Here is a 57,671-nt window from a genome sequence, read left to right as displayed (position 1 = left end):
TTCCAGGTCTTGCTGTCCCAGATTTCAAGACGCGTTGATACGCCGATAACCGTACATTCTTTCTCAAGACCGGCGTAATTTCTTAATGGGAGGTTTATTGACACTCTTCCCTGTTTATCAAGTCCACATTCGCTTGCACCTGAAAAAAAGAATCGGGTAAACGCCCGGGCATCTTTCTTTGTAAACGGTAATGCCTTCAATTTATCTTCAATACGATGCCACTCTGATTGAGGATAGACAAAAAGGCACTGATCGAGCCCGCGGGTAATCACGAATGTTTCACCAAGTTCATCTCTGAATTTCGAGGGAATGATGAGGCGGCCTTTATCGTCAATATTGTGTGTGAACTCACCCATAAACATTACAGGCCGCCTCCTTGTTTTATACTTTACCACATCCCCCCACTTTTCACCACTCAATTTTTATAATTACCCCTGGATCTGTATCATAAACCACAAAAAATAAAGCCATGGTTTCAGCAACCGATGGCTTATGATATGGGCATTCTAAATTTATGATATCTTATACGGTTAACCCGTCTTTCCGGTCTGTTTCACCCGGCATTTGCTTTCTTGCCTGATCCACTATCTCAAGAACGCGAACTACAGAATTGTAGTTTTTCAACAGGCTCCCGTATTCTTTCTCCAGTTTTCTGTATGCCTGATCAAGCATTCTATTTTCCGCTTCCAGCCTTCTGACTTCATTCTGCAGTTCCGGATTTAACGAAGAGGAGAGACTTAGTTTCAGCTGATTCAGTAATTCAATGGTTTCATCAATGGACGTGCCGGTATTCTCCTTAAACTCAGCGGAAAATGAATCTGATGCTTCTTTCGCAGAATGCGTTTTCTTTCTTTGCTTCTTCCTTGCCTTACGTTCACTCTTTGCCTGACTCAGTTCCTGCACATATTGTTTCCTGACTGTAGAATTCCAGCGAAATCCACAGGCGGCGGCTGTACGCGACAGCATAGATCCTGCCTCGGCAAAAGCAGCAAGCTGGGTACTTCCTGACTTGATATGTCTGAGAACCGCTTCAGCAAGTTTGACATCTTCAGCGTGGGACCAGGCATCTTGTCGAATGGACGGCATAACTTTTCCCTCTCTTTTCTCATAGAATGGATGCGATCAACGCCCCTGTTCCAACCCTATGCACTTAATAGGTTCGATAGAATAAAAGAGAGGCAAACTTTTTGCTGTTCAGAAAGAAGAGAGGGAAGACTTGTTTTCGAAAGGTGAGCATCTAAAGCAGAATGCAACACATTTATTTAACAAAGCAAGGCAAAAAAAGAGAAGCATGCGCTTCTCGGTTTTTTCATCAGTCTTTTTCAATTACAGTTTCACCTTTGTATGAGCCACAATTCGGACATACACGGTGTGCCAGTTTATATTCTCCGCAGTTATCGCATTTCACCATGCCCGGAACGGTCAGTTTGAAATGTGTACGCCGCTTATTCTTACGTGTAGTTGACGTTCTCCTTTTAGGTACTGCCACAGTACGCACCTCCTCAGAAAATCTATTTAATCGTCAAAAAACTTCTTCAGTTTTTCCAGCCTTGGATCAATCTGCTGTTTCTTCGTCTGATCAGTAACCAGCGACCAGCCTTCACCGGAAAGCCGGGCAGACTTAGCCTTCTCACTGACCACACGCATAGGTTTCTCTACCAGTATGGCTTCCACCACGTAGGGCACAAGATCAATTTGTTCATCTGTTATCCGATGAACAAACGTGTCTTCCGGGGCCTCAGAATTATCGAAACCCGGCAGCAGAAACGTTTCTGAAGTATGTGTCTGAAAGGGATAGTCAACGTCTTCCAGAGTTACGGCACAAGGCAGAACCATCGAGCCGCTGATCGTCAGATAAAAGGTAAACGACCGTTTGGAGAACTGGACGTCCCCCTCAGCGTCAACCACAGATACTTTTCTTACTTCAGGATCCGCTTGAAAAAGTTCCAGAGGCAAATGAACCTTTTCGTGAAATGCCAATCCTTCCTGCTTATGTTTCAGCAATTCGGGAACTGTCCATGATAAAGACATAGGGTACCACCTCTAGACAACAAATGTTATTATAATATCTGCCCAAAAGAATGTCAATCAGTGTCACACTGCTTTTCATATTCATACAGGTTAACCGGCCGGCCATTTTCTTATACAGGTATAATTATGATAAAATGACTCAGGTGAGCTCTTCTATTACTCGAAAAGGATGCAGAATCGATGAAAATAGCCGGAATCATAACAGAATATAATCCGTTGCACAACGGGCATCTTTATCAATTGAACTGGATCCGCCACGAACTTCATCCCGATCTGATGATCGTTGTCATGAGCGGCGATTTTGTCCAGCGCGGTGAACCGGCCGTTCTGTCAAAATGGGATCGAACGCAATGGGCACTAAGAGCAGGGGCTGATCTGGTGTTTGAACTGCCTTATATTTTTTCTGTCGGAAAGGCAGATATTTTTGCGCTCGGAGCCGTTTCCATTCTGGATCAGGCAGGGGCTACACATCTGATATTCGGCAGCGAAGACGGCCGGATCGATGCATTTATCCGAACCGTCGATCTGATTGAAGCACACCATGCCGCATATGATCGTGCGTTAATGAATGCTCTGCATACGGGATTGAGTTATCCTAATGCACATGCAGCGGCCTACCGTCTGATAGCTGAAAGGGAAGCGGAAAATACGATTGATCTGACCCAGCCGAATAACAGCCTCGGCTTCCACTACATCCGGGCGATAAGAAAATTGAACAGTTCCATGACTCCGATCACCTTGAAACGAATCCAGTCTGACCACAGTGACCCTGGTTTCCATCAGGATGCCCGCATCGCCAGTTCAACAAGTATCCGCAGTCATTTACTGAATCAACAGGCTGATGAAAGTCTGGAAAACAAGGTCCCTGATTATGTTTATTCTTTACTGATGAACCGGAAAACATCCGGCTGTCTGATGGATTGGAATGCTTGTTTTCCCTATCTGAAGTATCGGCTTCTGTCTTCTACACCCTTGCAGCTGAAAGAAATCTATGAGTGTGAGGAGGGCATAGAACACCGCCTTCTGTCCTGCATCAGATCAGCTGAAAGTTTCAGACAGTTTATTGGTATGGTAAAAACGAAACGTTATACCTGGTCGCGACTGCAGAGGCTCTCAACGCATATTCTGACGCACACGCTAAAAGAGGAAGTCAGGGAACCTGCACAGAAGGGTGAGCTATCATATCTCCGGCCGCTCGGTATGAATTCGAAAGGGCAGAACTGGCTTTCCCACATGCGTAAACAGTTTCAGGTCCCGTTGATTTCAAAAATTCATAAACATCACCCTCCGCTTCTGGACGCTGATTTGCGGGCTGCCGGGATTTATGATTTCATTTCCGGCAGAGCTTCGTCATTCCTACCGGACACAGGCCAGATCCCCCTCCGTTTCAACGAAATCAAAGGTCTTTTTCAAGGTAATGGAAGCTCCCGCCAGTAAGAGACATGATCAGTTCCTCGTCTTTTCCAGATAACGGACGGCGTCTTCAAACGTTTTGACTGGGACAATTTTCATCTCAGAACCGATCTCTTTAGCCGTTTTTTTCGCTGCTTCATACTCATGCTCAGCTACAGGGGCAAAAAAGATATCTGTCCCTGATTGATCTGCTCCGACAATTTTTTCAGAAATGCCGCCGATCGGTCCTACTGAACCATCTAACTCGATCGTTCCTGTCCCGGCGATATCTCTCCCCGCCGCCAGATCCTGTTTCGTCAGCTGATCATAAATTTCCAGTGTCATCATAAGACCGGCTGAAGGACCGCCAATATTCTGAATATCAAATTTCACCGGCGGATTGACATCCACTTTGGCCTGTTCACTCTGATAGATACCGATCCCTTCTTTTTTTCCGGCTTCGGCAAGACGCTTCGGAAATTTTCCAATTTCAACAGAAACGGTTTTTACCTGCTTGTTCCGGACAATCGTCAAAGCCAGGCGATCCCCTGCCTTTTTCCCTCCGATGAGCGCATTCATATCCTTAATCGAAGTAATCCTGTGGTTTCCCATGCCGATAATGACATCTCCGCTCTTCAGCACCTTGCTTGCAGGCATGGAGGGGATCACATCAAGAACGAGCACCCCCTGCTGTACAAGTTTCGGATGTTTTCCAGCCGTTTTATAGGCAATATACGCAGCACTTTGCTGGGCACCGGTCATGTAATTTTTCTGTCGCAGGTTATACGCTGTATCATCCTCATCGGGCAGCCGGATATTCTTTTCCCGAATCAGAGTCGTGTACTTGTTTCCGTCAAATTTGGCCCAAAGATATTGATAAATATTGGCCTGACCCAGATATATGTATACCAGTCTGTAATTACCATTGACGGGATAAGCATCACTGACTTTTACCATACCGGCCATGGACTGGGCTTTTCCGGGGCTCTGTACAAAATAAGGAAGCCTGATGAAAAATAATGTGAGCAGCGTCAGGGCCAGGACCATAATCAGGCCCTGAATAATTCTTCTCCTTTTTCGCAAACAACCAGCCTCCTCTCATCACACTGCAGGGCATGACCTTAGTCTGCAGAAACGGGATGATATATGTACTTATTTTATTATGAGATATTTCCTGTTTTTGGTCTACTTAAAAGGTCAGTTAAGTATATGTGATATAGGACAAGAAGTCCGCACCGCTGCGATACATAGAAAAGGGGAATCTCATGGGACGTACACGACACGCAACCTATTTTCTCGGAATATGTTCCGCAGGCATTGCCCTTTTAATGATTATTTATCCGGAGACGGCCGTACGTGCCTCTTTTCAGGGTCTGCAAATGTGGTGGGAGAACGTATTCCCTGCCCTGTTTCCTTTTTTTGTTCTGACCGAGCTGATGATCGGTTTTGGTGTTGTTACGTTTGCCGGCGTTCTGCTTGAACCGGTCATGCGGCCGGTATTCAGGGTTCCGGGTATTGGCGGATTTGTGTTCATGATGGGTCTTGTTTCCGGCTATCCGGCCGGTGCACGGATGACTGCCCAATTGTATAAAGAACAGAAACTGACAAAATCTGAGGCAGAGCGGTTATCCAGCTTTACAAATTTCAGTAACCCCCTCTTTCTGTTCAGTGTGACGGCCGTACAGTTCTTCCACCAGGCTTCGCTCGGCATCGTGTTTGCACTGGCTCATTATTTCGGAAATATCGGGGTAGGACTCATCATGCGGGCATATAAGCCCTTACCTTTTCAGAAAAAAAGAACCCATAGTCACTTCTCATTATTTGCAAGAGCACTGAGAAGCATGCACAGTGAACGAATGATCAGATACGAGCCCCTCGGTAAAATGCTGGGAGATGCCGTGATCTCATCCGTCCGTACATTACTTGTAATAGGTGGATTTATCATGCTGTTTTCCATGCTTTACCAATTGTTCAGAGAAACCGGAACGGTAACCTGGATCGGTTCGATTACTGGACCACTTTTTGAATTAGCAGGACTGACACCGGAACTCGGTCAGGCCTTGTTGCCGGGAATCTTTGAAATGACTATCGGGGTACATGAAGTTGCGGTAACAGGCGCCCCTGTGCTGGAACGGGTAATTGTCGGCAGTGCTTTACTGGGTTTCTGCGGTTTTTCCATCCAGGCTCAGACGGTCAGTATTCTTTCTCAGGCCGGTCTCAGTGCGAAACCGTTCCTCATCGGCCGGCTGATTCACGCCATACTTTCCGGTATCGCAGCCTTCCTGTTCTATCACATGCTGCACATCGGAGAAAAGATGACGGGACCATCTGCTGTTCCAGCGACTGCCGGCTCGCCCGTTTATTCCGAAATTCAGCTCGGACCCATCATGACTGCTTCAGTCCTGATCCTTTTCATTCTTATTCTGCTGAAAAGAATGCAGTCCGGGAGGCATCAGTGAGCGCTGTTACTGATTCGCATATTTATTCCGGATCGCCGTTTCGACGACATCCGGCACCAGACCATGCACAGAACCTCCATATTTAGCCACTTCTTTGACCATGCTGGAACTTAGAAAAGAAAATCGGTTACTGGTCATCATAAAACATGTTTCAATCTCCGGGTTAAGATTTTTATTGATTGAAGCAATCTGAAGCTCATACTCGAAATCAGATATTGCTCTTAATCCACGTAAAACGATGGATACCTTTTTTTTATGTACATAATCCATCAGGAGACCATCAAATGAATCGACTGTGACATGTCTGAGATCTTTCGTTGCTTCAGTAAGCATCTCCACTCGCTCTTCGACTGAAAACAGCGGATCCTTTCTTGAATTATTCAATACAGCGACAATGATGTGATCAAATACGGAAAGACCGCGTTTTATAATATCCAGGTGTCCGTAAGTCACCGGATCAAAACTGCCTGGATATACGGCTGTCTTTTCTGTCACAATGAATCACTTCCCTGATTATCCTTTTTAAACTGATATATCGTTATGGCCGTTCTTCCCTGATAGGTCCGATGTTTCCATACATTGAGCGCCTCTCCGAACGATTCAGGAAGGCTGACCTGAACATCGTGTTCGGCAATGATCGAAGCCTGATGGTTCAGCAGGTTTCTACTGAGAAGCCTCTCTATATCCTGAACAAGATGTTCTTTTGCATAGGGCGGATCCAGAAAAATATAATCAAAGGTGTAACCGTTTTCAGCCAGTTTTTCCAGTGCCATCAGCGCATCAAGACGATAGATCCTGCTGCGATCGGAATAGCCGCAGTGAACCACATTTTCGCTGATAATCCGGCAGGCTGCTGCTGCCCTGTCAACGAATACCGCAGAATCCGCGCCTCGGCTCAGGGCTTCAATACCCAGTCCGCCGCTTCCGCCATACAGGTCAAGTACAGAGCCCTCATTAAAATAAGGGCCGATCATATTAAACAGCGATTCCTTTACTTTATCCGTGGTCGGGCGCGTCATCCGTCCGGAAACGGTTTTAAGCGCCCTTCCTCTGTTTTCTCCGGCAATCACTCTCAAATGTCAGACAATCCTTTCGAAAATAGATCCTTCATGTATAGAAACACGCAAACAAGTGAATAATAGCTGCTGGCAACATCTCTAGTGATGTTGGCCCAACCGCGGATACTTACGTTTCCCCATAAGTTTTCCGCCGGTTTCTCCTCTCCCATTGTCTTGCATCTGTTGATGCATGAAGACACCCGCAGCTTGTCTGCGGGGTTTTTTCATACTTTAAAAGAAGAGGAAAAACTATTGTTGAAAAAATGGTTCAGAAAAACGAAACCTCCGGCGGCGCCTGCAACCTGCGCACCATATTAATTAAAGACACTGTCTCTTTCTTCGTTCTCTGTTTTCCCATTCTCATATGTCGTCTTTATCTCCTGCAAATGAGAATAGTCAACCTTCCGGACAAATTTAAGTTTAGACAATTTTTCAACGACGGAATTCGTCGCTTCATGGTTACAATATAATACCGCATATTTCATTCTTTTTGAAACGTAATGTAGATACCCGTAACGCTTCAGAATACGCAGGTGCTTCGTATGATAAAGCCAGATGATTAAACCATCTCTCTCTTGGATCTGCATATGATATGAACACCTCTGTACAGCTTTTTCTATCCGGATATTCCGCTTATGCCGAACGGGTTGTGCGGCATTTGCACTTACCACCGGCACCGCACCCTGCATTGCATGCACGGTCAAAGAAAGGATCACCGGTTGGTACTTTGACAGACTTGGAAACAGATCGTGCAAGTTCAAGGCTGACCTGTCCAAGCAGATCGTCCAGTTCCTTCTCTGCATGCTTATAATCGGCTATCACGGGATGCAAGTCAACTTCCCGCTTGACATCCATCATTTGCCTGATTACCTTTTTAAAATCAGGATGATATCTTCCAAAACGTTGCACTTCATTATATTTTTCACGGATGATTTTAAATTTACGAATAACCTGCTGTGCTGAGGAGCTGGCTGCAACATGATTTCTGCAAATCATATATTTCTCATAGAGTTCTGAGTGTGTCAGCATATCAGCGAGTTGTTCCGCCTCGTCAAGTAACGACACACTTTCCATTGTAACCATCATATTCCCCACCTCCGACTTAACTAAAATATACAACAAATGAATGGAAAGTTCCATTCATCCGTCAGACTTCACCCTTCATTCTCCTGTATTTTTCGACGTCATTGACTGGGCCATACTCATCAGCATGGAGATCATAGCTGCATTTTCGCTGAAACGATCAAGTCTCTGGCTCATGGTTCGCCCATAGAAAAGATCTGCCGCTTTTTTAAGCCGGCCTGTTTCCCATGGCGATCGGGACAATATCCTGTACCATTCGGGATGCAGCCGTACAAATATCAGTTCCTCGGGTCTGTCATGCAGATATTGCTGAATTTCCGGTCTCATCCGGAATCAATCCCTTCTGAAATAGAATGGCGGTCTGCGTCCGTCTTCAAGAGATCTGTCCTGCCCGCTCTGCCCCTGTCCCTGACTGTCTGTTTTTGTCTCCTGCCTGAACTGGCCAATGAGGGTCTGAATTCCGGTAATTGCACCGTTCAGCGTATTCAGCCTCTCCTGCCATTGCCGGGTATCAATGTGGTCTACTTTTTCCAGAATTTTATGCCATGACAGTTGCGCGCCTGTTTCTTTTTTTTGATCCGACTGATCCGACTGATTCGAACGTCCCCCGTACTTTTCCCAGATCTCATGGGATTCACCAAAGATGACCCAATCATCAAAGACTTCGCTCCACTTTTTATCATGCTCCCGAACATAGGTAATGATCTTGGGATTTCGGCGTAAAAAAGCTTTAAAACGTTTCTTTGCATCGTTCGTTCTGTCTTCAGTCATCTCTATTGCCCTCCTTCCCGCCGGGTCCTTTACAGCTCAAGGACCAATCAGCGCATTCTTTTCCAGAATCATTATATTCATGCAGGAGGGCTTCTGTGCCGTCAGCAGGTTTGTTATTCAATCCATTTAAAAATCCTGAGGCGTGACAAAATCCTGTGTATAAAAATTTTTATAAGAGCCAACGCCCAGTTCAGTATACATGTCACTTAAAAGATTCTTCCTGTGATCGATACTGTTCAGCCAGCCAAGAGTGACCGCGACGGCGTCCGGATATTTTGCAGCAATATTCTCACCGGCAGCTCTGAACCGGATGTTTTCCCTTTTCAGTCTGGCGCTTAAATCACCTGACCACTTTGAATCATGTGAAAAATATTTTTTGGTATACATTTCTCTGCTGTGTTTATAGGCTGCCCGATGTGCTGCTTCACTCCATCTCAGGGGTTCGAGATGGAACCTCTTTCTGAACACATTACTCATATCGAGAATTTGCTTATCTTCTGCCTGATTAACCGTTTCCCATTCCTTATCATTAAGTGTTTCCTGAGGCGAAGGTAACTGCCCGCTGTAGGTCATGGAATAGGGATGCTGTTCAGCGAGTACCTTTGTCGTCATATATCTTACCCCGGCCAGCCGGTCGGTCACATGGTCAAAGTTAAGCTGAACCCACCCTTTCCCAAATTTAATCAGAGGACGGACCATCATATCTTCCTCGTTTAATTCAAAATGAATCGATGTCCCTCTGTAATTAAGAGAAGGCGTATCACTGACCCGGACCTGTGAGTAAACTTTCTGTGATGCCTCACCCATTTTAAAAGGGGGAATGGACAGCTCTTTACCCAGGGCATAGATCGTCGTCACCCGTTGGGTCTGATTGTCAATACCAATCTGCAGATAACGTTCAGAGTTTCTTCCGTATATATACCACTCATAACCGAATGGGGTTGGATCGATCCGCTCCGGCTCACCTAAATCCCGGGTAATTTCGGATACCTGTTTACCGATAAAGGTGTGAATACCACTTTTCGGAACCTTAAAATCGGATTCCATATGCGAAGAACCTGCAGTCGTTCTCGGATCCTGATTGGAGTCTGACTCGTCTGATTCAGGAAAACTGACCAGACTGAGGAGAAAAGTTGCTGCAAAAACCATTACAGCAATCAAAAAAATAGCGATATTGGTTTTGCGCATACGATTCCCCTTCTTTCCTCATGATTGTCTCAGAGTCATTATACTGGTACTATTTACGTATGAATACAGGAAATGTTCCTTTTTCCCATTTTTTTTCGGAAATAGCGCGTCACTCGCCATACAGAATAACCAGAATTTTATCGTGCTTCAGTGAAGCCTGGCCGACACCTGTCAGGCTGTATTCCCGGTCCATACTGATCTGTTCCTGATTTCTCCACTGCCTGAGTATCTGATCCGGGTTTTTAACTTCTTCAGCAGTGAGATGAAGGACCTGCACATCGATTTTGACGGATCCTCTTCCCAGGCTGTGCATCAGGCGTTCAATGTTTTCCGGTTTCACCCTGCGCGATTTACCGGAGGCAAGTTTTTCTGCTTCACGGCGCGCAAACCGGAACAAATCCCAGTCGGGTTCGAGGGGAGTGAGGCCAATCCGTTTCCGCTGCTGATTCATTTCTTCAGCCACCCGTTTCTCCAATGCACCAACAGGTGTAAAATGCTTTTCTGAAGGCTTCACCTCGGCGATGCTGCGTGTATTGGCAGCCTGTCCCAGGGAAGAAGAAAAAAAAGGCCCCGATATCCCGCTCTCTGCCAGGAACAGAAAAAGAAAAACGAGCAGTCCGCTGCAGATTCTTTTCACACTGAATCCTCCCTGCCGAAAAATGATGATCCGTACCCATTTTCGCCAGTATCTGCGGCTGATAAACGTTTTTCTCCACTGAATTTCTCGTCTGATCCCAGCCATTTAGCCATATAAAACGTGTCAATCCATGTTTCCCCGACCTTCAGCGCCCCTCTTCGGATCCCTTCAACCCTGTAGCCTGAAGTCCCAAACAGAAGCATAGCCGGCCGATTGACAGAGGCCACCGTCAGTTCCAGGCGCACAATGCCTTTTTCTTTTGCCTGAACTTCCGCTGCATGAACAAGTCTTCTTCCACATCCCTGCCTTCTCCGATCACCTCGAACAGCCAGCATGATCTCTGCCCGATGCATCGCCTGTGGCAAACGATTCCCCTGCAGAAGAAGATAACCGTTCATCACCTCTCCATCTTCTTCAGCAAGAACCGTCATATGATTCTGTTTCAGAAGGGCACGGAGCATGTTTTCCGGATCAGCTTTCGACATGATGGCCTCTCGGAATAACTCCGGAATAAAATCACTTTCCCGCGACAGTTGAGTGATAAGAGGTAATAAACGGCCGGCATCTTCCGGCATGATTTTTATTATTTTGCTCACACGCACACGCCCTCCAGAAATATTAATCTCCTGTTTAGTCTATTTCGGATCGCGTGCAAACATGCTCCAGAAAAAGCCGCAGCGGACTACTCACCGCCAAACTGCTGAATTTGATTATAGATGCCGGTAATTTGTTCAATGGTACGCATCATTCCTGAATCGTGCAGGAACTGAGGAGTCAGCCTGCCGTCTATAAGCTGTGCCTGCATCCCGTTAATGCCTTCCCGGAGTTTTTCATTTTGTGTAATCATCTGATCATGCAAGTCACTGACTATTTTCGGAGCTTTTTGTTCGTTAAAACTCAAAATATCTTCCTCCATGGTCTGTAACTCTTCCTTAAGCTGGCGCTGCGCCTGCCTGTCTGTTATCGCATTTCCTGAAAGCGAAGGCAGATCCTGTGCAAAGCTGCTTACCTTACTGACATACTGAGTGGATTGATTGACGTAAGTCAGGACATCGTTGGTATCTTCGAGAAGGGAACAGCCCGTCAGGATCAGGGCCATGCAACCGGTCAGTAAAAGGCGTTCCATCTTTTTCATAGATATCTGTCCCTCCGATAAATATAAGACTTTTATTTTCCAGATATTGCAGCTGAAGTGAAAATACAAGAGGATAAAAGAAGCCTGGCGCCGGCAATACCCCGGCTGCACGTACACGAAAAAAATGTTTTTATCGTGAAAAAACCGGAGGGGGCGTATCCTCTCCGGCAGGTGAACAGTAATCAGTCTCAGTCAAAAAACGTGGCAACAATCATGGTCAGAAAAAGAAGAGTCATATAATTCAAAGACAGGATAAACATGACTTTTGACCATTTGGCCCTGTTTTTCGTAAACAGACCATAAACCGCATAGCCAAGCCATCCCGCCCCCATAATCAGCGCAGCTGTTAAATAAAAAACACCAAGGGGATAAAGTAATAACGAAGCGGGAATCAGTACCGCAACATAAATAACCATCTGACGCTGAGTGATCGCAAAACCTGCCACTACGGGCAGCATCGGTATTCCGGCGCGTCGATAATCTTCCACTTTTTTTATTGCCAGTGCAAGAAAATGAGGCGGCTGCCATAAAAACATGATAAGAAACAGAGTCCACGGAATCGGTGAAGCCATAGAGGGATCAATCGCCGCCCATCCGATAAGCGGGGGCACGGCACCGGCGAAACTGCCCACAACGGTGTTGATCGAGTAGGTTCGTTTCAGCCACATGGTATAGATCAGGACATAAGTGCAAAGTCCGATCAAACCAAACAATGCTGCGGCCGGTGAAGCAGTAAGAAGCAGGACCAGCCCGGCCAGTGACAGGAAGGCCCCCATTCTGAGCACTGTCGATCCATTGAACCTCCCTGTCGCAGAGGGTCTGTCACGTGTCCGTACCATCAGGGGATCAATATCCCGGTCAATATAGTTGTTCAAAGAACAGCCGCCGGCAATGACCAGTGCTGTGCCAGCCATGACAAAGATCACCGGCCAGAGGAAATCAGAAAGAGTCTGTCCGGTAAAGTAAAGAGCCAGCCAGACACCTGTAAAAGCGGTCATCAGATTTGAATTGACGATACCTATTTTTATGGTTGTCAGAACATCTTTTATAAGATGCCGCTCAGCCGGAGGATCATAGGAGGCAGTATTCCTTTCCAGTTGCTGTTCTGTAACCATCGTTTTGTTCATTTGTCTGCCCTCTTTCATCGGGACGCATGGCTGCAACCTGCGACTCATGCGTTCAGCTATTTATTCTATTGATTAGTTTAAAATTTCCGAATGAAAGGAGACATAATGACGTCTCCCTTTTTTCAGTAAACAGCTTTCACATTTATTATATATGATCTGGAATGCTTTGTCTTGAATTTAACACAATGCAATGATAAGCGTCACACTTATGAGTAACAATTGATCATCAGTATCCCGAAATCTGTTAAACTAGTGATGTGCGCGTATGATCAATCAGTGAAATGCCTGAGTGCCTGCCCGTGCATGCCTGTTCCGGCTCAATTTCAGTCACCTGGCAGAAATCAGGCGAAAGGCAGGCCACGGCTAAGTTCTCCTTCCTGAGAAGGATACGCCGTATAAGCTCTTTCAATTAAAATTCAGAAAAAGGTGATAGATATGAAAGACCGTCTACTGTGGGTATTAAGTATTGCCAGCGCCCTTGCTGTGCTGGTTGTCATTCTGATGGGAGCACTTGTTACGAATACGGGCTCGGCTTATGGGTGTGGAAACAACTGGCCGTTATGTAATGGTGAAGTGATTCCCTCCTCAACCGCGCATCAGACCTGGATTGAATTCAGTCACCGGGTCGTATCGGGAATCACAGCCATTCTTGTCGTTGTTGTGTCGGTCTGGATCTGGTTCAGGCTGAAACAGGTGAAAGAAGCACGGTTTCTTTCCATCGCAGCCGTCTTCTTCATTTTTCTGCAGGCGTTTCTTGGGATGGGCGCCGTGGTCTGGGGACAATCTTCAGTTGTGCTTGCGCTCCATTTCGGGGTCTCTCTGCTTTCCTTCGCAAGTCAGGTCCTGATCACTGTTCTGGTTTTTGAAGAAACGGATGCACATGCTCATCGAGTGGTGCCACCCATTAAGAAGGGGATGACATGGAATTTTATCCTGCTGAGTATTTATACATATATTCTGCTGTATTCAGGGGCATTCGTCCGGCATACCGAATCATCGCTCGGCTGCACGGATTTCCCGCTCTGTAATGGGCGTGTATTCCCCGAAACATGGATCAGCAAAGCAGGGGTTCAATATCTGCATAGAATTCTGGCGCTCGTCCTTCTGATCTGGCTAATCTGGACTTTAGTCGTTGTCATGAAACGTTACAGCAGCACGCCAAGCTTGTCCATTATCCTGTTTATCTCGGTGATACTGATTCTGCTCCAGGCAGTGTCCGGCATTTTCATTATCCAGACAGAGATGGCACTGATATTCCTTTTACTCCATGCCTTATTCGTTACCTTGTTTTTCGGGCTTCTGATGATTCTTCTGATGTTCAGTCTGCGAAGATCCGAGCAATAAGTCCGACTTTATCCTGTTCACGATCAGATTGGTCAGACGGACCTTTTTGAATCACCTGAATAAATAAAAAGAAGTGAGGAACCTATGTCCCTCACTTCTTTTTATTTCGCAGTCACTGTAATTCAATCATCAGATCGCCGGTTTCAATCACATCATTTTCATCAACATATATCTTTTTCACTGTCCCATCAGCCGGCGCCTGAACGGTGGTCTCCATTTTCATCGCTTCGGTAACAAGCAGGTGGTCCCCCTTCTTTACGCGTTCACCTGAGGTCACGAGCACTTTTACAACCGTTCCGGGCATCGTTGCGCCAATATGATTCGGGTTGTTCTTATCCGCTTTGGCATGCGCCACTTCAGTCGACTGCACGTTCATATCCTTAATGGATACTTCACGGGGTTGTCCGTTCAGTTCAAAATAAACCGTTCGCATGCCATCTTTCTGAGGGTGACCGATTGAAATCAGTTTGACGATCAACGTTTTACCTTCCTCAATATTTACAGCAACTTCCTCACCAAGACGCAGACCGTAGAAAAATGTCGGTGTTTCCAGCACCCCTATTTTTCCGTAAGACTCGCAGAAATGGAGATAATCCGTATATACTTTCGGGTAGAGCGCATAGGAAAGGACCTCGCAGTCTCTGAATTTCCTGTCAAATTTCTCCTCAAGTGTCGACCGAACTTCCTTGAAGTTGACCGGCTCAAGATATTTCCCGGGACGTTCTGTCAGAGGTTTTTGTCCCTTCAGCACGATACTCTGCAGTTCTTTCGGGAATCCCTGATAGGGCTGACCAAGCTCTCCTTTGAAGAAGCTAACGACCGAATCCGGAAAATCCATTGTTTCTCCTTTTTCGTAGATATCATCTTCAGTGAGATCATTCTGTACCATATATAAGGTCATATCGCCAACCACTTTGGATGATGGAGTGACTTTAACAATATCTCCAAACATCTGATTGACCCGGCGATACATCTCTTTCACTTCTTCAAACCGGTCACCAAGACCAACAGCAATCGCCTGCTGACGCAGATTGCTGTATTGACCTCCAGGCATTTCCAGTTTATAGATTTCCGCATTTGAAGTTTGCATACCGCTTTCAAAAGGAAAATAGTACTTACGCACTTTTTCCCAATAATGGCTCAGCGACTCAAGTGCTGAAATGTCCGCATCCGGACGTCTGTCACTCTCTGAAAGCGCATAATAGAGTGTGTTGGCACTTGGCTGAGAGGTCATGCCCGCCAGAGCCTCAACGGCCACATCAACGATATCAACCCCTGCTTCAACAGCTCTGACATAGGTATAGATCCCGTTCCCGCTCGTATCGTGAGTATGCAGATGGACGGGAACAGATACGGTGTCCTTTAATTCGGAAATCAGTCTGTATGCCGCTTCAGGTTTGAGCAGTCCGGCCATATCCTTAATCCCGATCATGTGTGCTCCGGCTGCTTCAAGATCTTTTGCCAGTTTTTTATAATAATCCAGATTATACTTTGTCCGTTTCCCGTCCAGTATATCGCCCGTGTAGCACATGGTGCCTTCAGCAATCTTCCCGCTCTCAATGACTGCGTCAAGTGACACGCGCATGCCGTCAAGCCAGTTCAGACTGTCAAACACGCGAAATACATCTACTCCCTGTGCTGCGGCTTCTTTGACAAACGCTCGGATCAGATTATCCGGATAATTCTTATACCCGACAGCGTTAGATCCGCGAAGGAGCATCTGCAGAAGAATGTTTGGCATTTTTTTGCGGATGATTCTCAGCCTTGCCCAGGGATCCTCACGCAGGAAACGGTACGACGTATCAAAAGTTGCTCCGCCCCAGGCTTCCTCAGAGAACAGGTTCGGCAACAGATGGGCCGTCTGAGCCGTAATTCTGGTAATATCTTTACTGCGCATGCGCGTAGCCAGCAGACTTTGATGAGCGTCTCTGAAGGTAGTATCGGTAAGCAGGACTCTGTGCTGGTTTTTTACCCAGTCAGCAACCCCTTTCGCTCCCTTTTCATCGAGAATTTGTTTTGTGCCTCTCGGATAAGGGTCAGATAATTTCACGTCTGGTACGGGGGGGACATCAAATACAGGTTTCTTATTTTTGGGTATGCCGGGATAACCATTTATGGTAACATTCCCGATATACGATAACATTTTTGTCCCGCGGTCAAGACTCTTTTCAAATACGAATAATTCCGGAGTCGTATCAATAAACGTTGTGGATACATTGCCGGAGAGAAAATCAGGATGCTGAACAACATTAACCAGAAAGGGAATATTGGTCTTGATTCCCCGGATTCGGAACTCTTTCAGATTTCTCAGCATTTTTGCTGCAGTGCCGCGAAAGGTTCTCGCACACGTACACAGTTTAACAAGAAGTGAATCGTAATAGGGTGTAATGACCGAACCGGTGAAGGCATTGCCCGCATCAAGACGTACGCCAAAACCGCCACCACTGCGATAGGCCACAATTTTCCCGGTGTCCGGCATGAAATTGTTGCTCGGATCTTCCGTTGTGACACGGCATTGAATGGCATAACCGGTTGTATGGATATCCTTTTGTTCAGGGATCAGAATCGGACGCTCATGAAGGCCATATCCTTCGGCAATCAGAATCTGAGACTGAACGATATCAATCCCCGTAATCAGTTCTGTAATAGTATGTTCGACCTGAACACGGGGATTGACCTCGATAAAATAATACGCACCGGAAGGGACAACAAGAAATTCAACAGTCCCTGCATTCAGATAGTTGACGCTTTTCATCAGCCGCACGCCGGCTTCACATATTTCCTGACGCAGTTTCTCACCCAGTCCTCTGCTCGGGGCTACTTCGACCACTTTCTGATGGCGACGCTGAACGGAGCAGTCGCGTTCATAGAGATGGACGGTTTCACCGCTCTGATCTGCGATGACCTGTACCTCGATATGTCTGGGGTTGTCCAAATATTTTTCAACATAGACATCCTCTTTGCCAAATGTCTGTTTCGCCTCAGATGTGGCGCGGGCAAAGGCCTCATCCACACTCTTTTCGCTGCGTACAATGCGCATCCCACGGCCGCCGCCGCCCAGCACAGCTTTAATGATAATCGGATAACCGTGTTCTCTGCCGAAATCTTTCACCTCTTCAACAGACGACACTGGTCCGCCGGTACCGGGGATCACCGGAATCCCGGCATTAACCGCAGCGGCCCGTGCTTTCGCCTTATCACCGAATATCTCCAGATGCTCCGGCTTCGGTCCGACAAAAATAAGACCTTCTTCATTGCATCGTCTGGCAAAGTCTGCATTTTCTGAAAGAAAGCCGTAACCGGGATGAATCGCATCGACCTGATGAGACTTGGCAATTTCAATAATACTATCGATATCCAGATAGGCTTCGATCGGGCTTTTCCCTTTACCTGTCAGATAGGATTCATCCGCTTTATATCGATGATAGGATCCAATATCTTCTTTGGAATAAATCGCGACAGTCCGTATCCCCAGTTCATTACACGCACGGCATACACGAATCGCAATCTCACCACGGTTTGCGACGAGCAACTTCCTAATAGGACGCTTTAACATTCTCTCTCTCCCCTTCATGTCTGTTGCCTGATCTTCTCATGTTGACAAATGCGGAAATATTGGTAAGAACACATATGGAAAAAACCATGATGATCAGCGAAGAGCCCCCATAACTGACAAATGGCAATGTCACTCCTGTTACGGGTATCAGGCCGGTCGCTGCGCCAAGATTGACAAACGTCTGAATGGCCATCATGCTTGAGATCCCAATCGCAATAAGGCTTCCAAATACATCTTTGCAGCGTATGGCAGTAACAAAGCCGCGGAACACAAGATAGGCGATACATAATATGACAAATAAAATGCCAAGCAGACCCAGTTCCTCACCAATGATTGAAATAATAAAGTCGGTTTGAGGTTCCGGTAAAAAGCCTGTCTTTTCTATACTTTTCCCAAGCCCCTTTCCTGTCAGCCCTCCGGAGGCAATGGCAATATAAGAATTAATCAGTTGCCGCCCGGTTGTATCGGCTACAGAAAAGGGATCATACGCTGCTGTAAATCTTCCCGTCTGGTTATCAGACAGGAAAACCATAAAGAATATCGCCACACCGGCTGCAGCCCCTCCGACAAGGGACAGTAAATGGCTCATTTTCAGACCTGAGCAGACAATCATCACGGCAGAAATGGCAATTAAGATCATGGCCGTCCCGAGGTCCGGCTGCATCCAGACCAGCATAAAGAATAACATGACAACACTGAGCGGGGGTAAAACAGCTGTACTGAAATGATCAATCGATTTCTGCTTATTTGAGAAGGTTGACGCAAGATAGAGAATTAATGTGATTTTCACAATTTCAGCAGGTTGTATGTTAAAAAAACCGATACGGAACCATGATGTGGCATTGTTCACATTATTCCCCAGAAAAATGAGCAGAACCAGCAAAACCAGTGTGACAAGCAACATAGGTTTCACCAGCGCGCGATAAGCCTGATAAGGCATAATCAGCCCGATCAGTCCAATCGGTACAGCTACTAAAAACCAGATCAGCTGTCTAATAAAGAAGTAACCTGGTGAAGTCTTATCCAGAACGGATACTGCCCAAATGGATCCTGCACTGAAAACCATAATCAGACCAAAGCTGATTAAGAGCAGCATCACAATAATCATGGAATAATCGTAATGATGAAACAGTTTTTTTAACATAACATCCACCTGAAAGACCTGTTCTCAACATGATTTCATCTGGCAGAAATATGGAGAATCATGAATCATGCAATCAAAAATCCGTATAAAAAAGCTCAAACCAGCCCCCTATTGAGTGTAAGTTTGAGCAAATGAGCAATTATTTTCGTGCTGCCATTGTTGCTTCATGCAGAGCGGATACCTGTCTCTCGAGTGAACTCAGGAGTTCCTTGCCCTCATCAGCACGTACAAGGCCAAGACGAACAGCAAAATCTATTTCACGGGAAAGGCCAAACATCTGAGTATCCAGTACTTCTTCATACAGGGGACACTGGGGCAATGTCAGGTTCTTCATCTGTACCCCGATCAGCTTCAAAATTTTATGCGCGTCCGCGTGAAGCAGCTCGCAGGCCCTCTCCCGTCTGCTTATCTTCATTTCCAAGGACAATTTGGTTCCCCCCTGCCTGTTGTTAACTACCTATTAATTATCTTACCTTCAATATAGGCAAAAATCAAGAATTATCATGCTGATACATGCGTCAGGATGATAAAAACTGCTATACTGAATGTATGGAGGAGGGTATAATTCATGCGTGTAAAATGTGCCCTGTGTGACAAAGTAGCTTATTTGGATGATCAATCGCCTCTTGCGAAAAAACTGAGAAACCGTCCCATTCATACGTATATGTGTGAATCATGCCGGAAAAGGATCAGTGAAAAAACGAGAGCTCGCTGGGCGACAGGTAAGTTCACGCTTCATCTGCCGGTAAATAAACGAAGAAAAAAATCAAAAAAGTGATGAATGATCGGTTTTCCCTCATACATCTGTGTGAGGAAGGATTTAACGTAAAGAAAGGCCTGCGGATTACCGCAGGCCTTTCTTCTTCTCACTCTATCCTCAGCCGTTATATTTCGGGATCCGGCTGCCGCGACGTTCGAAGCGTTCACGTTCACCCTTGTTCAGGATTTTTTTACGCATTCTGACACTCTTCGGTGTAATTTCGCAGTATTCGTCGTCGTTCAGATAAGAAAGGGAATTTTCAAGAGACATCTTTCTCGCTTCTTTCAAAGTTACGGTCTGATCCTTTGTGGAGGACCGAACATTGGACGCGTGCTTCGCTTTGGTCACATTAACCGTCAGATCATTTTCCCGGTTATGTTCACCGACGATCATCCCTTCATAGACATTGACGCCCGGTCCGACAAACATTTCTCCGCGATCTTCCAGAGATGCAAGTGAATAAGCAGTGGTCTGACCCTGATCCATGGATACAAGCACACCATTTCTTCTTCCTCCGATTTCCTCTTTTATAAACGGAGCGAAGTGATCAAAGGTGTGGTTCAGGATGCCGTATCCGCGGGTATCCGCCATGAACTGACGATTGTAACCAATTAATCCACGCGAAGGAATCATGAACACCAGACGGGTCTGACCTGGCTGGTCCTGCCTCATATCCTTTAATTCAGCCTTTCTCTGGCCCATCGATTCAATAACTGAACCGACATATTCTTCCGGTACGTCAATCTGCACGGATTCATAGGGTTCACATAGTTTCCCGTCGATTTCTTTTGTAATTACGGTCGGCTTCGATACAGACAGTTCATATCCCTCACGGCGCATCGTCTCAATCAGGATCGACAGGTGGAGTTCACCACGTCCGGAAACAATCCATGAATCATGAGAATTTGAAGCGGGTTCCACTTTCAGACTGACATCCCGTTCCATTTCCTGCATCAGTCTGTCCTCAATTTTCCGGCTGGTTATATAATCTCCTTCCCGACCGGCAAAAGGACTGGTATTCGGAAGAAAGGTCATTTTCATTGTCGGTTCATCTATCCGGAGCGGCGCAAGGGGTTCAATCTTATCCACATCATTGATCGTGTCACCGATATCAATATCGGAAACCCCGGTAATCGCGATAATGTCTCCTGAATAAGCCTCCTTGATTTCAACACGTTTCAATGCATAGAAGCCAAAGATCTTCGTAATCCGAAACTTCTCTACACTCTTTCCTCCATTTTTGACGAGAGCCGCTTCTTCGCCGACTTTAATTTTCCCTCTGTAGATGCGGCCAATACCAATACGGCCGACATAATCGTTATAATCCAGCATTGTGACCTGAAACTGAAGGCCTTCATCCCGATTATCAACCGGAGCCGGTACATCCTTCAGAATCATATCCAGAACGACACTCATATCCTGATCAACATGATCAGGATCTGTCCCTGCCACACCTTTGACGGCAGATGTATAGACAACAGGGAATTCAAGCTGATCTTCATCGGCACCCAGATCGATAAACAGATCAATCACTTCATCGACAACTTCCTTTGGTCTTGCCATCGGCTTATCAATTTTATTGACAACAACAATCGGCTTTAAGTGTTCTTCCAGAGCTTTCTTCAGCACAAAACGTGTTTGCGGCATACATCCTTCATAAGCGTCTACCAGCAAAAGCACACCATCAACCATCTTCATGATCCGTTCCACTTCACCGCCGAAGTCCGCATGTCCCGGCGTGTCAACAATATTGATGGTATGATCTTTATAAGTCAGGCTGGTATTTTTTGCCAGAATTGTAATCCCACGTTCCCGTTCGATTGCATTCGAATCCATCGCTCGTGTCTGGATATGCTGATTTTTACGAAAAGTACCTGATTGCATCAACAGCTTATCAACCAATGTCGTTTTCCCATGATCGACATGAGCAATGATAGCAATATTTCTTATCTCTTCCCTGCGTTTTGTCATTCTTCTTACTCTCCTCATTTATTCCAAAAATGGCAGACAGACTAAAATTTACACATGCACACCATTTTCTCACATCATTATCTGTTCTGTCAATTATTTCCCATGACTGATGAAACATTTTTTCATGTCCGGCTCTAACGTTTCCTGATTGTACTTTCGTTCACGGGACACTATGATTGATCATAGGAGGTGATCTCATGCAGTTTCTGTTCATCCTGCTCGCCTGTCTGGTTGTTGCCAGTCTGATAGGCATCGGCGGTGGTCTGGCCTATGGTAATCCTGTTGTCACCATGCTCAGCGTATTTGCCGTCATCCTGTTCATGTGGCTTGGTTTTTTCGTCAAAAGCCGCCAGCAGCATGCTGATAAGAAAAACCCGTGATCAACAACTGATTTGGGTTACGGTTCACGCAGAAATTTCCCGGACGCAACCTGCGACCGGATATGCCGGACCATATCCTGATGCAGTCCCGGCGCTGCCGCAAGGATTGAGCTTTTTGAAAGGATATCTATCGGCTGACCGTCAGCCCGGGTAGTCTGACCACCGACTTCATGAATAAGAATCAGCCCCGCACCATAATCCCAGGGCGAGAGCCGCATCGTGAAGTAGGCGTTAATTAAACCGGCTGCTACATAAGCCAGTTCAATCGAAGCAGCCCCGTAAGCACGTGTCCCGCTGCACTTAAGCAGGATATCCGTCAGCACATCCTGATCTATTCGCTTGTTTGGCTTGATCCATGTTGAACTGAGATCAATCAGAGCATCCTCGACTTTCACCGGCTTCAAGGGTGAAAGTCTCTTATTATTCAGATAGGCTCCACTGCCACTGATACAGTGAAAAAGTCCATCATTCATGACATCATATATATAAGCTGCTTTTCCCTTCCCATTTTCATAGATACCAATAGAAATGGCAAAGAAGCATTTTTGTTTCACAAAGTTGATGGTACCGTCTATGGGATCAACCAGCCAAAGAATGCCCTCCGTATCGGTCGGTTTATCGCCAAACCCTTCTTCAGAGATAATCTGATGTCCGGGATAGTATTTATGAATACGCTGAACAAGAAATTGCTCTATTTCCTTATCCATATTCGTTACCAAATCATTATGTGCGCTCTTTGTATGAACATCAAGAGAACCGGAGAGGGAGCGTCGCAATTTATTCCCTGCATCTCTGATCCATTCTGTCACTTTTTTTTCAAGGCTGATCCAGTCAGTCCTGTTCATCACTGTCACACTCCCGCCTGAACATCACATTTATACAAAACCGATATTGTTATTGTTCCCTTATACCAAATACTAACTCATTTTTACTGAAAAAGAAAAATCACCGCCTCGAAGGCGATGAATCGGTTTATATCCGGTTCACATGTCATTATATCTCAAGCAGAAGCATTTCCCGTCTTAATTCTTCAAGTTTACCCTTGCATTCTTCAATCTTCTTTACATCTTTATCAAGCAATGCCTGATGCAAAAGGCCCAGTTCTGAATCAATTTCGGCACGGAGGACAGGGATTCGTTTTTCAGCGTCCTTTCTGTTCAGGGTTTGATTCAATTGTTTCATGGCAGCCGCCACATCCCTTCAGATGATATTGGTAAAAGTATGTTAAAAGGGACAGGAATGATAAACTGAACGATTTTTATTGTTTCTTTAGCTTATGCCGGCTGAACCCGCTTATTGCCTTTCGTACGTGTTATTTTTTTCTTGTATTGAACCTAATTTATCAGGGTGCGGGAGTATCACAGATGTTTTATGACCCGTTCACGAAAAAAAGGCGGAGGGTAAAAGACCTTCCGCCCGACAGGACTTCATTTATCTGGCAATGTGAATCGGTTTGCCCAGGACAACATCTGCTGCTTCCATAGCCATTTCACCCAGTGTCGGGTGAGCATGAATGGTCAGCGCGATGTCTTCGGCGGTCATTCCGGATTCAATAGCAAGACCAAACTCAGCAATCATATCACTGGCATTGACGCCGACAATCTGTGCACCCAGTACCAGCCCGTCCGATTCACGGGATACAATTTTGATAAATCCGTCCGTTTCGCCGAGAGACAGAGCTCTGCCGTTTGCCGCAAACGGGAACTGTCCGGTCTTTACTTCATAGCCTTCTTTCTTTGCTTCCTCTTCCGACAGTCCGACTGTTGCAATTTCCGGATCTGAGAAGACAACAGCCGGCATCGCACGGTAATCGACTTCAGAAGGCTCCCCGCTGATGGCCTCAGCAGCCACCTTGCCTTCATAAGACGCCTTATGAGCAAGAGCCATGCCGGGAACGATATCACCGATCGCGTAAATATGATCTACTGATGTTTTCCCTTGTTTATCCACTTTAATTAAGCCCCGATCCGTCGTTTCCACGCCGGCAAGATCGAGTCCCAATTCCTTCGTATTCGGCCGACGTCCAACCGTTACCATCACGTAATCTGCTTCAAAAGTCTGTGGTTGTCCTTTTACTTCTGCTGTTACCTTGACCCCGGCAGATGACTCTTCCACACTTTTTGCCAGGGCTTCTGTGTAAATGGTGACCCCTTTTGCTTTTAATTTTTTCTTAACAGGAGCGATCAGCCGCTTTTCAAAAGCAGGAAGAATCGACGGGGTCCCTTCGAGTACAACGACCTCTGTTCCAAAGCCGGCAAGCGCAGAACTCAGCTCAATCCCGATATAACCTCCGCCAATGACAATCAGCTTCTTTGGCACTTCCTTCAGGGACAGAGCGCCTGTCGAAGAAATGACACGATCACTCCATTTAAAACCCGGAATTTCAATTGGGCTTGAACCTGTTGCTATGATGCAGTTATTGAACTTATATCGTGAAGACTCATAGCCATGATTCACCCGGATGACATGGGGTTCAACAAACAGAGCTTCACCTTCAACGAGTTCAATATCATGGGCTTTAAATAAACTTTTCACGCCTCCTGTCAGCCGGCTGACCACCTGGTTTTTCCACTCCTGAACCTTCAGAAAGTCAAGCGTTACATTTTCAGCTTTGATGCCGTACGCTTCTGAATGCGTGGCCTGCTCATACCGGTGACTGGCCGAAATCAATGCTTTGGACGGAATACAGCCTACGTTCAGGCAGACCCCGCCGACATGTTCTTTTTCAATGACAATGACTTTCTGACCGAGCTGTGCTGCCCGTATCGCTGCAACGTAACCTCCGGGACCTGCTCCAATGACTACCGTATCAACTTCTGTGGTAAATTCCCCAACAACCATCTTTACCCCTCCAAGATAAGGCGCTGTGGATCTGATAACAGCCTTTTTATTTTATTCATTGCCCTCTGAGCTGTGGCGCCGTCTATCAGACGGTGATCGAAACTCATAGACAGAGCAAGCATAGGTGCAGCAACTATTTCCCCATCGCGGATAATCGCTTTCTCGGCTATACGGCCTATCCCGAGAATGGCAGATTCCGGTTGATTGATCACCGGTGTGAACCACTGTCCCCCTTCTGAACCGATATTGGTAATGGTGCATGTCCCGCCCTTCATCTCAGTACCTGTCAACTGACCTGAACGGGCTTTTTCAGCCAGTTCGCTGATTTCAGAAGCCAGTTCATACATCGATTTCGATTCCGCGTGTTTCACAACCGGGACAACCAGACCTGCCTCCGTATCCGTTGCGATGCCAATATTGTAGTAGTGTTTATAAATGATTTCTTCCTTTTGTTCATCAAGGGATGCATTGATGACAGGAAATGCCTTCAGCGCAGCAACCAGGGCTTTAATTACGTAAGGGAGATAAGTGAGCTTAACACCCTGATCGGCTGCCTCCTGTTTGAACTGTTTCCGGTGGGCAACAAGTCCGGTTACCTCGACATCGTCCATCAGAGTTACGTGTGGTGCCGTCTGAACGGAACGAGCCGTGGCCCGGGCGATTGCCCTGCGGATCCCGATAAATTTCTCCCGTGTTTCCGGAAATGCCTGTTGATCTTCTTTACCTGCAGTCTGTTCAGGCAGTACCGGCTGCTCTTCCTTTGCTGATGAAGAAGAGCCGGAAAGAAACGTATCAATATCTTCCCGAAGAATCCGGCCTCTTTTCCCTGTTCCGGAAACGGTATTTATGTTAACGCCCTGATCCCTGGCGTATTTTCGCACAGAGGGCATGGCGATAACCTGCGTATCCTTTAAGCTTTGGTCTTTCACTGGATCATGCGACACCGGTTCAGGCGAAGCATCAGCCTCCTGAGCAACCGGTGGTTCAGCGTTTGACGGCTCTTCCTTGAGTCCCTGGTCCGGCTCCCCGGCATCGGACTCCAATGTAATAACCACCGTTCCGACTTCGACCGTCTGCCCTTCTTCGGCATTCAGCTGAAGCACCTTCCCGTCTACGGGAGAAGGGATTTCGACTACTGCTTTATCATTCTGAACTTCTGCAAGCGTGTCATCCTCTTTCACCTGGTCACCGGGTTTGACAAACCATTTTAAAATTTCACCCTCATGTATACCTTCTCCGATATCCGGCAATTTGAACTGATAAGCCAATGGCGCCCATCCTCCTTCATACATAGTGAAAACCTGTTTCTCTATTTATCAAAATTAAAAACTGAGCGTCGCTTTAACCTTGTCAATAATATCCCTTTCATTGGGTAACCAGACATCCTCTGCTCCTGCGAAGGGAAATACGGTATCAGGAGCCGTAACCCGTCCGACCGGTGCTTCCAGATATAAAAGAGACCGGTCATTAATTTCCGCAATAACATGTGATGCGATACCGGCCTGTTTCTGCGCTTCCTGAACAACAACAGCGTACCCGGTCTTTCGGATCGATGAAGTAAGGGTTTCAACATCAAGGGGGCTGATCGTCCTCAGATCGATGACTTCAGCATCGATGTTCTCTTTTTTCAGCTCCCCGGCTGCCTTCAGGGACGCCCGCACCATCGCGCCATAGGTGATAATTGAGATGTCGTTACCCTCTTTTGCAATACGCGCTTTACCCAGTTCGATACTGTACGCTTCTTCCGGGACCTCTTCCCGGAAGGAGCGGTAAAGTTTCATATGTTCAAGAAAGAGAACAGGATCATTATCCCTTATGGCAGAAATCAGCAGTCCTTTCGCATCATACGGATTTGACGGGATCACCACTTTCAATCCGGGACATTCATAAAAAAGGCCCTCGAGATTATCTGCATGCAGTTCCGGCGTTTTTACGCCTCCTCCAAAGGGAGAGCGAATGGTCACCGGTGCGTGAAGCGTCCCTCCGGATCGATAACGTAACCGGGCGAGCTGAGAAACCACGCTGTCCATCGCCTCGAAAACAAAACCGAAGAACTGGATTTCCATTACAGGGCGGTAATCCTGAATGGAAAGACCAAGTGCCAGACCCCCTATGCCTGATTCGGCAAGCGGTGTATCAAAAACGCGGTCTTCACCAAACTCATCAAAAAGCCCTTCAGTCGCCCGAAATACACCCCCGTTTTTTGCCACATCTTCACCGAATAAAAGGATATTGTCGTCTCTTTTCATTTCGGTGCGCATCGCATCTGTAATCGCCTGGATCATCGTCATCTGTGTCATTTCAGGTTCCGCTCCCTCCCGCCATATTCCCTCAATTGCTCTTCTATATTTTGGGTTGGCGTCTCAAACATTAACTTCAGCAAATCAGTGACTTTCTGAGCAGGAGCCTGATCTGCTTTTTTCAGTGCAGCAGCCACATCCTCTTTTGCCTCGGCCATGGTCCGCTCTTCGTCCTCCCCTGACCATAGGCCCAGTTTTTCAAGAAAATGGCGGAATCGGACAAGCGGATCCTTCTTTTCCCATTCCGTGGTCATTTCCTTTGTCCTGTAGCGAGTCGGATCGTCGCCCGCCATCGTATGCGGGCCGTACCTGTAAGTCAGATTTTCGATCAATGTCGGACCCAGACCGGAAACCGCACGTTCACGCGCCTCTTTTACAGCAGCATAGACGGCAAGCGGATCCATCCCATCTGTCTGTATTCCCTTTATGCCCGCCGCAACGGCTTTCTGTGCCAGTGTTGAAGCGGCTGTCTGCTTTTCTACCGGTACAGAGATGGCGAACCGGTTGTTCTGGCAGATAAACACAGCCGGCACGCGGTATACGCCTGCAAAATTAAGGCCTTCATAAAAGTCTCCCTGGGAAGTGGCACCGTCTCCAAAGTAACTGAAGGCCACATTCTTTCTGCCTCTCTTTTTCAAACCCAGGGCAATCCCTGTCGTTTGTGTACATTGAGCAGCAATAATGATCTGTGGTGTCAGAGTATGGACATCAGCCGGGATTTGTCCGCCCTGATAATGACCGCGGGAATAGAGAAAGGCCTTGTAAAGCGGCAGGCCGTGCCAGACCATCTGCGGAATGTCGCGGTAAGAGGGCAGCAGCCAGTCTTCTTTTGCCATCGCAAACTCACTGGCCAGCATCGAAGCTTCCTGACCGGCAACCGGCGCATAGAAGCCGAGTCTTCCCTGTCTGTTTAAAGAGAGCGCACGCTGATCCCAGACTCGTGTATAAACCATGCGGCGCATCAATTCTTTCATTTCTGCGTCACTTATGTCGGGCATCGCTGCTTCATTGATCAGGTGGCCTTGTTCATCAAGTATCTGCAGCGTTGGGAAATTCTCTGCACGTTGTTCTAAATTCCTTGCATGCAAAACAGTCACCTCTTCCTTCAGAATGTGTTTTTCAAGATGAAAAACAAAATGTAACCAATGTCACATAAGCGCTTACAAGTCCTGACAGAGTATCCCTCTTTTTTTGAGATACACCTTGCCTTCAGGACAAACATGAACCCTCTCTTTATGGCCGTCCATGTTCAGCCGATCTTACGCTCAGACCATCATTGATCCTTGCGCAGTTCCTGCCTGATTTAAGTGTATAATACCGTATTCTGTTAAGTCAAACTTAAGCGTCATTATGTTGTAATCGTTTTCATTTTTTCGTTTTTATATGTATTCGACGATTTTCCGGCATGTGCCTTTTTAGCACATGCACGCTTTCAGATCAGATCCAGATGTTTCAGACCTGTTGCGATCCCGTCCTGTTCAGCACGTTCTGTGATAAAACTGGCGGCTTCTTTTGCTTCGTCCACTGCATTCCCCATGGCGACGCCTGTGCCGACAAAGGACAGCATTTCCACATCATTGTGCCCGTCGCCAAATGCACAGGCTTCATCAGGAGCGATACCCAGTTTCTCAAGCATCGTCTTTATTCCGGATGCCTTGGATCCGCTGCGTGGAATCACATCGACAGCTTCTCTGTGCCAGCGGACGTATCTGAATGTATTTAATGGTGCCCTTTTCAGATAATCTGTATTATCCCGTTCATTATAAAAGAGAAGAGCCTGATAAACATCAGCATGTTTGTAAAAATCGGGATCCTGTTCCGGAAAGGGCAGATTCAGCTTCAGGCTGGAAAAGCCTTCTTTAACGACGGGACTCAGTTTGCCGTCAATTTTCATCGTTTTTTCATTTACGAAAATCAGCCGATGATCGCGCTCTGAAGACTCTGCCTCAAGCTGATCCAGTATCTTTTTTGTGAGCGGATTTTTATATAACGGCCGGTCATTAAAGACGACATACGATCCGTTTAAACTCACGTAAGAATGGATATCCAGCTCGGATCTCAGATTCCCAAACATGAATGGCGCGCGGCCTGTGGCAATGACGGTCTTGATCCCCCTGCGCTGTAAGGTTTCGATGGCGGCCGCAGCAGAAGCCGGAACCTTCTTTTGCCGGTCATAAAGTGTACTGTCAATATCGAAAAAGACGATTTTTATGTTGGACACAGTGAGGTCCTCCTCTCAAAGATGTTTGTCCTGGAAAAAATCATTACAGGGTACAGTATAACAGTTTTTATTTAATTCATGGCCTATCCGCCTCGTTTTTCACGTAAAAGATACAATCGGCATCTGTGAGAGCACATCCCCGGCAGGGAAAGCGGCTCAAAAAATGAAAAAAGCCGGCATTTCATATATAATGGAATTTAGAAACTTTTTTGAGGGGAGTATAATTTATGATATTTAAAGTTCTCTATCAGAAATCGCTTAATGAAGTACCGATAAGGGAAAACACCGAGACGCTTTATCTTGAAGCAGAAGACATCCGGGATGCAAGAAAGAAGCTGGCGAAACGGCCGTATAATATTGAATTTATCCAGCCGCTGACCGGGAAGTACCTTGAGTACGAACAAAAGTCGGATGAATATAAACTGGAGAAGATATAATCACATGAAATTCGTAAAAAACCATCAAACTGCAGTATTCTCACTCGGCGGTCTGGATGAAATAGGAAAAAACACGTATGCCATCCAGTTTCAGGATGAAATCATCGTCATTGATGCGGGCATTAAATTCCCCGAAGATGACTTACTTGGTATTGATTATGTCATACCTGATTACAGCTATCTCGTCAAAAATGCCGATAAAGTGAAGGGCCTGTTCATTACTCATGGTCATGAAGACCATATCGGCGGTGTCCCTTACTTTCTTAAAGCATTAAATGTTCCGATTTATGCCGGTAAACTTGCCGCCGGCCTGATCCGGAATAAACTTGAGGAACATAATCTGCTCCGCCGGACGGTGATTCATGAAATTACAGAAGATGATGTCATTAAATTTCAGAAAACATCAGTGAGTTTCTTTCGTACCACACACAGTATTCCGGATTCGTACGGTATCGTTGTCAAAACACCTCAGGGTAATATCGTCGAAACCGGAGACTACAAATTTGATTTCACTCCGGTCGGCGGACAGATCGCTAACCTGACCAAAATGGCTGAAATTGGCAAAGAAGGCGTTCTGTGTCTGATGTCGGACAGTACGAATGCTGAAATTCCGGGATTCACGATGACGGAAAAGAGAGTCGGGGAAAATATCCGTGATATTTTCCTGAAGGTGAATGGAAGAATTATCTTTGCTACCTTTGCTTCAAACATTCACAGGCTTCAGCAGGTGGTTGATGCCGCTGTTGCCACCGGAAGGAAAATAGCGGTCTTCGGGCGAAGCATGGAAGCTTCACTGGACATTGGTGAAGAACTCGGGTATATTGATGCGCCCAAAGGCACCTTTGTCGATCACCAGGTCATTAATCATCTGCCGGATAATCAGGTCACCATTTTATGCACGGGGAGTCAGGGGGAACCAATGGCTGCCCTGTCGCGTATTGCCAATGGCACCCATCGTCAGATTCAGATTCAGCCCGGTGATACCGTCATCTTTTCTTCTTCGCCGATTCCAGGTAATAAAGTCAGCATTAACCGGACGATTAACCAGCTGTACCGGGCAGGAGCGGACGTGATTCATGGAAAACTGAGTAATATCCATACTTCGGGTCACGGCGGCCAGGAAGAAGAAAAATTGATGCTGCGTCTGCTCAAGCCTAAATTCTTTATGCCCATCCATGGTGAATATCGCATGCTGAAAAGGCACGTAGAAACGGCTCATGCCTGCGGAATCCCTTATGATCATTCTTTTATCATGTCGATTGGTGATGTGCTTGCACTCGACCAGGATCATGCGGCAGTGACCGGTAAAATACCTTCAGGTTCCGTTTATATTGATGGAAGCGGAGTCGGGGATATCGGGAATGTGGTGCTCCGCGACAGACGGATTCTGTCTGAGGAAGGGCTGGTCATTGTTGTCGTCAGCATTGACAGGTCTCAACGCAAAATCATGGCCGGACCCGATCTGATTTCTCGCGGATTTGTTTATATGCGGGAGTCGGGGGATCTGATCAGTGAAGCTCAGGAGCTTCTGACGAACAAGCTTCAGAGTATGATCCGGCAGGAAACGTTACAGTTGTCGGATCTTAAACATGAAATTACTGAAACGCTTGGCCCCTTCCTTTATCAGAAGACAAGGCGTAAACCGATGATTCTGCCGATCATTATGGAGGTCAATGGAAAAGCAGCAAGGAAAGTCGAAAGCAGTAAATAAATCAATCTAAAAAAAGCAGGCCCGCAAAATGCATGGCATCCCGGGTCTGTTTTTTTTTTACTAAATGGATCGGCACCAGCTCAGCCGGTGCCGGAAGTCTGAAGTCACAGATTTTTTTAAGAAACGCGCGCCGGCGACTTGATCAGCCCGGGCCTGTCTTCACAAATCGTGATCCCTTTTATAATTCTGATTTCGACTGATCATGACGCGTTTCATATGTAAAATCAATCCGGCTGCAAGCAGTGACAAGATCAAAAGCAGACCATAAAACCAGAATTGTCCGGCAATGGATACTGTAGCATCAGATATCCGGATATCCGGATAAATGATATAGGGAAGATGTGATAATCCGTAACCGGTCAGTGCAAAAAAGTACTGAAGCATCACCAGAATGAAAGCCAGACTATACTTTTGCTTAATAAAAATCAGAGTCACCGCAACCAGAAAACTCAGGAGGGACAGTAAAAATAACCACGAAAAATCCAGTGCGCGGCTAAAATGATCGGGATTTTGCATCTCCAGTCCAAGGAAAACCAACCCGCTGGCAAGAAGAACAGGTATGGACAGCATAAGCGAGAGATACCGCATATTTTCACTCAGTTCCTCATTGTGAATTTTTCGTCCATAGCCCGAAAAATAGACGGCACTGATATACAGGACACTGATCATTGCAATGATGATAACGGTCCAGAAATAAAAGTTTGTGAATAATTCTGTTATAAAAGTCATCAGTCCGCGCTCCTGTCCGGGAAAGCCGCCTTCACTGACCACCATCGTTATGCTGAGTGCTGCCGGTACCAGAATACCGGCCAGACCGTTACCTGAAAGACAGATTTTACCACGCAGAGAGTCCTCAGAAAAAAACTCGGCAAATGTAAAAAATGTCCCTTTAATCAGAATAAAGATCACCGCAAGGATCCCTGAGAAAGCCAGAGGTGTCTGGTATCTGAATGTAAGATCCGTTGAGAGGCCGGACATCACAGCAAAAAAAAGGACAAAACAGACATTGATCACTTCCGAGACCGGTGACAGATAGGTACGTAACGGCCGAAACAGCGAATGACTCTTTTTGATTACCGTGACATAAAAAGTATAAAAACCTGCACCAAAATCAACCGAAGCCAGAATCATATAAATGTAGATCAGGATAAAAAGAATCGAAAAGATCAGTGGTTCAGACAACTCATATACCTCCCTTCTAAACCACTCACGCGCCGCAAGAGATCAGAGCGCTGTATCCAGGGTATTATACTGGCTGAGGACAAGGTCAAAATATCGTCCCTTCTTTTTCATCAGTTCTTCATGTGATCCTTTTTCAACGATTTCGCCTTCATTAAGAACCACAATCTGATCTGCATCGCGAATCGTGGATAAACGATGGGCAATAATGATCGAAGTTCTGCCCTTTAACAGCTTTTTCAGAGCCTCCTGTATCACTATCTCAGTCTCTGTATCTATACTTGCTGTGGCTTCATCCAGAATCAGTATTTTTGGATCAGACAGGAGCGTTCTGGCAAAAGAAAGAAGCTGACGTTCACCAACAGAAAGGATATTACCCCGTTCCTCCACTTCCGTGTGATACCCCTCTGGCAACGCTTCAATGAATTCATTAGCCCCAATGGCCTCAGCGGCCCGTATGGCTTCTTCATCTGAAGCTTCCGGTTTGCCAAACTTGATGTTATCCATAATCGTTCCTGAGAAAATATAAGTTTCCTGGATCACCGTCCCGACGCCTGCACGTAATTCACGGAGGTCGATATCACGCACGTCAATGCCATCAAACATGACTCTTCCTTCCGTGGCGTCATAAAATCTGCTGATCAGATTTGCGATCGTCGTTTTCCCTGAACCGGTATGGCCGACAAGCGCAAGGGTTTCACCAGCCGGAACATGGAGATTAATCCCCTTTAGTGCTTTTCTTGAGTCATCATCATAACTGAAGACAACACGCTTCAAGTCTATTGTACCTCTAATAGACTTCATGCTGATCGCATGTTCCTTATTCGGCACGTTCGGTTTTTCATCCATGAACTCAAAAATGCGTTCAGATGAAGCCATTGCAACGAGCAGCTGATTATATACCTGCCCCAGACGTGATATGGGCCCCCAGAACATCCCAAGGTAAAAGGCAAAAGAGACAAATGTGCCGATGGCAATGGATCCCTGATGGATAAGTACGGCTCCGAACCAGATCAATATAGCCGACCCGATCGCATTTGAAATGTCAACAAAGGGACGGAACATGGCGTTTTTCCGGGAGGCTTCCTTCCAGGCCAGATAATTTTCTGTATTCACACCGGTAAAATAGACCCTGTTATTCTTTTCCTGAGTAAACGCCTGGGTCACGCGAATGCCCTGGATACTTTCATTCAGATGGGAATTTAGCTTTGACATCTTCATACGTACCTGTTGCCATGAGCGCCGTATGTTGCGCCTTAATCGGGTCGAAATGAAAAACATAATGGGGATGACCAGCAGTACAGCGATGGCAAGCGGCGGGCTCAAAATAAAGAGAATCACAAAAATACCTGTCAGTGTCACCAGATCCATTAATGTATTGATGACACCATTTGTAAACAGATCCTGCATGGAATTGACGTCATTAATTACCCGAACCAGAATGGAACCGGCAGATCTTGTATCAAAGAAACGATGTGACAGAAACTGGATATGATTAAAAAGAGTCTGACGCAGATCGTGAATGACATGTTGACCAAGCAGATTGGTTGTTTTGATACGATACCGGTTGCTCAGAAAGGATAACACAAACAGTCCTGCTGTGATCCCGACCAGCTGGTACAGCAGGCTGTAATTCTCATGGGCAATTGCCCGGTCAAAGGCATAGACACCAATAATGACAGGAACAATCAGCCGGACAGCCGTGAGTATCAGCATCGCGACTACAGCTTTCGGGATCAGAGTGGTGACATAAGGCTTAAGAAAACCCAGCAGCCGGGTCATCTGCTTCCAGTTAAATGGTTTTTCAATTTCCCTGTCTTTCGGATAATAAAAACGTTCTTTAACCGATGACCGGCTCATAGGCTCTCTCCCCTTCCCGACGCCATACCTGACTGGATCAGTTCTCTGTCTTTATACTGAATATCATACACGTGCCGATAAATACCATCCATTCTGATCAGCTGTTCATGGGTCCCTCTTTCTTTAATCCTGCCCTTCTCCAGGACAAGAATCTCATCGGCCATCTGCAGTGAAGATATCCGGTGAGCAATAATGAAGGTGGTCCGGCCTTTCATCAGCTGCCTGAAAGCCTTTTGTATCCGTCCTTCTGTTTGCATATCAACAGCACTTGTTGCATCATCAAGGATCAGTATAGCCGGATTAATCAACAGTGCCCTGGCAATGGAGATGCGCTGTTTCTGACCACCTGAAAGTCCCATACCGCGCTCGCCAAGCACGGTATCATAGCCATCAGACATCTTACGGATAAATTCGTCCGCTTCCGCTCTTTTCGCTGCAGAGATTATTTCATCCATCGTCGCATCCGGCCTGCCGTAAGCGATATTATCCCTTATCGTAGAGGAAAACAGAAAATTTTCCTGCAGGACAAAACCGATATTTTTACGCAGCGCGGTTAAATCATACGCTCTGACCGAATGATCATCTATCAGAATCTCACCGTCCGTGGCATCATAAAACCTGGAAATAAGCTGGGTGATACTGGACTTTCCGGCACCGGTTGACCCCATCAGTCCAATGACTTCACCCGGGCGGACATCAAATGAGAGATGTTTCAATGCCGGTTTCTCCTCATTCGGATACACCAGTGAGACATTGCGAAAAACAACGTGACCCTCGAGCCGCTTCGGTTCCAGCGCGTGCTCAGGTGACTGAATATCCTCTTTTTCATCCAGAACCTGCAGCAGACGTTCGCCTGAAGCTTTGGATTGTGAAAAGGTGTTAATAATAAAGCCAAGATTCATCAGCGGATCCATAATATACCAGACCAGGCTGAAAAAAGCGACCAGTTCGCCCGGAGCCAATTGTCCGTTCATGACAAAATAGCCGCCGAGAGCGAGCAGAATCACAACGCTGATATCGCCAATCAGTTCCATGAGCGGGAAATATTTTGCCCATATCCCGGCGGTCGCCAGGTTACGTTTCTCATACGTATCATTGGTTTCTGCGAATCGATCGATTTCAAAGTTTTCCCGGGCCAGAGACTTAACCGTACTCATCCCGCTTATATTTTCCTGGACTCTTGTATTCATTCCGGCGAGTGACAACCTTATTTTTCTGAAAGCAGGATGCACCCGTTTATCAAAACGATAAACAGCAATACACAGGAAAGGGATCATCGCCAGGGTGATCAGTGCAAGATCCAGTGAATAATAAAACATGACCACAAGACTGAAACCAACAAGCACAGCGAAATTGAATAATTGTGTCAGCCCGACAGAAAGAAAAAAGCGGAATCCTTCAACATCAGCAGTCAGGCGCGACATCAGATCACCGGTTTTCGCATTATCATAATAATGATAAGGCAGATACTGCAGTTTTTTGTATAATGCCTGGCGCAGCCGGTAAACGGCGCTGACACCAAACATATCGCCCCAGTACTGGCTCAGATAGCTGGCGAGCCCTTTAACGGTCATGATCAGAATAAAACCAATGGACAGATAGGGGATTAATTGCACGTGTTTATGGATGATGGCCTGATCAATAGTCAACTGCAGCACGATCGGATAAACGATGGTAATCCCGCTGGCAAGAATCAGAAAGAGAATAGCACCGAATAAATAGGCTTTATCCGGCCAGTAAAATTGTTTCAGTCTTTTAAAAATAATCATGTGACACGAGACCTCCCCGCAGGATCATGAACATCGGACGCTCATACTCAGTATCACTCATTGTACCATGGATGGAGTGTATGGCAAGTGATGAAGCTCCGTTGATGTAGGAAGAAATGACACCATATTGCAGGAATGCTCACGCACGCAAAATATAAAGCGACTCCCAAAAAAGGAGCCGCCTTTGAATAAGTATTTTTAACGATCTGATCAGACATGCAGCGTTTCGTCACCGGGGTGCCAGTTGGCCGGGCAGAGACCACCGGACTGGAGCGCCTGAAGCACGCGAAGCGTTTCATCCACATCGCGTCCAATATTGTTATCATTAACAACAGAATAGCGAAGATCTCCTTCAGGACTGATAATAAACAGCCCGCGCAGGGCAACGCCTTCTTCAGGAATCAGGACGCCGTATTTTTCGGCGACTTCATGAGTATGATCTGCGGCGAGTCTGAAATTAATCTTACCAATGCCGCCTTCCTTGCGTGAAGTCTTCATCCACGCCTGATGTGTGTAAATGGTATCGCAGGAACATCCGATGATATCCGCATTTAATGCCGTAAATTCATCGTTACGGTCACTGAATGCCGTGATTTCTGTCGGACATACAAACGTAAAGTCCATCGGATAAAAGAAGAAGATGGTCCATTTGCCTGCTTTAATATTTTCCTCCAGACTTGCTTTGCCGAATGAACCATCGGCATTGACAGCATCAAGTTCGAAGAGCGGTGCCTTGGCACTAACCAGACGTTCTACCATATTTGAAAAACCTCCTGAAATTGTAACTCCTCCATATGAGGGATTATTTTATATTATAAAGTCTCTGTTATTTTTAGTCAATATTAAATTATAATTAATTTAATTAAACGACATGCATTGAAATTTAAAGAAATTGATGATCCTGTCAGCAGAAATATTATCATTTATTTACATCATTATCGAATAGATAGATCGTCGGCCGACCGGTGATATCCGCTTTTCCTTTTCATATCATAGCATGACCCTTTTCATATTTCTAAAAATATGCCCGCAGACAAGCATGGGTAAAACACGATGATCTAAAAAAATTTATACGTTCTTATCGTGCGAAAAAGCCCTCTGCACCGGTCGTTCCGGCACAGGGGGCAACATATCTGACTGGTTTTTCGTTTAACCGAGACCTTCTCTTATATATGAACTGACTACTTTCACGCCCTGAGCAAGGGCTGCCTCATCAGGCATAAAGTCTGCTGAATGAAGGCCTGCTGTCTTCCCTACGCCAAGCCAGAACATAAAGCCCGGAATATCTTTCAGGAAGTAACCGAAGTCCTCACCAGTCATGGCATCTCCACAAATGATATATGGAAATCCCTTCTTATCGCAGAAATGAATAAAGGGATCCACATCATCCGCCCGATTAAAGACCTGATAATAATTGGCACCCCAGTCAATCCTGCTGGTACAGTGATACGCTATCTCAACTGCTTTCGTATGACGCTCAATGTCGTCTTTTATCAGGGCCATCGTCTTCTGATCAAGCGTGCGGATCGTCCCTTCGACCCGTGCATGCCCGGCAATAATATTCTGCTTGGTTCCACCGTCCATCTTTCCGATCGTCACAACAGCTGAATTAAGCGGACTGACACGTCTGGCAACAATCGTCTGCAGGCCGACCACAAAATGACTGGCAGCAACAATGCTGTCGAATGCAAGATCAGGATAAGCGGCATGTCCGCCTTTTCCGTAAAAATCAATAAACAGTTCCGATGTATTTGCAAACAGAATCCCCCGTTTGGTCGCAACCGTACCTGCCGGAAATTCAGGAGAAACATGAAGCGAAAAAATGAAGTCGGGTTTCCACTTACGGAATGCGTCACTTGCCATCATGGGAATCGCTCCGCCCGGGCCTTCCTCTGCAGGCTGAAAAATAAAAACGACATCATCCTTTACCGGGTGAGCAGCGATTTCTTCCAGCGCCCCGAGTGCGACAGTCATGTGAAAATCATGGCCGCAGGCATGCATCTTACCTTTATGGCGGGATTGAAAGGGATAGCCGGTCTTCTCCTCGACAGGCAGGGCATCAATATCTGTACGATAGCCAATCGTTCGCAAGGGATCTGTTCCCGGTACTTTGACCAGAATGCCTGTCTTCCACGTTTCGATTTTCAGACGATTCCCCTGATCCATTTTCCGTATCTGCTTCAGCAGAAAAGCCTGCGTCTCCTTCTCCTCAAATCCGGTTTCAGGTATCTGGTGCAATGCTCTTCTGACGGCTATGTAATCCATTCTCCTTATCCCCTTCCAGCTTCAGCAGTCATGTTGTTATATCTGACGCAGTTCTTTCATGATTTCCGTTTTGGATCGCGTTTTATCGTCAATTTTTTTAATGACTTTTGCCGGGGCTCCGACAACAACCGTATTCGCCGGTACATCCTTTGTGACAACAGCACCGGCCGCAACAACTGATCCGCGGCCAATTCGAACGCCTTCCAGTATCACGGCATTTGCCCCGACCAGTACCCCGTCTTCTACAATAACCGGCTGTGCAGATGGGGGTTCAACGACTCCGGCGAGAACGGCTCCCGCTCCGATGTGGCAATTGTTCCCGACGGTTGCCCGCCCGCCCAGAACCGCGTTCATATCAATCATCGTTTCTTCGCCGACAACAGCTCCGATATTAATTACGGCCCCCATCATAATGACCGCATTTTTACCAATTTCAACTTTTTCACGGATTAATGCGCCGGGCTCAATACGCGCTTCAACGCCTTTCAGATCCAAAAGCGGTACAGCAGAATAACGTGAATTGTTTTCAACGATGTAATCACTGATTTTGTCTTTATTGGCGCTTAAGGTTCTGCTGATTTCCGGCCAGTCTCCGAAGACCGTACCCACAGGGCCACTGATAAATGTGTGTACATTTTCCCCGAAATCGATCGATCCGAGATCTCCTTTTATGTAAACTTTAACGGGTGTTTTTTTCTTACTGTTCTGCAAAAATGAGATAATTTCATGTGCGTTCATCTGTTCCATGCCCATCCTCCTCTTTATTAATCAAGGCTATCTTATCGAACTTTATCGAAAAAGTCTATGCCGGACCAGTTCAACAAACGCCCGAACCTGCCTGAGCTGCATGGCTTCCTCGTCATACAGCAGCCAGTTGTCACGTCTGAGGGGCTCGCCCTGTCTGTCTATCAGCGGAATGCGGTGAACCGGGTCGTTTTCTGTCAGACTGATCGAGGGTAATACAGCATAACCAATCCCGTGTGTCGCCATTTGTTTACAGGTTTCTATCTGATCAACCAAAATAGTTCTTGCCGGATTTTTCATATTTCTGCTGTGCCACCACTCTGTGATCACCCGGGCATAAGACGAATCACTCTTGAATTGAATATAAGGCCGGTCATCGTCCTGCAATTGGCTCAGCGTCCGGATTCTGGTATCAACTAGATTCAGCGGATCAGAAAAAAGATGCAGCTTCTCGCCTCTCCAGACGGGATTGCCTCTGACAATCGCCGCATGACATGAACGCTGGTATATTCGTTCAAGAATCTCACTGGACCATCCAGTAACAAGCGATATTTTCACGCGGGGATAATGTTCCACAAAATCTTTCAGAATGTCGGGGAGCCAGTACTGTCCGTTCACCGACGACACAGCGAGTTTCAGTGTCCCGTAGACTTCGGATCCCCCGGCCTGGATGCGCGCCTTAATCTCATTCTTCTTCTCCAGCATATGACGGGCAAAAGCGACAATGAGTTCTCCTTCTGCCGTCAGACTGACACCGCGTTTTGAACGAATAAAAATCGGCGTTCCCCAGTCCTGCTCAATATGTTGCAGTCTCTGACTTAGCGCAGGCTGTGAAACAAACAATTTCTCTGCTGCCTTCCTCATATTTCCTTCGGTCGAAAGTACGACAATGAGTTCAAAATCTGTCAGAGCCAATGCGTCTCCCTCCAGCTTTTCTTATCATTGCACTCTATTATGAGACATATCAGAGATTTTTTATAGTAGTAACGGGTACACCATGCTATAATGTAATCAAGTTATTGATATTTTATTCACATGAGGAGGACCTGAGACGCATGTCTGACTTCCCGGCAGCAAACAAATCTCTGACACAGAGACAAGTCTACCCGGAAAATATAGAGAACAAACGAAATCAACTCTTTCATATTGCAAAAATTTATGGTATTTACGCTTCTGAAACCATACGGTGCAGCCAGGAACTTGACTTACTGATCATTAAAGCACAGAAAGAATTACTCCAGGCAAATTGACAAACCGGGGATGGTGTCACGTCAATCCTCTTTCTTTTTCATTTTGTGAAAACGTTGTCAATGTTACCTGCCCCCAAGTGGAAGCCCCCCAGTATCTTACTTCACAAAATCCAGATTAAGAACCGGAAAATCAGGAAAGAAAGAAGTGCCGTCATAGGCAAGGTAATCACCCATGTGATAATGATATTGATCGCAACACCCCAGTTCACTCCCCGAACCCGTTCAGCTGCCCCGACACCGAGGATGGATGAGGTGATGACATGTGTCGTACTGACCGGAAAATGAATGGAGGTAAAGCCAAAAATGATAGCGGCGGAGGACAGATCTGCAGCCGCACCATTAATCGGTTCAATTTTCATTATTTTAGTACCAACGGTTTTGATAATACGCCACCCGCCAACAGACGTCCCCATCGCCATCGCAACGCCTGAGGTCACTCTCACCCACAGCGGGATTTCCACTTTATCAAGATAATGTGAAGAAACAAGCGCCATGGTGATAATTCCCATCGTCTTCTGCGCATCGTTTGTACCATGAGCAAAAGACTGAAGTGCCGCAGTAAATACCTGAAAGAGGCGAAAACGACGATTGGTTTTTACAAGTGAAAAATTGCGGAAGACAAAGGTGAAGACTTTCATAATGATAAAGCCCAGCGTAATCGCTGCAATAGGTGAAAAAATCAGGGCCTCAAAGATATCAATAAATCCTGTATAATTCAATGCACCAAAACCCATCGCAGACACCCCGGCCCCGGCGAGCGATCCAATGATCGCATGTGAAGAGCTGCTCGGTATACCGAGGATCCATGTTGCAAGATTCCAGATAACCGCTGAAATAAGCGCGGCCATCACGACGATGAGTCCAATCGTTTCATCCTGAATCGTAAATGGATCAATAATTCCCTTGCTGATCGTCTGAGCCACCCCGGTGAATGTGAGCGCCCCGGTAAAATTCATCGTCCCCGCAAGAATAATTGCGGCCCGGGGTCTGAGCGCACGTGTTGATACAGAGGTTGCAATCGTATTAGCTGTATCATGAAAGCCATTAATAAAGTCGAACACGAACGCCAGAAAAACAATCATCAGGATTAACGCGAACAGGCTTTCCATTTCAAAAAATCCTTTCCGAATCAGAGCTGTTGTCCATTACTCAGGCATTTCTCATGAGAATGGACTCAAGTGTATCAGCCACATCCTCACAGCTGTCCGCTACACTCTCCAGCATCTCATACAGTTCTTTATATTTAATAATTTTGATTGCGTCTTTCTCGATCTTAAATAAATTGGTGATGCATTTGGCAAGCAGATCATCACATTCAGTCTCGTATTCATTAATTTTGATCACGTTTTCCCGGATATTGGCAATCTTCTTATTGCTCAGCATCGTAATGGCCTGGGCAATTTCCTTAGATGATTCATATAAATAATTGACGAAAGTCACCATAAATTCGTCGGCATGCGTCAGTCCATAAATCTCAACCCGCAGGGACCACTCTTCAAAGCCATCGAGAACATCATCCATCTTCATCGCAAGTTCAAGAATATCTTCACGTGCAAGCGGAGTCACAAAGGTTTTATTCAGAGAAATGATCAGTTCATGAACATATGAATCCCCTTTCCGTTCGAAACTCTTCATTTTCTTTGAAAAGACATGCAGATCCTCTTTACTCGTGATTTTCGATTCCGAAAAAAAACGCCCGGCTTCTTCAAGATTGAGCGAAATCAATGACAACATATTCAAAAACTTATCATTTTTCGACAAAAAATGCATTAAATCCACCTCCGATCATAAGACACTCAGGCTTCTGTGCGTCCCTCCCAAAAAGCGCCCAAATTTCATTTTAGCAGAACACTGAGGATTTACAATATTTTTTGTTATTCTTTATCTTTCGTATACATGCATCTTCCATTTTCAAGAAAAAGATTGAAATCGACAACCATGTCGCTTATAATAGCGACATGGTTGTCATTTTAATGGTCTGGAGCTGATGGCGTATGACTTTGAATTTTTGGAAACTCCTGAGCGGTCGGATTTTCAGTAATGTCGGAGATTGCTTTTTCAATGTCTCACTGATCTGGTTGATCTATCATATAACAGGAAACACGTTCTATACCGGAATCACCGGCTTTCTGGTTCTGACGCCAATGATGCTTCAGTTTCTGGCTGGTCCTCTGATTGAAAAATTTGATAAGAAAAAACTGCTGATCGCAACGGAAGCCGGTCAGATAATGACCGTCATCGCTGCTTTTTCGCTATATACGACCGTCTGGCATCATGTCCTGGCATTCATTGTCTTTACGCCGGTCGTAGCGATTCTGTCCCTGTTCAGCAATCCTGCAGAGATGACGCTCATTCCCCGGTTTGTTGCATCTCAAAAACTTTCATCCGCAAACGCTCTGATGAATATCACCTATCAGACACTGCAGATCGTTTTTACCGCGCTTGTGGGAGCTATGCTGATCTTCTTTAACCCACTGCACTTGTATCTGTTTTCGGTTCTGTTCAATGTGTGCAGCGCGGCATGCTTTTTTTTAATCCGCATGGACCCTCGAGTGATCCGGCATGAAGATTCCGATAAAAAGACGCTGAAGGATATGCTAAGTGATTATACCCGCTCTCTTGTCAGTGGGTTCACAAGTGTCCGGCAATCCTTTATTTCCAGGTTTATTCCTGCAACAATGATTTGCAACATGCTCTTCGGGATGTTGAACGCTGTCCTTCCGGCCTATGCAGAAGGATGCGGAGGTGCTCAGTGGTTTGGCTTTTATCAGTCGGCTGAAACACTGGGTATGCTTGCAGGTGCCGCACTGGCACCAGTATTGAAAAATATACCGCTGGGGAAACTGACTGCCGGCAGTTTTTTCATCAGCGGCATCGTTTGGCTTTTTTCCTATTTTACAGGTAATACGATCATTTCTCTGGCGCTGTACGCAGCGAGCTTCCCCGCAATCGGTGTGACCAACATTCTCTTTGTCACAGCCATTCAAAGAGCCGTACCCGGGGACCAGCTCGCACAGGTTTATACGATCATCATCAGTGCCGGTTCCTGCGCGATGCCGCTGGGGTCGCTTGCAGGAGGACAGATTGCGTATCTTTGGGGCGTGACTCCCGCGTTTACCGGTCTGGGTCTGTCTTTCCTGTTTCTGTCCATCTACTGGTTTTCCCAGAAAATACTTCGCCACATGCCGCCTGCCGATCAGCTGGGAACCGGAGCATACACCATTTCTGCAAAAGCGGAATGAAACATGCTATACTTTGACTAGCTGTTAACGAGGTGAGCAGATTGCCTAAAGTATCCGAAGAACATGTTGCCCGGAGAAAGGCGCAGATTCTCCAGGCTGCAAAAACTGTATTTTGCCGTAAGGGCTTTGAGCCGACTACGATGCAGGATGTCGTTGAAGAATCCGGGATGAGCCGCGGCGGCGTCTATCAGTATTTTCCCAGCACAGAAGCGATGATGCAGGCTTTGCTGGATCAAAACTCCGTTGAATTCAAAGAATATATTGACTCCCTGATCAGACGTCATGAGAAAATGTGGGATATTCTCCAGATATATTTTAAAAATCTTGAGGAAGAGAACACGCAACCCTTTTCGATTGTCATTTATGAATATTTTGTCACCGGATGGAGAAACAGGCAAAGAAAAGAATATCTGAGGCAACGTTACCTGACCATGAAGAAGATCTTCCGCCGTATCTTTGAAGAAGGAGTCAAGCGGGGTGAATTCAAACCGGTACAGCCGATTGACGCGATTAACCGGTTTGTGATGAATGTCAACGATGGGATTGTGCTTGAAGCGACGCTGCTCAATAAGCATACCGTGGGTGTCAGCGAACAGATCAGAAGTCTGAAAATGTATCTGGAGAAAGCTCTCGGTCTGGATTAGAAAACCAAACCTCCGGCACCGGCCAGAGCCTGAGTTGCCCTGACAACAGTGACGGAGTCATGATTCCCATGACTCCGTCACTGTTCATGATGATCAGGAAGTTAAGCGATCTTTGATTTTCTTTTTACAAAACCGGTATAGTGATCATACGTGTTTTTCACCAGAACATCAGGACCAAGACACCTGACAGCAGAATCGAGAGAACGGACAGGCGGGGTCTCTTCTCCATAACGGCAAATTCGATGTCTCGTCATCCTCGAAACTCCCATAATAAAATGAGATGTGAAAGACATCCAGACGGGAAAGAATCCGTGCATAACGCTTAGATTTGAATGAATCCGGGTTCTCAGCCCCCGCTCATGTGCATACTTTAAGAAAGGCACAACGTATTCGTTCACCCATTTAAGAGACAGCATTGGTTCGCCGCTGTCATCTTTACTCCTGCCCTTTCAAAGGGAAAGGATACTATAACTTTACGACATGTTATAAGCCATTTCCCGGTAAAAAGTCTTTTATGCTGACTGGATGCCTTCCATGTGTTTTGAGATGTAATCCTTCGTTTCACTGATCCCGCTGCCCTCAATAACAATCAGACACTCATCATCATGATGAAACAGAATAAACGATAAAAGTTCCGACAGTCGATGGATCTTGTGAGCTTCTGATTTTCCATAAATATAGATATTCTGATTCCACTGGGTACAATAGCCGTAAAAATCAATAAACTTGTTCAATTTGAGTTTCGATGGATTGAATTTAAATGAGATCATGTTCCGCACAGCTGCCGCACTTCCCTTCGCATGATTGATGTACCTCTATTTTCACACATTTTCGGAAAATGCTGAACGGGTCTTTTTTGTCGAGGCGGCACTAGTTTGGCAGAAGATTCTTTGTTTCATTCGACAGAATAAATAGCCCTTCCTAATCGGATCAGATCCAGCCTTTATTGGTAGCTTTCTGCACAGCTTCCTGACGGGTGCGGACATCCAATTTCTGAATGGCTGTTGACAGATAGTTTCGCACCGTACCCCGGGACAGATGCAGCCTTTCAGAAATCTGACGGGTATCCCGGCCCGCTTTTGCTTCCCGGAGCACACCCACTTCCCGCCCCGATAATGGATTCTCACTGGAGAAAAACAGTGTTTTCGCCAGTTCAGGACTGATATAGCTGCTGCCCTCCATAATCCGGCGCAGATGGGCAATCAACTGATCAATGGGCTCATCTTTTAATATATATCCTGATACACCGGCCTTCATAGCCCGCTCGAGGTAACCCGGCCGGGCAAAGGTCGTCACAATAACGACTTTACATGACTCCTGTTGCTTTTTCAGCTGTTCAGCCACGTCAAGACCCGACATGCCAGGCATCTCTATGTCTGCAATCAGAAGATCCGGCTTCTGGCGGATCACAAGGTCCAGTGCTTCGTGTCCATCCAGCGCTTCACCTGTCACCTCAATATCCGCTTCCATTTCAAGTAATTGTGCCAGTGCACCACGCAGCATGCCCTGGTCTTCGGCGATCACCACTCTCAAGCGCCTTCACTCTCCCTTTTAGGCGGCAGGGGTAACGACAGTCGAACGGTCGTCCCCTTTGACTTCGGTATAAAAACGACCGTCCCGCCGGCCAGCTTCATCCTTTCCTGCATGGTCTGCAGCCCGCTTCCTGCCGCAGCACTGTCTTTTATCCCCTTCCCGTCGTCCGTAATATCAATGATCAGGTTTTGTTGACTCAGGTGACTGTTAAGCTCACAATGAGCGGCCGCACTGTGCCGGACAATATTGGTCACCGCTTCACGAAGGACAAGAGCGACCATCGTTTCATCCTGATGGGGCAGGAGCGGCCAATGATCAGGAAACTTCATGAGCACATCAATTCCCTTTTCAATTAAAATCCGCTTTGCCTCATTTAATTCTTCGGTCAGTGACCGATTTCTGGTACCGGAAACCAGGTCACGGGTCTGACGCAGGGCTTCCCGCGCAATGTGCTCCATTTCCTCTATTTCTTTTTTTGCCTTTTGTCCATCTTTTTCAATAAATCGAGACGCCAGCTCGCTTTTCATAATAATCATTGTCAACGTATGACCCAGTGTATCATGCAGATCCCGGGCGAAGCGGCTGCGTTCCTGTTCACGGGTCAGGGCAATAATCTGTTCATTCGCATCATTGAGCTGATGATGCAGCTTCTTCGTTCGTTCATATAGAAAAACCGCTACAGCCACTGTCAACTCAATGATTAACAGGAAAAAAATATAAGAAGGGAAGAAAAACGAAAGACTGCCTGAATGGAGCCATGAAACAGCGATAAAAGCCAGAACAAGCCCGGAAAGTCCGGCTGCAAGTTGATTGCTCTTATCCGCATAAGCCAGCAGCAGAACCGGCAGAATGCTGTAAAATAACATGACCGGGTCGATAATCATGGCAACGAGACTCACCGCAATGATGCCCATGTAAAAATAAAGCACCAGATTCCAGTTTGCCGCCCAATACATCTGTCTGAATACAAACATCAGAATTAATCCGCAGACCACACCTGTTATCTTTACTGCATATCCGTCTGCCTGCAGAACATTGAAAAAGAACTGTGGGAACCACAGGAGCAGCCAGACATAAGGATATGGGCCGGTTGATTTTGGGAACAGGTTCATTAAAAACCTCCTTTCTTCTTACATTCTTTTCCTCATCATACCCGGGATAGATGACGCTGTAAATAAGTCGTCAGACCTCAGATGATGAACTGATCTCATTTCATTTTGTACGCCAGCAAAAAAACGTCAATCACCATACTTTTCTTCAGCATGTGGTAATGAATCTACAAGGTTATTTAGAAAGGGCATGTTTTTCCCCCTGGATTCCGATACCCAGTCCTGTTCCCCGGCACTCAGCACAATTTTTCCATGATGCAGGACATGGATCTGATAACAGGGAAAGTATCTGAGATCCTCAATTCGGTGGGTGGTATAAAGAACGGTCTTCCCTTTACGTTCCTGAAGATGTCTGATGCCTGCAATAATCTGCTGAGCTGAATACGGGTCCACTCCGGCTGTCGGTTCATCAAAAAGGTAAAGCTGCTTATCCAGCAGACAATAAAGCAGGATCGTAAACCAGCGTCTCTCGCCCGGCGACATTTTTCCATACTGCGTGTTCCATATATAAGTTATCTTCCCTAATGCGTCTTCGTCATGGCCCAATTCTCCGGAAAACAGGCACGGAGACAGGTCTTTGTGACCATACTGACCGCTGGAGCAAAGAATCAGTTCAGCCAGATCTTTCCCCCGGATGGTGCTTAAAACAGGAACACCCTGAATCTGATAAAGGACTTCATGAGCCGGAACCGGATGTTCGATCTGTGCATCCGTGTCAATCAGACCGGCCAGGATGTCAAAAAGTGTCGTTTTCCCCTCTCCGTTCATCCCAATCAGGATGTTCATCCGGCCCGGTAAAATTTCCATTGACAGATCATGAAACAGATTTTTTTTACTCTTTGGGTAATGGTAAGACAGATGTGTAATTTTCAATGCGGACACCTCAGTTTCGAAAAATTGGCAGAATCCTGATTCGTTTTAAAGCAAAATATCCGGTTAAAAGATAGAGAAACGTCGCTGCAGCAATTAAGAAAATCCTTGTCAGCGGAAGCACGCCATTCAGAAGGTCAAGCAGTGCCCATCCTGTCTGCGAGGCGTATTCAATTGGGTTCAGGATGACCAGCAGCCCTTCAGCCACCGGGACAGTTGTAAAAGAATTCAGGGAAATAAAGATGAAAATAAAAATCAGCACATTGATAATGGGAGTGATCGTTTCCTGACGCAATGGCAGCACGGCGAAAATAAGGAAAAGAAAATAGACCGGAAGTTCGCAAATCATGATCACGAGGAGCGAAAGGCCAATGAGCTTTAAAACAGGTAATGAAAAGAGGATGGCGCAGATCAGATCCAGTATGATGACAGAAAGGCAAAGAATCAGCAGTTGAGAAAGAAACCTGGCTGCAATGATCTTCCATCTGGTTCCTGTGATAAAGAGAAACATTTTCAGGAACTGTTCCTCCCGCAAAACAACCAAGGCCGGACCACTGTTCAATAAAGCATAGAGCACAACCATGTAGCCGGCCCAATATAAGATCAGGCCCATTGTATCCCTCTCATCAGGCCGCTGCAGCAATTGTTCACGTAGCGAATAAATAATCGAAGCGACAGGGACACCAAAAGTAAAGATGAAGTTAACCTTGTAATAAAATGTGACGCGTAAAAAGTGTTTCACTAGCGGCATAACGGCCATAGCAGACTCCCTCTTCTCATCGAATGTTCTTTCCTGGTATTTTCTCAATGATATCGTGAATCTGCATCCGGAAACAGTCATGCCTGTCATCAACTCATGATGACACCTGTCATATAGATAAAGTGAAACGTCAAACAGTAGGAGGGTTGACGCACAGGACGTGCTCGTGCAGGCGTTGCGACAGGGCGCCCACGTTTTCAGCCTGCGCGCATCCCCTACTGATTGTTTGTTTGAACCCATCCTGCGGGCCGTTATTCCTCACCCGGCCTGCTTGTTTACCCTCATGGCCCTGAGGATCAGGGCTAAAATGCAAAAAAACACGGGATATACAATCCACGCGTTCTTAGTTTTGAACTATTTAAATGCCGTACGATCAGTTCAGTACGCGGCGAACGACGCCACTGAAATGCTCTTTCCAGTAGACATTATTCACACTTGCGACGGCGACACCGGTGCTGCTCTGTGAACCAATAAACCGGCCTCCGCCGAGATAAATACCGACATGTCCGTTTGTCTTGTATGTATCAAAGAAAATCAGATCGCCGGGTTTTGCCTGACTGTAACTGACTGGCCGGCCGGTATTAACGAGTGCACTGGTGCTTCGGCCAACCCCGATGCCGTTTGCAGCAAAGGCTGCATGAACGAATCCGGAGCAGTCAAACTGACCCGTGGATGGACTGGACGCGCCAAATACATAGGTGGATCTACCGATGAATTGATTTCCGTAATTCAGAATGCCTGAAATACCGCCGGTTGCAACCGAAGCAGATAACGTAAGGGGAGTCGACTGATTGCTCTTGCCGGAGGAGCCTGAAGCAGATCTCTCTGACTTGTTTTTCTCTGCCGTATTCGCATGCGAGGATGAATGATTGGCAGGAGAATAAGATAATTCGCTGATATGTCGCACATCTGAGGCAGCACCGGACAGCTGCGCCAGTTTCTTTGAAACATCTGACTGCTTATTCGAGAGTGCAGCAACAGCAAGTTTTCGCTGATCCTGAAGTTTTTCCACCTCAGCAAGATCACTTTTCAGTTTCTCAAGTTTTGCAACATTTGAAGTCTGTTTCTTTTCAACCGTCTTCTTCTTCACACTGACAGCTTTCTGATCATTTTTCTGATCGTTTATAATCTTCTGATCCTGCTGGGTGATCGTATAAAGTGCCTTTGTCCGATCAATAAAATCGCCAAAGTTTTTCGAGCCGAACAGGACGTCCAGATAATTGATTGAACCGCCATTCTTATAAATGGAGACAAGTCTGTCATTCAGAAGCCCCTGACGTTCTTTAATTCTTTTATTGATGATCTTTATTTCATCTTTCAGAGCAGCAATTTTATCATTGGCTTTATTGATTTCCGCCTGTGCATCGCTGATGTTTGTTGTCAGTTTCAGCTGTTTTTTATTTATCTTATCCAGTTCTGACTGAAGCTCCTGCTGCCGGTCACTCAATTGTGCTTTCAGCGCCTGCTGCTGCTGTGTTTCTTTGTTAATCTGGCTTAAAGAAGGATTTGCGTATGTAATGGATGGTGCTACGGTAGTGTATGTCAGGCCGGCGGTAAGTACGAGTGAGACAGTCATTCTCTTCTTATTTACTTTCATGATCGGCGTTGCCCTCCCCAAGACATCTGATCTCTTTTTTTCTATTTTTTTCTACATGATTTTCAATATGGTGTCCTTTTTTATTGTTCTATCGACTTTTTTATTATAACATCCCCCCTGTTTTACAGATATTAAGCTTATGTTTCCTGTTGAAACATAACTGTAACATAGGAGGGACGATGTATGTCCTACACTGTTTTTCTTTTGTCATCTAATTGTAATTTAAAGAATTTTTTTAGAAAATGAACAGATTACCCCATCCATGGTATAGGACAAAATGATAATGAAATACGATAATGACAGGGACATTCATCCGGAGGTGGCCACATGTTTCTTGTCACAGCTGTCATTCTGCTTATTATTTTTTCAATCAGCCAGCTCAGGGAAAAACCGTTAACAGGAAAACTTTACAGACTGCCGCTGACGCTGCTGCTTTTTTCTTCCTGCGCTTTGTCCTTTATGCCATCGATCACGCCGGCTGACTGGGTGATGATGACTTCTGCATTTATTGCGTCGTTGATTCTCGGAATGGTGCAGGGACGTTATACACCCCTGATCAATCATGGAGGTGCCTGGTATCTGTCCGGGTCCATTATGGCTGTCATTGTCTGGTTTCTCTCTATTCCCGTCCGTCAATTCTTAAAACTTATGACCGTTCACCTTCTGTCTGTCACACCGGCATTGAACGGATCTGCAGTTTTTATCTTTTACTTCATATATATTTCAGGATTTCTGCTTGGACGCTATACCATGCTTTTGCTCCGTTATCCATCTCTGGTCACAAAGACCGGGAAAAACGAGCAGAAGCTGAGGCGGATGCAGGCAGGATAATTTTTTTTCCTTTTAATAGACAAGCTTTTCACAGGCATCAGAATCCGAAAAAAGCTGTATGACACAATCTGACAGGATCTGTCATTTTTTCATTCTTGACTTTCAGGGGATAAGATATAAAATGGTTTAAGATTCGCAGATTATCTTATTTTTTACAAAATCTTAATTTATATCATAAGAAAAGTTATGATAACATACAGAGAATTGTTCCCTTATTCATTATCGAACGCCCTGGAGCCGCTGGTTTCAGGACTTATTTCAGGAGGTCGAACAGACTTGAAACGTATTTTAAGCACAGGACACAGTTTGCTTAACAAAAAATATACACTTTTTTTACTTGCAGTCATTCTATTCTGGGCTAAAACCTATATCGTGTACCGGACACAGTTCAGCCTGGGCGTCAATAATGCCATGCAACAGTTTCTTTTATTCTTCAATCCGTTGAGCTCTGCTCTGCTCTTTCTGGGTATTGCGATCATCTTCCGCGGAAGACTGCAGCAGATCATGATGGTCATTATCGACTTTTTGCTGTCCCTCTGGTTATACGCCAACATTGTGTATTATCGCTTTTTTAATGACTTTATTACGGTCTCAACCATCACCCAGTCGGGCAATAATGCAGGTGAACTGGGTGGAAGTATAGCCGCTCTGATGCATGTATGGGATGTACTGTTTTTTGCGGATACGCTGATCTTAATTTTGCTGATCGCTTTCCACATTGTTAAACCACAGCCTGAACGCTGGCCGGTTCGTTCCATATTTGCCGTATTTATTTCAGCTGTCATGATTTTCATTGTAAACCTGAGTCTGGCGGAAACCGATCGTCCGGAACTGCTCACCCGAACATTTGACCGGAATTACATTGTCAAATATCTTGGTGCCTATAATTTTGCTATCTATGACACCATTCAAAATGCACAGTCCAATGCGCAGAGAGCAATGGCTGACAGCAGTGACATTAATAAAATTGTCAATTATACCCGGTCAAACTATGCCGCACCGAATCCACAGTACGCAGGCAAGGGCAAGGGCATGAACGTGATGTACGTTTCTCTTGAATCCCTGCAGAGCTTTGCCATAAATTACAAGATGCCTGACGGCAGAGAAGTGACACCGTTTCTCAATTCCCTGGCGCGGGGAAACGATCATACAATTTACTTTAAGAACTTTTTCCATCAGACCGGATCGGGAAAAACATCAGATGCTGAATTCATGATGGAAAACTCAATGTTTCCCCTGTCTCAGGGACCGGTTTTTCAGCTGAAGGCTCAGAACACGTACCAGGCTTTACCGGCTATTCTTGATCAACGCAATTATGAAACAGCCGTTTTCCATGGGAATGGTAAAACATTCTGGAACCGGGATCAGATGTATAAATCCCTGGGTTACGAGCGCTTCTTTGATTCCAAGTATTACAATATGACTCTGGAAAACACGAAAAATTACGGGCTGAAAGATAAACCGTTTATCAAAGAAACCATCCCTTATCTGCAGAACCTGAAACAGCCGTTTTACAGTAAATTGATTCTCCTGTCCAATCATTTTCCGTTTGGCATGGATGATGAAGACACAGATTTTCCGGAGGGTGATTACGGAGACGGTGTTGTAAATAAGTATTTCCAGTCCGCAAATTATATGGATCAGGCTATCGAACAGCTGTTTACGGGTCTGAAACAGGCCGGATTGTTTGATCACACGATTATTATTATGTACGGGGATCATTACGGTATTTCCGAAAATCATAACGATGCGATGGCAAAGGTCATCGGAAAAGACATTACCCCATTCGAGAATGCTCAGCTTCAGCGTGTACCGCTGTTCATTCACATTCCTCATGTAGACGGAGGAACCAACCCGACGTATGGCGGCGATGTTGATGTGCGTCCGACTCTGACGAATCTGCTTGGAATTAATACGAGTGACTATGTACAATTTGGATCAGATTTACTCTCAAAGGATCACAAACAGATTGTACCTTTCCGTAACGGGGATCTTGTGACAGACAAGTATACGATTGTCGGCGGCGAGACGTACGATAACAAAACAGGAGAAAAAGTAGATCAGTCACTTGGTAAACCTTATGAACAGAAAGCGAAACAGGCCCTTGAATATTCGGATAAAGTCATTTTCGGTGATCTCCTCAGATTTTACAAACCGGAAGACTTTGAAGCACCGGATAAGAGTAAAATAAACTATAATACAGATCAGACCATTCCTCCGAATGAAGCAGATCGTGAATCATCAGACAGTACGCAAAAATAAAGTGAAACTTCAATGATCCCTTCTTAAAGTAGAAGCAAAAAAGGAGCCTCCTGAGTGGAGGCTCCTTTTGCTATCTATTCAGTCAGACATGAGCATGCGTCATCTCTTCCGGTTTGACATATTGATCAAATTGTTCTGCAGTCAGAATACCCAGCTTTATTGCCGCCTCTTTCAGACTTAGTCCCTGCTGATAAGCGGTCTTCGAGATTTTCGCCGCCTTCTCATAACCGATATAAGGATTCAGTGCTGTGACCAGCATGAGTGAACGATGCAAGTTTTCCTTTATTTTTTCCTTATTCGGTTCAATACCTGTGGCACAGTGTTTGTTAAAGGAGACCATCACATCTGATAATAATTTTGCTGATTGCAGGAAATTATAACCAATGACCGGTTTAAACACATTTAATTCAAAATTACCCTGGCTTGATGCGAATCCTATAGTGGCATCATTTCCCATAACCTGAACAGCAACCATGGTGACTGCCTCACATTGTGTCGGGTTCACTTTACCCGGCATAATCGAGCTGCCAGGTTCATTAGCGGGGATAGTAAGCTCCCCGATGCCGCACCGGGGACCGCTCGCCAGCCAGCGGACATCATTTGCGATCTTCATCAGATCAGCAGCCAGGGCTTTCAGTACCCCGTGAACCGTCACAATCTGATTGTGACTGGTCAGCGCCTGGAATTTGTTATCCGCTGTTCTAAAGGTTTTACCGGTCATCTCGCTGATTTTTTCAGCCGTCTTTCGCCCAAATTGCGGATGAGCATTCAGACCGGTACCCACTGCCGTTCCACCTATTGCCAGATCGCTGAGGCATGCACACACCGTCTGCAGCATCTCTTCCGAGTGGCCAAGCATAGAAGCCCAGCCACTGATCTCCTGCCCTAAAGTTAATGGCGTTGCGTCCTGTAAATGGGTCCTTCCTATTTTTACGATGTCCCTGAACGCTTCAGCTTTCGTCTCCAGTGTTTTTTTCAGGTCCTCCAGTGCAGGTAAGACATGATCTTCTACAGCCAATAGCGCGGCAATATGAAGTGCTGTGGGATAAGTATCGTTTGAACTCTGAGATTTATTCACATCATCATTCGGGTGTACGTGGAGGCCTGACCCTCTGGCAGCAAGCAGCTGGTTTGCCCGATTGGCGATCACTTCATTCACATTCATGTTCGACTGTGTCCCACTGCCCGTCTGCCAGACTTTCAAAGGAAACTCATCATCCCACTTACCAACAATGATTTCATCAGCAGCTTCAACAATAGCCGATGCCTTTTCCTGATCAAGCGTTCCGAGATCCCGATTAACCAGGGCAGCCGCCTTTTTTAATATCGCAAATGCGGTGATGATCTCCTGAGGCATCCTCTCCCATCCAATATGAAAGTTATTACGGCTGCGTTCTGTCTGAGCCGCCCACAACCGGTCAGCGGGTACTTTAACTTCACCCATCGTATCATGTTCCACCCGGTATTCCATGTCTCTCATCCTTTCCTTATTGATGATTTTGTCAATTTGTATTCGCTTACACTACTATTATAGCGATTCTGGTGAATAAACAGGTATTCTTTTTCCCATAACTCTATAGTTGCATAACCGCGCCTCATTTGTCTATTATAGAAAAAGAAAGCGGGGAATAAGTGTGTACCCAATAAAACGTCTGCTTGTCATCAGTGATGTACATGGTCAGATTGACTCATTTAATCAACTGCTTGAAAAAGTGAAATATAATGAAGCGGAAGACCTGCTTTTTCTCCTCGGCGATTATGTTGACAGAGGAAAAGATCCAAAAGCCTGCGTGCAGAAAGCCAGAGTTCTGGAAAAGCTCGGAGCAATTGTCCTTAAAGGAAATCATGAAGATATGATGGAGAACGCACTGACCGGCAGCGGATCTCCTGAATATCTGACGCAATGGGTAGCTAACGGAGGCGCGCGGACATTAAAGAGTTACGGAGTCGATCCCGGAAATCTTTATCAGAACATCGTAAAAGGATCGCCGCAGCTTCCTGATGAACTGCTTGACGACCTGGAATGGATCAGTAAATTGAATGTATATGCGCAAACAGAACATTATATTTTTGTTCACGCAGGAGTAGATCCGGAGAAAAAGCTGGAAGAAACAGATGAAGAAACGTTTCTCTGGATACGGACTCCCTTCTTTAACGGGTATCATGGCAAAAAAACGGTTATTTTCGGTCATACGCCAACCATGTTCTTTCATAACTCGAATCATGTTTACTTCGGAAATAATAATATTATTGGAATTGATGGAGGATGCGTCTTCGGCGGCCAGTTAAACTGTCTGGAATTACCAACAAAATCAGTCTGTTATGTGTCAAACTAAAAGAACTCCTCCGGGGGACAACTCTCCCGAAAGAGTTCTTTTTATCTTGATGCTTTCTGAAGATCAGCTGTAGGGCTCTTCATCTTTTTTTACGAGTGTGGATGCCGCCTGTTTTACTTTATCGACACCGTTTGACACCAGGTCTTTCACATGAAGGTCTCTTCTTGTCTCTTCCCCGGATTTCGGTGCCAGAAGAAGTGCGGTCACACCGCCAACAATCCCACCGATAATACTTCCGATCATCAATTCTTTACCGCTTAAACCGCTGCAACATTTCTTTTCGCTCTGACTCATGCTTATAGCCTCCCTGAATACAGCTTTATAAACCCATGATTTAATCATGTCCGTCATGGCCATTATTTGTACATACCACTATAAGTATAACAATGTCGTCACCTGTCGTCTAATGAACGACATTTACGAAACGGTTTGTCTGTGATTCGCCATCGAGTCAGAATTTAACCAGTGTATACTTCTTCTTGCCCCTACGGATGATGGTATAGATGCCTTCAATCCGGTCCTTTTCATCAACAACATCATGAAGATCTGTTCTGCGCCGTCCATTGATATATATTGCCCCGTTACTTATATCCTCACGCGCCTGACGTTTTGATGTGGTGACCCCCGACTGAACGATCAGATCAATTAACCCCACCGGCTCTTTCGATGGCGCCTGATACGTTGGAAACGCCCGGAAGCCCTGCTGGATTTCATCAGCAGTCAGTTGGGAAACATCCCCGCTGAAAAGGGCCTGCGTAATATTCTCTGCTTCATGAAGTGCTTTATCGCCATGAACCAGTTTCGTCATTTCCCGGGCAAGGGTTTTCTGCGCCTGACGTTTTTCCGGATTTTCCTTCACTTCTTCTGCCAGTGCGTCAATTTCATCATGCGTCAGGAATGTAAAATATTTCAGGTAATTAATGACATCCTCATCTGAGGCATTGATCCAGAACTGATACCATTCATATGGGGTCGTCTTCTCCGGATCCAGCCATATGGCTCCGCCCATGGATTTCCCGAATTTCGTACCGTCGCTCTTTGTAATAAGCGGAAAGGTCAGGCCAAAAGCCGGTTCGTCATGGCCTTTTCTGCGAATAAGCTCCAGACCTGCAGTAATATTTCCCCACTGATCGCTTCCACCAATTTCCAGCCGACAGCCATAGTTTTCATAAAGGTTCAGATAATCAAATGACTGAAGAAGCATGTAAGAGAACTCAGTAAAAGAAATACCCGCCTCCATACGCGACTGGACTGAATCTTTGGACAGCATGTAGTTTAAGGGAAAATGTTTGCCTACATCACGGAGAAACTGGATGGTAGACAGCTTCTCCAGCCATTCAGCGTTATTCAGACAGATTGCTTTTCCACTCTTAAAATCCAGAAAGCGGGATAATTGTTGTCTCAGCTTTTCAGCATAGCCCTGGACAACCTCTTTTGAATTCAGCTGTCTTTCGGTTGACCGTCCGCTCGGATCGCCAATCATGCCGGTCCCTCCCCCGACAAGCGCGACAGGATGGTGTCCTGCCCGCTGCAGGCGCATCATAATCACGATCATCAGGAGATTTCCGGCGTGAAGGCTGTCTGCCGTCGGATCGAATCCACAATAAAAAGTCATCGGACTTTTAAGTGCCTCTCGCAGACCCTCTTCGTCTGTGACCTGGTTAATAAGCCCCCGATATTTTAAATCATCAAGAATATCCATTATTGATCTCACCTTTTTCCTTTTTTCTGCCGGAAAAAAACCGGCAAATCGAGTAGGAGGCAGTTCACACTGCCGACCTCTCACACCACCGTACGTACGGATCCGTATACGGCGGTTCAATAACTTAGGCACTTTGAATATACTGGAGCCTCTTGGAAAGGTTAATCAATCC

58 protein-coding genes and 1 pseudogene (1 of these 59 running past the window's edge) are annotated in these 57,671 nt (G+C 45.9%); 13 read left to right on the top strand and 46 right to left on the bottom strand.

Features of this window, described 5'->3' with window-relative positions:
* The 4 genes from mraZ to EWH91_RS06085 form a co-directional block, all read right to left on the bottom strand.
* Positions 1-362: the 5' portion of a division/cell wall cluster transcriptional repressor MraZ gene (mraZ, locus tag EWH91_RS06100; RefSeq protein ID WP_129929147.1), read on the bottom strand. It extends 70 nt beyond the left edge of the window; only the first 362 of its 432 coding nucleotides appear in the window; its start codon is at positions 360-362; its stop codon lies off the left edge, out of view.
* A 160-nt stretch (positions 363-522) separates the two neighbouring features.
* A complete protein-coding gene (locus EWH91_RS06095) occupies positions 523-1,086 on the bottom strand; it encodes an RsfA family transcriptional regulator (protein ID WP_129929146.1) in 564 nt (187 codons plus the stop codon).
* Between the two features lie 226 nt (positions 1,087-1,312).
* Complete coding sequence (gene rpmF / locus EWH91_RS06090; protein WP_129929145.1) at positions 1,313-1,489, bottom strand: 50S ribosomal protein L32; 177 nt, start codon at positions 1,487-1,489, stop codon at positions 1,313-1,315.
* 26 nt (positions 1,490-1,515) lie between these two features.
* Positions 1,516-2,031 carry a YceD family protein gene (locus tag EWH91_RS06085; RefSeq protein WP_129929144.1) on the bottom strand — a complete coding sequence of 172 codons (516 nt, stop codon included), beginning with the start codon at positions 2,029-2,031 and terminating at the stop codon, positions 1,516-1,518.
* Positions 2,032-2,211: 180 nt separating this feature from the next.
* On the opposite strand from EWH91_RS06085, the gene EWH91_RS06080 reads away from it, so the two are divergent.
* Positions 2,212-3,468 (top strand): nucleotidyltransferase, encoded by a 1,257-nt coding sequence (locus tag EWH91_RS06080; protein ID WP_129929143.1) that lies wholly within the window; start codon positions 2,212-2,214, stop codon positions 3,466-3,468.
* 9 nt (positions 3,469-3,477) lie between these two features.
* On the opposite strand, the gene EWH91_RS06075 is transcribed toward EWH91_RS06080, so the two are convergent.
* Positions 3,478-4,506, bottom strand: coding sequence for a SepM family pheromone-processing serine protease (locus EWH91_RS06075; protein ID WP_240697274.1), 1,029 nt, complete (start codon positions 4,504-4,506; stop codon positions 3,478-3,480).
* A gap of 182 nt (positions 4,507-4,688) precedes the next feature.
* Between EWH91_RS06075 and ylbJ the strand changes: the two genes are divergently transcribed.
* On the top strand, positions 4,689-5,882 hold the full coding sequence (gene ylbJ / locus EWH91_RS06070) for a sporulation integral membrane protein YlbJ (protein ID WP_129929142.1): 1,194 nt from the start codon (positions 4,689-4,691) through the stop codon (positions 5,880-5,882).
* 6 nt (positions 5,883-5,888) lie between these two features.
* On the opposite strand, the gene coaD is transcribed toward ylbJ, so the two are convergent.
* From coaD to cyoE, 11 genes are all read right to left on the bottom strand, one after another.
* Positions 5,889-6,377, bottom strand: a complete 489-nt coding sequence (coaD, locus tag EWH91_RS06065) for a pantetheine-phosphate adenylyltransferase (RefSeq protein WP_129929141.1) — start codon at positions 6,375-6,377, stop codon at positions 5,889-5,891.
* Entirely contained in the window at positions 6,374-6,952 is a 579-nt protein-coding gene (gene rsmD, locus EWH91_RS06060) for a 16S rRNA (guanine(966)-N(2))-methyltransferase RsmD (protein ID WP_326407536.1), read from the bottom strand. Before rsmD ends, coaD begins: the two co-directional genes overlap by 4 nt.
* Before the next feature lie 302 nt (positions 6,953-7,254).
* Positions 7,255-7,527, bottom strand: a complete 273-nt coding sequence (locus tag EWH91_RS06055; protein WP_129929139.1) for a YlbG family protein — start codon at positions 7,525-7,527, stop codon at positions 7,255-7,257.
* A 46-nt stretch (positions 7,528-7,573) separates the two neighbouring features.
* On the bottom strand, positions 7,574-8,023 hold the full coding sequence (locus EWH91_RS06050; RefSeq protein WP_240697273.1) for a YlbF/YmcA family competence regulator: 450 nt from the start codon (positions 8,021-8,023) through the stop codon (positions 7,574-7,576).
* 78 nt (positions 8,024-8,101) lie between these two features.
* Positions 8,102-8,350, bottom strand: a complete 249-nt coding sequence (locus EWH91_RS06045) for a YlbE-like family protein (RefSeq protein WP_129929137.1) — start codon at positions 8,348-8,350, stop codon at positions 8,102-8,104.
* A gap of 6 nt (positions 8,351-8,356) precedes the next feature.
* Positions 8,357-8,794 (bottom strand): spore coat protein YlbD, encoded by a 438-nt coding sequence (gene ylbD / locus EWH91_RS06040; protein ID WP_129929136.1) that lies wholly within the window; start codon positions 8,792-8,794, stop codon positions 8,357-8,359.
* A 126-nt stretch (positions 8,795-8,920) separates the two neighbouring features.
* Positions 8,921-9,982 (bottom strand): CAP domain-containing protein, encoded by a 1,062-nt coding sequence (locus EWH91_RS06035; protein WP_240697272.1) that lies wholly within the window; start codon positions 9,980-9,982, stop codon positions 8,921-8,923.
* A 109-nt stretch (positions 9,983-10,091) separates the two neighbouring features.
* Entirely contained in the window at positions 10,092-10,619 is a 528-nt protein-coding gene (locus EWH91_RS06030; RefSeq protein ID WP_129929135.1) for a spore germination YkwD domain-containing protein, read from the bottom strand.
* On the bottom strand, positions 10,616-11,215 hold the full coding sequence (locus EWH91_RS06025; protein WP_129929134.1) for a GNAT family N-acetyltransferase: 600 nt from the start codon (positions 11,213-11,215) through the stop codon (positions 10,616-10,618). Before EWH91_RS06025 ends, EWH91_RS06030 begins: the two co-directional genes overlap by 4 nt.
* Positions 11,216-11,301: 86 nt before the next feature.
* Complete coding sequence (locus tag EWH91_RS06020) at positions 11,302-11,754, bottom strand: DUF6376 family protein (RefSeq protein WP_129929133.1); 453 nt, start codon at positions 11,752-11,754, stop codon at positions 11,302-11,304.
* A 188-nt stretch (positions 11,755-11,942) separates the two neighbouring features.
* Complete coding sequence (gene cyoE / locus EWH91_RS06015) at positions 11,943-12,899, bottom strand: heme o synthase (RefSeq protein WP_483315825.1); 957 nt, start codon at positions 12,897-12,899, stop codon at positions 11,943-11,945.
* 417 nt (positions 12,900-13,316) lie between these two features.
* Here cyoE and EWH91_RS06010 point away from each other — a divergent pair, with 417 nt between their 5' ends.
* A complete protein-coding gene (locus tag EWH91_RS06010; RefSeq protein ID WP_129929131.1) occupies positions 13,317-14,225 on the top strand; it encodes a COX15/CtaA family protein in 909 nt (302 codons plus the stop codon).
* Between the two features lie 112 nt (positions 14,226-14,337).
* Here the strand turns inward: EWH91_RS06010 and pyc are convergent, their stop codons facing one another.
* The 3 genes from pyc to EWH91_RS05995 form a co-directional block, all read right to left on the bottom strand.
* On the bottom strand, positions 14,338-17,781 hold the full coding sequence (gene pyc / locus EWH91_RS06005) for a pyruvate carboxylase (protein ID WP_129929130.1): 3,444 nt from the start codon (positions 17,779-17,781) through the stop codon (positions 14,338-14,340).
* Positions 17,762-18,925, bottom strand: a complete 1,164-nt coding sequence (locus EWH91_RS06000; RefSeq protein WP_129929129.1) for an FtsW/RodA/SpoVE family cell cycle protein — start codon at positions 18,923-18,925, stop codon at positions 17,762-17,764. Before EWH91_RS06000 ends, pyc begins: the two co-directional genes overlap by 20 nt.
* 139 nt (positions 18,926-19,064) lie before the next feature.
* A complete protein-coding gene (locus tag EWH91_RS05995) occupies positions 19,065-19,340 on the bottom strand; it encodes an Fpa/YlaN family protein (RefSeq protein ID WP_483315824.1) in 276 nt (91 codons plus the stop codon).
* A 153-nt stretch (positions 19,341-19,493) separates the two neighbouring features.
* On the opposite strand from EWH91_RS05995, the gene EWH91_RS05990 reads away from it, so the two are divergent.
* Positions 19,494-19,703 (top strand): YlaI family protein, encoded by a 210-nt coding sequence (locus EWH91_RS05990; protein WP_129929127.1) that lies wholly within the window; start codon positions 19,494-19,496, stop codon positions 19,701-19,703.
* A gap of 99 nt (positions 19,704-19,802) precedes the next feature.
* Here the strand turns inward: EWH91_RS05990 and typA are convergent, their stop codons facing one another.
* Positions 19,803-21,656, bottom strand: a complete 1,854-nt coding sequence (gene typA / locus EWH91_RS05985; protein WP_129929126.1) for a translational GTPase TypA — start codon at positions 21,654-21,656, stop codon at positions 19,803-19,805.
* Positions 21,657-21,853: 197 nt separating this feature from the next.
* Between typA and EWH91_RS05980 the strand changes: the two genes are divergently transcribed.
* A complete protein-coding gene (locus tag EWH91_RS05980) occupies positions 21,854-22,036 on the top strand; it encodes a DUF5325 family protein (protein WP_129929125.1) in 183 nt (60 codons plus the stop codon).
* Between the two features lie 17 nt (positions 22,037-22,053).
* Here the strand turns inward: EWH91_RS05980 and EWH91_RS05975 are convergent, their stop codons facing one another.
* The 7 genes from EWH91_RS05975 to EWH91_RS05945 form a co-directional block, all read right to left on the bottom strand.
* Positions 22,054-22,881, bottom strand: coding sequence for an inositol monophosphatase family protein (locus EWH91_RS05975; RefSeq protein ID WP_129929124.1), 828 nt, complete (start codon positions 22,879-22,881; stop codon positions 22,054-22,056).
* A 148-nt stretch (positions 22,882-23,029) separates the two neighbouring features.
* Positions 23,030-23,218: a hypothetical protein gene (locus tag EWH91_RS05970; protein ID WP_129929123.1), complete on the bottom strand. Its 189-nt coding sequence runs from the start codon at positions 23,216-23,218 to the stop codon at positions 23,030-23,032.
* Between the two features lie 249 nt (positions 23,219-23,467).
* On the bottom strand, positions 23,468-24,877 hold the full coding sequence (lpdA, locus tag EWH91_RS05965) for a dihydrolipoyl dehydrogenase (protein ID WP_129929122.1): 1,410 nt from the start codon (positions 24,875-24,877) through the stop codon (positions 23,468-23,470).
* Between the two features lie 2 nt (positions 24,878-24,879).
* Positions 24,880-26,145 carry a dihydrolipoamide acetyltransferase family protein gene (locus tag EWH91_RS05960; protein WP_129929121.1) on the bottom strand — a complete coding sequence of 422 codons (1,266 nt, stop codon included), beginning with the start codon at positions 26,143-26,145 and terminating at the stop codon, positions 24,880-24,882.
* A 54-nt stretch (positions 26,146-26,199) separates the two neighbouring features.
* Positions 26,200-27,177, bottom strand: coding sequence for an alpha-ketoacid dehydrogenase subunit beta (locus EWH91_RS05955; protein ID WP_129929120.1), 978 nt, complete (start codon positions 27,175-27,177; stop codon positions 26,200-26,202).
* Entirely contained in the window at positions 27,174-28,265 is a 1,092-nt protein-coding gene (gene pdhA / locus EWH91_RS05950) for a pyruvate dehydrogenase (acetyl-transferring) E1 component subunit alpha (RefSeq protein ID WP_129929119.1), read from the bottom strand. Before pdhA ends, EWH91_RS05955 begins: the two co-directional genes overlap by 4 nt.
* Before the next feature lie 344 nt (positions 28,266-28,609).
* Positions 28,610-29,398, bottom strand: coding sequence for a Cof-type HAD-IIB family hydrolase (locus EWH91_RS05945; protein WP_129929118.1), 789 nt, complete (start codon positions 29,396-29,398; stop codon positions 28,610-28,612).
* Positions 29,399-29,625: 227 nt separating this feature from the next.
* On the opposite strand from EWH91_RS05945, the gene EWH91_RS05940 reads away from it, so the two are divergent.
* Positions 29,626-29,835 (top strand): DNA-dependent RNA polymerase subunit epsilon, encoded by a 210-nt coding sequence (locus EWH91_RS05940; protein ID WP_129929117.1) that lies wholly within the window; start codon positions 29,626-29,628, stop codon positions 29,833-29,835.
* A 4-nt stretch (positions 29,836-29,839) separates the two neighbouring features.
* On the top strand, positions 29,840-31,546 hold the full coding sequence (gene rnjA / locus EWH91_RS05935) for a ribonuclease J1 (RefSeq protein WP_129929116.1): 1,707 nt from the start codon (positions 29,840-29,842) through the stop codon (positions 31,544-31,546).
* A 159-nt stretch (positions 31,547-31,705) separates the two neighbouring features.
* On the opposite strand, the gene EWH91_RS05930 is transcribed toward rnjA, so the two are convergent.
* The 7 genes from EWH91_RS05930 to EWH91_RS05900 all read right to left on the bottom strand — a co-directional run bounded on the left by EWH91_RS05930 (position 31,706) and on the right by EWH91_RS05900 (position 40,278).
* Entirely contained in the window at positions 31,706-32,728 is a 1,023-nt protein-coding gene (locus EWH91_RS05930) for a cytochrome d ubiquinol oxidase subunit II (RefSeq protein WP_129929115.1), read from the bottom strand.
* Between the two features lie 42 nt (positions 32,729-32,770).
* Positions 32,771-34,585, bottom strand: coding sequence for an ABC transporter ATP-binding protein (locus tag EWH91_RS05925; RefSeq protein WP_129929114.1), 1,815 nt, complete (start codon positions 34,583-34,585; stop codon positions 32,771-32,773).
* Positions 34,582-36,354 (bottom strand): ABC transporter ATP-binding protein, encoded by a 1,773-nt coding sequence (locus EWH91_RS05920; protein ID WP_129929113.1) that lies wholly within the window; start codon positions 36,352-36,354, stop codon positions 34,582-34,584. Before EWH91_RS05920 ends, EWH91_RS05925 begins: the two co-directional genes overlap by 4 nt.
* A 210-nt stretch (positions 36,355-36,564) precedes the next feature.
* Positions 36,565-37,113 carry a peroxiredoxin gene (locus EWH91_RS05915; RefSeq protein ID WP_129929112.1) on the bottom strand — a complete coding sequence of 183 codons (549 nt, stop codon included), beginning with the start codon at positions 37,111-37,113 and terminating at the stop codon, positions 36,565-36,567.
* 390 nt (positions 37,114-37,503) lie between these two features.
* A complete protein-coding gene (locus EWH91_RS05910; protein WP_129929111.1) occupies positions 37,504-38,619 on the bottom strand; it encodes an N-acetyldiaminopimelate deacetylase in 1,116 nt (371 codons plus the stop codon).
* A 36-nt stretch (positions 38,620-38,655) separates the two neighbouring features.
* Positions 38,656-39,366: a 2,3,4,5-tetrahydropyridine-2,6-dicarboxylate N-acetyltransferase gene (gene dapD, locus EWH91_RS05905; RefSeq protein ID WP_129929110.1), complete on the bottom strand. Its 711-nt coding sequence runs from the start codon at positions 39,364-39,366 to the stop codon at positions 38,656-38,658.
* A gap of 42 nt (positions 39,367-39,408) precedes the next feature.
* A complete protein-coding gene (locus EWH91_RS05900; protein WP_129929109.1) occupies positions 39,409-40,278 on the bottom strand; it encodes a transcriptional regulator CcpC in 870 nt (289 codons plus the stop codon).
* A gap of 140 nt (positions 40,279-40,418) precedes the next feature.
* Here EWH91_RS05900 and EWH91_RS05895 point away from each other — a divergent pair, with 140 nt between their 5' ends.
* Positions 40,419-40,613: an aspartyl-phosphate phosphatase Spo0E family protein gene (locus EWH91_RS05895; RefSeq protein ID WP_129929108.1), complete on the top strand. Its 195-nt coding sequence runs from the start codon at positions 40,419-40,421 to the stop codon at positions 40,611-40,613.
* Positions 40,614-40,714: 101 nt separating this feature from the next.
* Here EWH91_RS05895 and EWH91_RS05890 read toward each other — a convergent pair whose 3' ends face one another.
* Positions 40,715-41,722, bottom strand: a complete 1,008-nt coding sequence (locus tag EWH91_RS05890) for an inorganic phosphate transporter (protein WP_129929107.1) — start codon at positions 41,720-41,722, stop codon at positions 40,715-40,717.
* Positions 41,723-41,762: 40 nt separating this feature from the next.
* The gene (locus tag EWH91_RS05885) at positions 41,763-42,383 is read right to left on the bottom strand and encodes a DUF47 domain-containing protein (protein ID WP_129929106.1); all 621 of its coding nucleotides are present in this window, start codon (positions 42,381-42,383) and stop codon (positions 41,763-41,765) included.
* 224 nt (positions 42,384-42,607) lie between these two features.
* Here EWH91_RS05885 and EWH91_RS05880 point away from each other — a divergent pair, with 224 nt between their 5' ends.
* Positions 42,608-43,855 (top strand): MFS transporter, encoded by a 1,248-nt coding sequence (locus EWH91_RS05880; protein WP_129929105.1) that lies wholly within the window; start codon positions 42,608-42,610, stop codon positions 43,853-43,855.
* 41 nt (positions 43,856-43,896) lie between these two features.
* Positions 43,897-44,499 (top strand): TetR/AcrR family transcriptional regulator, encoded by a 603-nt coding sequence (locus EWH91_RS05875; RefSeq protein ID WP_129929104.1) that lies wholly within the window; start codon positions 43,897-43,899, stop codon positions 44,497-44,499.
* Positions 44,500-44,713: 214 nt separating this feature from the next.
* Here EWH91_RS05875 and EWH91_RS14735 read toward each other — a convergent pair.
* The 7 genes and pseudogenes from EWH91_RS14735 to EWH91_RS05840 form a co-directional block, all read right to left on the bottom strand.
* Positions 44,714-44,924: pseudogene (locus tag EWH91_RS14735) on the bottom strand (radical SAM/CxCxxxxC motif protein YfkAB); the annotation flags it as partial.
* Positions 44,925-45,011: 87 nt separating this feature from the next.
* Entirely contained in the window at positions 45,012-45,269 is a 258-nt protein-coding gene (locus EWH91_RS05865; protein ID WP_240697283.1) for a hypothetical protein, read from the bottom strand.
* Between the two features lie 160 nt (positions 45,270-45,429).
* Positions 45,430-46,032: a response regulator transcription factor gene (locus EWH91_RS05860; protein ID WP_129929102.1), complete on the bottom strand. Its 603-nt coding sequence runs from the start codon at positions 46,030-46,032 to the stop codon at positions 45,430-45,432.
* Positions 46,029-47,144 carry a sensor histidine kinase gene (locus EWH91_RS05855; protein WP_129929101.1) on the bottom strand — a complete coding sequence of 372 codons (1,116 nt, stop codon included), beginning with the start codon at positions 47,142-47,144 and terminating at the stop codon, positions 46,029-46,031. Before EWH91_RS05855 ends, EWH91_RS05860 begins: the two co-directional genes overlap by 4 nt.
* Before the next feature lie 126 nt (positions 47,145-47,270).
* The gene (locus EWH91_RS05850) at positions 47,271-48,014 is read right to left on the bottom strand and encodes an AAA family ATPase (protein ID WP_129929100.1); all 744 of its coding nucleotides are present in this window, start codon (positions 48,012-48,014) and stop codon (positions 47,271-47,273) included.
* A 10-nt stretch (positions 48,015-48,024) separates the two neighbouring features.
* Positions 48,025-48,771, bottom strand: coding sequence for a hypothetical protein (locus EWH91_RS05845; protein WP_129929099.1), 747 nt, complete (start codon positions 48,769-48,771; stop codon positions 48,025-48,027).
* Positions 48,772-49,144: 373 nt separating this feature from the next.
* The gene (locus tag EWH91_RS05840; protein WP_129929098.1) at positions 49,145-50,368 is read right to left on the bottom strand and encodes a coiled-coil domain-containing protein; all 1,224 of its coding nucleotides are present in this window, start codon (positions 50,366-50,368) and stop codon (positions 49,145-49,147) included.
* A 327-nt stretch (positions 50,369-50,695) separates the two neighbouring features.
* On the opposite strand from EWH91_RS05840, the gene EWH91_RS05835 reads away from it, so the two are divergent.
* Both EWH91_RS05835 and ltaS read left to right on the top strand, forming a co-directional pair.
* A complete protein-coding gene (locus tag EWH91_RS05835; protein ID WP_129929097.1) occupies positions 50,696-51,199 on the top strand; it encodes a hypothetical protein in 504 nt (167 codons plus the stop codon).
* A gap of 276 nt (positions 51,200-51,475) precedes the next feature.
* On the top strand, positions 51,476-53,461 hold the full coding sequence (gene ltaS, locus EWH91_RS05830) for a lipoteichoic acid synthase (protein ID WP_326407526.1): 1,986 nt from the start codon (positions 51,476-51,478) through the stop codon (positions 53,459-53,461).
* Positions 53,462-53,543: 82 nt separating this feature from the next.
* On the opposite strand, the gene fumC is transcribed toward ltaS, so the two are convergent.
* Positions 53,544-54,932 (bottom strand): class II fumarate hydratase, encoded by a 1,389-nt coding sequence (gene fumC / locus EWH91_RS05825; RefSeq protein ID WP_129929275.1) that lies wholly within the window; start codon positions 54,930-54,932, stop codon positions 53,544-53,546.
* A 172-nt stretch (positions 54,933-55,104) separates the two neighbouring features.
* On the opposite strand from fumC, the gene EWH91_RS05820 reads away from it, so the two are divergent.
* The gene (locus tag EWH91_RS05820) at positions 55,105-55,797 is read left to right on the top strand and encodes a metallophosphoesterase family protein (protein ID WP_206184298.1); all 693 of its coding nucleotides are present in this window, start codon (positions 55,105-55,107) and stop codon (positions 55,795-55,797) included.
* A 63-nt stretch (positions 55,798-55,860) separates the two neighbouring features.
* Here EWH91_RS05820 and EWH91_RS05815 read toward each other — a convergent pair whose 3' ends face one another.
* Complete coding sequence (locus tag EWH91_RS05815) at positions 55,861-56,091, bottom strand: YtxH domain-containing protein (protein WP_129929094.1); 231 nt, start codon at positions 56,089-56,091, stop codon at positions 55,861-55,863.
* Positions 56,092-56,248: 157 nt separating this feature from the next.
* Positions 56,249-57,499 (bottom strand): tyrosine--tRNA ligase, encoded by a 1,251-nt coding sequence (gene tyrS / locus EWH91_RS05810; RefSeq protein ID WP_129929093.1) that lies wholly within the window; start codon positions 57,497-57,499, stop codon positions 56,249-56,251.
* Positions 57,500-57,671: the final 172 nt, after the last annotated feature.

The organism is Sporolactobacillus sp. THM19-2, from assembly GCF_004153195.1.
Taxonomy (GTDB): Bacteria; Bacillota; Bacilli; order Bacillales; family Sporolactobacillaceae; genus Sporolactobacillus.
The sequence above is the reverse complement of the archived record's forward strand: the minus strand, read 5'-3'. Positions and strand labels throughout refer to the sequence as shown.

Bases quoted from the DNA above. Each gene is read 5' to 3' on its own strand.
- EWH91_RS05940 (WP_129929117.1), top strand. From the start codon at position 29,626: ATGATATTTAAAGTTCTCTATCAGAAATCGCTTAATGAAGTACCGATA.
- EWH91_RS05925 (WP_129929114.1), bottom strand. From the start codon at position 34,585: ATGAGCCGGTCATCGGTTAAAGAACGTTTTTATTATCCGAAAGACAGG.
- ylbJ (WP_129929142.1), top strand. From the start codon at position 4,689: ATGGGACGTACACGACACGCAACCTATTTTCTCGGAATATGTTCCGCA.
- EWH91_RS06020 (WP_129929133.1), bottom strand. From the start codon at position 11,754: ATGAAAAAGATGGAACGCCTTTTACTGACCGGTTGCATGGCCCTGATC.
- EWH91_RS06000 (WP_129929129.1), bottom strand. From the start codon at position 18,925: ATGTTAAAAAAACTGTTTCATCATTACGATTATTCCATGATTATTGTG.
- EWH91_RS05915 (WP_129929112.1), bottom strand. From the start codon at position 37,113: ATGGTAGAACGTCTGGTTAGTGCCAAGGCACCGCTCTTCGAACTTGAT.
- EWH91_RS05920 (WP_129929113.1), bottom strand. From the start codon at position 36,354: ATGATTATTTTTAAAAGACTGAAACAATTTTACTGGCCGGATAAAGCC.
- EWH91_RS05975 (WP_129929124.1), bottom strand. From the start codon at position 22,881: ATGAACAGGACTGACTGGATCAGCCTTGAAAAAAAAGTGACAGAATGG.
- EWH91_RS05980 (WP_129929125.1), top strand. From the start codon at position 21,854: ATGCAGTTTCTGTTCATCCTGCTCGCCTGTCTGGTTGTTGCCAGTCTG.
- EWH91_RS06055 (WP_129929139.1), bottom strand. From the start codon at position 7,527: ATGCAGATCCAAGAGAGAGATGGTTTAATCATCTGGCTTTATCATACG.
- EWH91_RS06045 (WP_129929137.1), bottom strand. From the start codon at position 8,350: ATGAGACCGGAAATTCAGCAATATCTGCATGACAGACCCGAGGAACTG.
- EWH91_RS06085 (WP_129929144.1), bottom strand. From the start codon at position 2,031: ATGTCTTTATCATGGACAGTTCCCGAATTGCTGAAACATAAGCAGGAA.
- pyc (WP_129929130.1), bottom strand. From the start codon at position 17,781: ATGTTAAAGCGTCCTATTAGGAAGTTGCTCGTCGCAAACCGTGGTGAG.
- EWH91_RS05865 (WP_240697283.1), bottom strand. From the start codon at position 45,269: ATGATCTCATTTAAATTCAATCCATCGAAACTCAAATTGAACAAGTTT.
- EWH91_RS05840 (WP_129929098.1), bottom strand. From the start codon at position 50,368: ATGAAAGTAAATAAGAAGAGAATGACTGTCTCACTCGTACTTACCGCC.
- EWH91_RS05880 (WP_129929105.1), top strand. From the start codon at position 42,608: ATGACTTTGAATTTTTGGAAACTCCTGAGCGGTCGGATTTTCAGTAAT.
- EWH91_RS05955 (WP_129929120.1), bottom strand. From the start codon at position 27,177: ATGACACAGATGACGATGATCCAGGCGATTACAGATGCGATGCGCACC.
- EWH91_RS05835 (WP_129929097.1), top strand. From the start codon at position 50,696: ATGTTTCTTGTCACAGCTGTCATTCTGCTTATTATTTTTTCAATCAGC.
- EWH91_RS06050 (WP_240697273.1), bottom strand. From the start codon at position 8,023: ATGGTTACAATGGAAAGTGTGTCGTTACTTGACGAGGCGGAACAACTC.
- EWH91_RS05895 (WP_129929108.1), top strand. From the start codon at position 40,419: ATGTCTGACTTCCCGGCAGCAAACAAATCTCTGACACAGAGACAAGTC.
- rnjA (WP_129929116.1), top strand. From the start codon at position 29,840: ATGAAATTCGTAAAAAACCATCAAACTGCAGTATTCTCACTCGGCGGT.
- EWH91_RS05845 (WP_129929099.1), bottom strand. From the start codon at position 48,771: ATGGCCGTTATGCCGCTAGTGAAACACTTTTTACGCGTCACATTTTAT.
- EWH91_RS05855 (WP_129929101.1), bottom strand. From the start codon at position 47,144: ATGAACCTGTTCCCAAAATCAACCGGCCCATATCCTTATGTCTGGCTG.
- tyrS (WP_129929093.1), bottom strand. From the start codon at position 57,499: ATGGATATTCTTGATGATTTAAAATATCGGGGGCTTATTAACCAGGTC.
- EWH91_RS05815 (WP_129929094.1), bottom strand. From the start codon at position 56,091: ATGAGTCAGAGCGAAAAGAAATGTTGCAGCGGTTTAAGCGGTAAAGAA.
- EWH91_RS05995 (WP_483315824.1), bottom strand. From the start codon at position 19,340: ATGAAGATAAGCAGACGGGAGAGGGCCTGCGAGCTGCTTCACGCGGAC.
- EWH91_RS05910 (WP_129929111.1), bottom strand. From the start codon at position 38,619: ATGGATTACATAGCCGTCAGAAGAGCATTGCACCAGATACCTGAAACC.
- EWH91_RS05885 (WP_129929106.1), bottom strand. From the start codon at position 42,383: ATGCATTTTTTGTCGAAAAATGATAAGTTTTTGAATATGTTGTCATTG.
- fumC (WP_129929275.1), bottom strand. From the start codon at position 54,932: ATGGAATACCGGGTGGAACATGATACGATGGGTGAAGTTAAAGTACCC.
- EWH91_RS06010 (WP_129929131.1), top strand. From the start codon at position 13,317: ATGAAAGACCGTCTACTGTGGGTATTAAGTATTGCCAGCGCCCTTGCT.
- typA (WP_129929126.1), bottom strand. From the start codon at position 21,656: ATGACAAAACGCAGGGAAGAGATAAGAAATATTGCTATCATTGCTCAT.
- ylbD (WP_129929136.1), bottom strand. From the start codon at position 8,794: ATGACTGAAGACAGAACGAACGATGCAAAGAAACGTTTTAAAGCTTTT.
- EWH91_RS06035 (WP_240697272.1), bottom strand. From the start codon at position 9,982: ATGCGCAAAACCAATATCGCTATTTTTTTGATTGCTGTAATGGTTTTT.
- EWH91_RS05990 (WP_129929127.1), top strand. From the start codon at position 19,494: ATGCGTGTAAAATGTGCCCTGTGTGACAAAGTAGCTTATTTGGATGAT.
- cyoE (WP_483315825.1), bottom strand. From the start codon at position 12,899: ATGAAAGAGGGCAGACAAATGAACAAAACGATGGTTACAGAACAGCAA.
- EWH91_RS06080 (WP_129929143.1), top strand. From the start codon at position 2,212: ATGAAAATAGCCGGAATCATAACAGAATATAATCCGTTGCACAACGGG.
- EWH91_RS05970 (WP_129929123.1), bottom strand. From the start codon at position 23,218: ATGAAACAATTGAATCAAACCCTGAACAGAAAGGACGCTGAAAAACGA.
- lpdA (WP_129929122.1), bottom strand. From the start codon at position 24,877: ATGGTTGTTGGGGAATTTACCACAGAAGTTGATACGGTAGTCATTGGA.
- EWH91_RS06095 (WP_129929146.1), bottom strand. From the start codon at position 1,086: ATGCCGTCCATTCGACAAGATGCCTGGTCCCACGCTGAAGATGTCAAA.
- EWH91_RS05890 (WP_129929107.1), bottom strand. From the start codon at position 41,722: ATGGAAAGCCTGTTCGCGTTAATCCTGATGATTGTTTTTCTGGCGTTC.
- dapD (WP_129929110.1), bottom strand. From the start codon at position 39,366: ATGGAACAGATGAACGCACATGAAATTATCTCATTTTTGCAGAACAGT.